Below are 57671 nucleotides of genomic sequence, written 5' to 3'. Positions count from 1 at the left end.
GTTATCCTTTTTTCCGAAGGCCTGAACATCTCCTGTTTCCCCATTCAGCCAGTGTGACCAGGCACCGTGAAAACGAGGAGCATTATCTAGAAAATCGGCGATCTTGTTAAATCTTACTACGGCTGAATCTCTATCGATAAATCCGCGTTCCACCCCGGCAATAATTCCCATCATTCCAAATCCACTACCACCGGTAGTTACTACATGAGCATCATTTTTAGGATAGTCGCCATCAGGATGAAAACGCTCTCTACCCATACCACTATTTGGTTCAGCATAATCCCAGAAATATTTTAAGGTCTGCTTCTGAACAGTATCCAGTAAGGCTTCTTCTGAAATTTCAGTAGAATCTTTTGCTGTTTTGTTTTCTTCCGAAGTGTTCTTTTTTGCCTTTGAATCATTGCAGGCACCAAACAAAATCAGTGCTGCACAAAGCGGTAAAAATTTCAATTTTGTCATTCGATGATTATTCTTCTGTATTTATATTTTTGATTTCGGTCATAGCCTGCTGTACTTCTTCATTTTTCATGAAAAGATCCCAAAGCAATCCGCTTCTATAATTTTCGATCATGACGGTCATGGGCGCCTGATTTAAGCCCATATAAATTTTTGCAACCCAATCTTCTCCGAGATTAAATGCATCGCGAAATCCATATTCTCCCCACAAAAATTTTCCATTATCGCGATAAAAATGCTTTAAGGCTGCCATTGATTTTTCAGGTGTGTATGGAAAAGAAGCGATAGCCCCGGTTGGCGCTATGGTTCCATCATCCTGAGACGGCTTAGCTTCCCTGGCTTTGTAACCATTAGGCCCGTCGCTTGCGGTCAGGCCCCAGCTATTTTCGGCATAACCCTCGTAGCCTCCTGGATTAGCAACAGAATAGCGGTAATTGATCTCTACGATATCCCGATTATTCTCAAAATAATTGACATAGCGATCACTCATTTTATTTGGATCCAAACCTAAGAAGGAATAATGAACGAAGAACAAAGGTCCTCCAACTCCAACTCCAACCTTCAGCGGGATGCCATAATAAGTGGTTTCGTTCGTATAAGTAGAACCGGCGCTGGTTTCACCCCAGTTCGAGCGATAGTCTTTAGCTTTTTGCTGCTGGCTTGCCCAACCCGTATAGTACATATTGGCATCCACACCATGAGTTGGTGAGGCTATAGCCAGAAAATAAGTGATCATGGTTTCGTTCCAGCCAATTAACTGATGATCGATCACCCACTGCTGATCTGGCGACCAGTGCCAGGTTAAATAATTGCTGCTGTCCTCCTGCCTGAACCAATCCCATTCAACGCCTTCCCAAATTTTGGTAATACGGTCTCTTAAACCTTTTTCTGTTGAATTTTCTTCTGACAAATATTGCTTAACAGTAAGCAAGCCTTGCATCAAAAAGGAAGTTTCCACCAGGTCTGCACCGTTGTCTTTCTTACCGAAAAACGGTTCTACTTTTCCTGAAGGACCATCTATAAAATGGGAATATGCACCATGGAAACGTTCCGCTTTTTCAAGAAACTGAACAATTTTGCCTATTCTGATCACAAATTCATCTCGTGAAATAAAGTTTCTTTCGGCTCCAACTACAAGAGCCATCAATCCAAATCCCGATGCACCAGAAGCGACCATTTCCTTTCTTCCCGGAATATTTTCCAGAGCCAGGCCGCTATTCTTCTCTGCACCGTCCCAATAATAATTAAACGAGGCTTCCTGAACCATCGATAACAATTCTTCATCGCTCATTGTTTTCGTGGAAACCTTTTCAGCTGCTGAAAGCTCAGATTCTGAATAATCATAACTCAGCGCACTAATCTTGTAGTAATAGGTTTGATCTGGCTGCCCGGTGAAATCGGTAAATTTTGAAAAATACTGCGTATTCTGAATACCAATAGGTTGGTAATCTTCGCCGTTTTCAGACCGATATACCTGGATGTATTTGATCACATCTGGATCAATTTCGTTCCATCTAATATCTACATGTCGCTCATAGCCTTTTAAATTTTGAATCTGAACCTGAGAAACGGAACTATCAGAATTTACAGCATCAAGAAGCTCAATCTGATCAAGAAATACCTCATGATCACCTTCAGATTTTCCCTGTTGAAATTGCACAGCATTTATCATAGCTGATTTAAATCCCGATCCAAAATCTTTTAAAGGAATCTTTACCTGAAACCATTCATCAGAAACAAGCCCATTAGTATACTCATCCAAGGAGAGAGAAGAAGATTTTCCCGATTTTATCAAAAGACTTATTTCAGGTAATGTTGATGAAGATTCTTCATCATTAAGCATCCAGAAACTCAAAATATCAGCCTTTTTAAAATGGTCTTTACCTCTCCATTCAGGATAATTTATAGTTACTGACCAGTTCCCTTCCGGATTGGAACTGTACTTCAGTTGCAAAGAATTTCCGGGAGTGAAAAACTTGTGATCAGCTACCGGAATTCTTTTCTGAACATTCAAAACAAAGGAGTTTCCGGAATATTCCACATTACTGGAATTCCAGCTTTTTTCCATCAGATTATTCTCAAAAAAAACTTTTGTATAATCAGATTCCTGGCTGAAAAGAGCCATTGTAAAAAAGAAGCTGAAAAGGACAGTCAGTTTACTCATATTTAATAGGTAAATCCAAGTTTGCTAAGTCCGCCCTGAACTTCTTCATCCTGCATAAAGAGGTTCCATAAAAGCTGACTTCTATAATTTTCGATCATCGCAACGATTGGTCCCTGATCAATTGCCAGGTAACCATCAGCCACCCAGTTGTGCTCTTCAGAAAAAGCATCATAAAAACCATAAGGTCCCCACAGATCACTTTTCTTATCTTCATAGAAGTGACGAAGCGCTGCCATCGATTCTTCCGGCGTATAGGGAAATGAGGAAAGAGCCGCTGTTGGCGTGATCACGCCTAAATCGTTCGTAGGGCTGTGAGCTGCATAACCCTGATGGCTGTCAGAAGCAGTCAATCCCCAGGATTCTGCGATGTAACCTTCATAGCCTTTCGGGTTGCGCACGCAGTATTCATAATTAATTTCGGCATGTGCCGTATTTTGCTGCCAGTAGTTGGCATACTGATCCTGAAGATTTCGTGGATCCAGACCTATGAAGGAATAGTGGCTAAAAAATAACGGTCCGCCGTAAGATGGCCCTAAGGGCATATTGATTCCGTAGTGACTACGGTTGGTGATAATACCTCCATTGGAAGCCCAACCTTCCTCATACACTTCTTTGGAAATTGGATGAGTTGGAGAAGCTGCTGCCAATACATAAACAATTAAGGATTCGTTCCAGCCTTTGATTTTCAGCCCTAACTGAAAGTTGTAATTGGGAGACCAGTGCCAGTACAGCACATTTTCGCCCTGAGTATACCAATCCCATTCCACATTTTCCCAAATACTGGTAATTCTATTCCGTATTTCGGTTTCCTGGTCATTGGCACCATCAAAAAACTGTCTATTGATTAAAAGACCTTCGATCAAAAAGGCCGTTTCCACCAGGTCACCGCCATCATCAATACTTCCGAAAGGTCTTGTTTGGGCTGTATTTCCCATGTACCAGTGTGAAAAAGCACCGTGGTAAGTAGGAACGCTCTCCAGAAAATTTAAAATTCTATCCAGCCTGGTCAAAGCCTCATCCCGGCTAATCCATCCGCGTTGCACCGCGGCTGGGAATGATGCAATACCGAAACCACTACCTCCCATAGTGACGATATTTCGGGATTCATTGTTGTAAGCTTCTTCCTGGGAGCGTTCCCTGGCCATACCACTTTCTGGTTCTGCAAAGTCCCAGAAATAGTTAAAAGTTTCTTCCTGTACTAAATCGAGTAGTTCATCATCGGTGAGTGGTTCTTCCTCCACAGGCCCGTCATCTGAAGTGGGCTCAGGAATGTAGGGCTCCTGATACCCGGGACCTGAATCATTAGAACAGGAAGAGATACATATTGTAAAAAACAGGAGGGTTAATATTTTCAGTTCTTTAAGCATAGCAATTGGTGCCCAAGGCGGGCTATTTAATAAGATGAAGGTCTGGAAGAATCCAGAAAAGAGAAAAAAGCTCCGGCCAGTTCGGCCGGAGCTTAAAAGGTCTTATTGAGCCATATCAGCCTGAATTTCTTCAGCTGTCAGGACTTTATTATAGAATGTAAGATCATCCATGATACTGGTGTCTGAAAGGTGACCCCAGCCGGTAAATCTTGGCGCTCCAGACATGATAGACAGGATATCTACTCCAGTCCAGTCTATAGGCGCAGCTAATGTTCCGGTGTTCATTGCTTCCCCGTTCAGGTAAATTACTGACTGAGTATCTGAAATGGTGAATGCCACATGCACCCATTCGCCGGCAGTTACATCTATCACTCCACCGTCATTCCAGCTTTCACCGGTTCCCGTACCGACATTCAGTTTGATACGCTGTTCCGTTGCGCTTCCTTCTCTGAACAAGCGGAAACCACTGGTTCTTAAATTCTGAGAATCCGGATTTTCAGTATCCTCAGGTCCCATTACCAAAATACCGGCCCGATCTGGCGAACCACTGACTTTGTACCAGAATGTCGCACTAAAATTGGCACTGGTAAGTCCTGCGGCTGGCGCAGTAAGGTAGGCATCTGCCGCTCCAGCGTAGGCATCGCTGCCTTCTTTGGCTTCACCGGCAAAACCTGGTGAACCTACTGTAGTAAGCTCACGGTTAGCCACATCATCTGCGTACTGGCCGTTAAAACCAATATGAAGGGTTTCAGAAGAAGCATTGATCAGGCTTTGGATTTGTTCCTGGCTCAGAGCCTCACTGAAGAAACGTAATTCATCAATACCACTGTTGTCATAAGTATGCCCCCAGTAAGAGAAAGTTTCCCCACCTGAACCGATGGTCAATTCAGAAACGCCTGACCAGTCAATAGGAGCGGCCATCGATCCCGTATTCACTGCCTGGCCATTCAGGTAAATCGTGGTTCCGGTAGCGGTAACGGTAAAGGCTACATGAACCCATTCATCGGCATTGACATCCAGTACTCCACCATCGTTCCAGCTTTCTCCAGTTCCCGTACCAACATTCAGTTTGATTCGTTGTTCATCAGCGCTTCCTTCTCTAAAAAGACGGAATCCCTGAGTCCTGTTCTCATCTGCTCCGGCCACTAAGATTCCTGCACGGTCTGGATTTCCACTGACCTTATACCAGAATGCTGCTGTGAATTCCTCACCAATGGAACCATCAAAAGGAAAGTTCAGGTAAGAATCTGCAGTTCCGGAATAGGCACTGGAACCAAAGAATGCGTCATTTGTAAAACCTGGAGAACCAACAACTTCCGAAGATTTTAAGCTGATAAGATCCACAAAATCCCCATCGAATGGCATGTATACGAATTCATTTTCGAATTTTGGAGTATACGGAGGTTCCTTGCTGAAATTCACTGTTTTGGAAGTGGTATTTCCCTCCAGATCGGTTGCGGTTACGGTCACTGTATGATCCCCGTTGGTCACATTATCAAAAATCACCTCATCATTTACGATTCGGTAATCCAGAAAATCGTTCATGGAAGCCACTTCATTGCCGTCTACCATTACCTGAACGCTTGCCACCTCAATATCATCCTCCACTTTGAACTTGATAGTTACACTGGAAACTTCCTCCAGTACTTTGATCGTGTTCCCTTCCGCAGGAGAAATAATGGTTACAACCGGGGCGCCTGCATCGGCACCCGGGTCTACTTCGGTGATCGGATCAATCCCATCGTATTCACAGGAAGCAAATAGAAGAATTGACAAAATGAACCCGAAGAATTTTATAATAGAAAATTTCATCATTCTGTTTAGTTTAAATTGTTAAGAGCGTCATTGATCGCGGTATCTGTATTTACAGAAGTTGCATTCAGCGGAAGAGCATCTACCTGTGCCTGTGGATAAGGAAGGTATTCATCTCCTGCTGAAAAAGATCTACCGTCATAGCTCAATTCGTCATATTTATCCAAACGGATCATATCGTAATACCGAATGCCCCATTCCATTGCCAATTCTGCAAATTTCTCGTCTAATACCTGCTCGGTGGTCACTCCTGTAAGTGCTGATAGACCGGCTCTGGAACGAACCTGATTTACTGCTTCATCAGCAGAAATGGCGTTTCCGCTGGCTCCCTGCGTAAGGGCTTCCGCGTACATCAGTAATACCTCCGCATAACGAATAACGATATAATTCTTACCTGCTCCGTAATTGTTTCTCATATCTGTAAGCTGGTTGGATGGTAGATAATGTTTTCCACTTGAAAAATAAGCTCGGGCGAAATCATTAATGACATCTCCATCCCTGGTCGTATTACTTACGAACGAAGGCAAATTGGTATAACCATCGGCTTCCAGTTCTGCAATACCCCTGTCTGTGAACAAAACGCTGGTTTCCAAACGAACGGTTTCATCACGATCCAACATGAATTCGATCCATTTAAAGCTTGGCTCAAAGAATCCCCATCCGCTGGAAGCGTTTTCTCTCGCCGGAGTCCACCCCTGAGGTCCAAAAGGATCATATAAGTGATAGAATGCATCTCCTGTTTCCTGTCCATAATCTGAAAACTGGAGTTCCAGCAAGCTTTCATCACTAAGTTCTCCCGGCTTTTTGAATAATTCATAAAAGTCTGGATATAAAGAAAACAATCCGGAGTTAATGATCGCTCCGGCAGCATCTGCCACGCCCTGGTAATTCTGCAATTCCTGCTGGGCCTGGGCTTTTATAGCATACGCGGTGTACATCGTTACTCCACCAGGAATATCTGTTCTCTGGTTTGGTCGCATATCCGGAAGGTCTGGAATCGCTTCATCCATCTGATCGGAGATCCAGTTCATGATCTCTTCTTTTGAAGAAACCCCGTTCTCGATCTCTTCTTCAGGCTGGTTGCTGGTAATGATGAAAACATCTTCCCAGGTACGAGCTAAATTCAGGTGAAACCAGGCTCTTAAAACCTTCATTTCGGCAATATATTGATCGGCTTCTGCCTGCCCTTCCTCATCTGCAAACTCCCTGAACTGCAGGATCTGGTTAATAGCCGTATTTACGGTGATAATATCACTGTACTGCTGGTTCCAAAGTGAATTATACATCCAGTAATCTTTGGAATAGGTAAACATATCAGTATCAGCAAAAGGCTGCTGATCACCAAGGCCTCCAGCATTCACATCATCCCCTCTTACTGAAAGTAACAAAGGATCTTCCCAACCTCTTGTATAGAACTCATAATAAGCTCCAATTACAGGCTGGATCATTTCTTCAGTATCGGTGTAATCAAGATCCCCGGTGTTTAGCTGTCCTTCCTGAGTGTCCAGTTTATCGGAACAGGAAACTACAAAGGTAAATCCGGCAATCGCGACGATACTCTTCCATATTGTTTGTTGAATTCTTTTCATTTCGCGAATTTTTTAAATTTTAATGTTCAATCCTACGGTGTACACAGAAGGTATTGGATAGGTTTGTCTGTCCACACCATTCGGAACTTCCGGGCTAAACCCGTTGTAATCGAAAGAAGTAAAAGGTCTTTCGGCAGTCATATAGACTCTTGCATATGGAAGCGCATCAGATTCGATAGTATATCCAACCTGGATATTCTGAATTCTGAAGAAATCCCCATCTTCTACCCAGAAATCACTCAATTTCTGGTTCCATGCTTTTCTTAAACCAGCGGATGATGGGTATTCGTTTGTAGTACCTTCTCCATGCCATCTATTGATCGCCAGATCTGCATCCATATTGGTATCCTGGGTAAAAATGATTTCCCCTCTTTTTCTGTTCAGGATCTTATTACCGCCCTGACCATAGAAGTTCATAGAGAAATCAAAAGCCTTGTAATTCACACCAATGTTACCACCATAAGTATAATCTGGAAGGAAAGAACCTAGAATCGTTCTATCAGCATCATCGATCACACCATCTCCATTTCGGTCATTGAAGATCAGGTCTCCAGGTACCAGGTTATTGGCTACAGCGATCGGATCATTGTCTATTTGCTGCTGATTCTGGTATACTCCAAGTCTCTCATAACCATAGAATCCGAAAAGCGGACCTCCAACCTGAGTTCTTTGACGGAATTCTGCACTACCAGAATCGATATATCCCGCTTCATTTTCGATATATGTTGCTTCGTTCTTTAACGTGGTAAAGTTTGCACCGATAGAAAATCTGAAATCATCAGAAACCTGCTGGCTCCACCCTGCATTAAATTCCAGACCCTGGTTACGAATCGTTCCGGAATTCCTGTCTACATAAGTGTTTACAATTGGAATATACACCGGTAAAATAGCATTTTTCGTGTCTCTGATATAATAATCAGCATTGATCGATAATCGACTGTCAAAAGTCTCTAAATCTAAACCAAAGTTCTTCTCCTCGATCACTTCCCAGGTATTATTTGAAAATACGCTGGTAGCAGTTGTTCCAGTATACTGGGTATCTCCAAAAGGAACGGTAATTACCTCAATCGTGTTAGATCCGGCACTGGCAGCTACATTATCATTACCAAGTTTACCCCAGCTTGCTCTTAATTTCAAGAAATCGATAGCTTCCGTATTATTTAGGAAATTTTCCTCAGAAAGCACCCAACCAAGACCTACAGACGGGAAATAACCCCAAGGGTCTTTAGTGAATTTCGAAGAACCATCAGCACGAATTGTTCCGTACAATAGGTATTTATCTTTAAAATTGTAAGCCAGTCTTCCAAAATAGGAAATCCCGTAATAACGTCTTCCAATTTCATTCACGCTGTTATTAAAAGATTCAGGATCAGCAAAGTTCAGGTACCAGCTGCTTTCCAGGCTGATACCGGCAATATCTCTACCCGTTGCATTGAACTCATTAGTCGCCTCATCTCTATAAGACGCACCGGCCATCACTGTAATATCGTGATCACCAAACTCGTCATCGTAGGTAAGGATATTATCCCAATACTGGTTAGAATAAGTATTATTCACCCTTCTAATGCTGGAAATCACTTCAAAGTTATTCCCTAACGTGTAAGGCAGGTCTACATAACGCTCTTCAAAAGCTGTCAAGTTGTGACTATAAGTCGTTTTAAAATCGAGCTTATCAGGGATAATCTCATACTGCAAATAAATACTTGCAAGGATCTTACGGATCTTCTGGCGATTATCATTGTATTCCATATCAGGAAAAGGGTTCTGAGTCGCTCTATACCCAAGATTTTGAGCATTGGAATACATGATTGGAGCCGCATCTGTATTTAACGGATCCATCACCGGCATAATTGGCACTGCGAAATAAGCCTTAAACCATGCTGAATTTTCAGGTGTATATTTTGTAGCATTACTGAAAACGGAATTCACCCCAGCCTTAAACCTATCAGAAAGGTCTACATCGATCTTGGAGCGAATGTTAAAACGCTCATATTCGTTTTTCATATCCAGAATACCTTCCTGTTCGAAGTAATTGGTTCCAACCGAGTAAGAAATTTTTTCGGCACCTCCGCTTACTCCTATACTATGACTCTGCATGAATCCGTCACGCATCACTTCCTTATACCAATCAGTATTTACCGCAGGTACATTTGGGTTGATACGGCTTCTGCCATAACGCTGCATCGCGTTCATAATAAACTGGACATCCGGAGCAGAACCTGATTCGTAAGCCATAGTAGTGAATTGCTCGGCATTGGCCATTTTCACAACGTTTTGTGCTCGCTGAATACCTGTATAACCGTCATACTCAAATTGCGGTTTCTGATTCTTTTTTCCAGACTTGGTTTCAATGATCACCACCCCATTGGCGGCTCTAACCCCATAAATCGCAGAAGAAGAGGCATCTTTCAATACGTTTATAGATTTAATGTCTTTCGTATTCAGGAAATCGATATTATCGTAAAGCACCCCATCCACTACATATAATACATTGGTAGCATCCTGAAAGGTTCCAAGACCACGAACACGTACAGTTGGAGAATCACCAGGTGATCCGGCACTTACGATCTGCACACCCGAAACCTTACCTTGTAATGATTGCATCACGTTGGCAGTTGGTGTTTTTTCAATTTCTTCAGAATCTACGGTAGCGATCGAACCGGTTAGGTCACGCTTTTTCTGCGTACCGTAACCAACTACCACCACTTCATCTAATTGTCCAGCATCCTCCTGAAGCTGAATGGAGTAATTGTCATTTTCAGAGACGGTAACCTGCTGCGAAGCAAAACCGAGGTAGGTAACCTCGAATACATCTCCTACTGATACATTCTCTAGACTAAAGTTTCCATCAAAGTCGGTTACGCTAAAGATATCCTTATCGATAACTTTAACCTGCGCACCGGCGAGAGGAACTTCATTGGCATCGGTGATAACACCAGAGACTGTTTTAGTTTGTTGTGCATAAATGACGCTTGAAAGCGTTAGCATTAAAGCACAAAGTAAGAATAGTTTGTGTTTCATACTCGTTGGGTGTTTTTCTAAAATTTAACAGAAAGATACTCCCAAAGGCTAATTTCACGCAAACGTTGTAGTACACATCTACTACATCATCTACAATTCTATTATAACATGCTTATTATCAGTAAATTAAAATAATTTTGAAGTAAAATTTTAGAGTGCTAAATTTATACTGATGTAGTAATGTAGTATTGTATTTTTGTTAAAATTTAATCCTTTCATTTCATCATTAGAAATTTTTAATGAGAAATTTTGTCAAATTCGTTTTACTATCCAGGTCCATTTTTTTTCGTAGACGGTATCTGTGAACCTCTACTCCTCGAACTGAAATTCCCATTAGTGGCGCAATTTCTTTAGAGCTTAAATTCATTTTTAAATAAGAACAAAGTTTTAAATCTTTATTGGTGAGGTTCGGAAAACGTTCCAGAACTTCTTTAAAGAAATCTTCATGAACTTCGTTGAAATTTGTTTCGAAGACTTTCCATTCATCTTTGTTCTTTACTGCCCGGTTAATCTTGGTCATGATATGTTTTAAACGATACTCATTGCTGAATTTCACCTTGTCTTTATTCAGTTCACTCTGAATCTCCATTAAAACCTCGTTCTTTTTAGCCGCCATCATCGTGGTGTTAGCCAGTTCCTTTCTTTTAACATCGATCTCTTTCATCAGCTGTTGTTTCTCCAGTTTTTCGAGTCTCTCCTTATGTTCGGCCTCAAATTTCTCCTCTAGTCGCAGCTGGTGTTTGCGTAACTTCTGCTTATTGAACCAAACGATCAGGCCCAGCCCGAATAGAAAGATCAGAAGATAGATCAGTTTCATAGAATTAGAAAGGTACCAGGGTGGCAGAATTACAAAATCGAAACCAACAGGATCCTGAAAATTTGCTCCGGCTTTGTCCAATAATAGTGTGTAGGGACCTTCATTAAGATTTCGCAAATTGATCATTCCATTTTCCACCTTTCCACGGATACTATCGGAACCCATTACACGATATTCCAGCAATTCGTCGCTGGAATTTGGCATTCCAACTTTGAAGACCAGGTTTCGGGAATTCTGAAAGTCCAATTCCATTCCATCCCCTAAGTGTAATAAACTATCGTTATTCCTGACCTGCCTGATCACCGGAAAGGCCTCGTCCCTTTTCTTATTTAGTTGAGAAATTTCAACCTTTGCATAACCGTCATTGAGCGTCACGTAGAGAACCGAGTCATTTTCTTTGATCACATTTTCATTGGCCTTGACCAAACGTGTATTCATTTCTGAATTAGGCAAAGGTATCACCTCGTCTTCCAGATTGCTCAGGAAGATCTGATCGCTATTTTCATCCAAAAAATAATACTGATTTCCTTCCGCTTTGATCAAGCGCTCCTTCTGATATTTGCTGAATTCTGTAAAATCTTCAAATGCATTTTTAAAAAAATTGTATTTAAACCATCTTCCATTTACAAATGCTACCACCTGGTTATTGATATGGTACAGTCGAGGTTTGTAATTCTCATTCTTTCCATCTAAAGCCGGTAGTTTTTCAACTTTCAAAACCGATTGGTCTTCCCCTAATATCGCGTGAAACAGGCCCTCATAGGGATGGGCCATCCATAACTCATTCTGCTGAATCACCATTTCCTTTACGGGAAATTTAACTGAATCAACTTCGGTAACCTTATTCTGATCCAGATCATATCGACTAAGACCCGTATAATGGCAAATGAAAATTTCATTTTGATTCAATGGGTTTTTCACAAGCTGAAAACTACCGGTCCGTGTATCTATAGGTATGAGTTGATCTCCATCAATTAAAAACGTACCCGTATTGTGATTGGCGAACAACCGATTATTGATCACCTCCAGATTCCAGGTATGACCTTCAGCATCTCGTAGCTGCTGAATTTTGTCATTTTTGAAATTATAGATTCCCGTATTGCTGGCGATGTAGGTATTGCCAGCAAAATTTACCAGGTCGTATACTGCCCCCAATTCCCCGGTATTATCGGTATAGAATTTTACCGGCGAATCAAGATCGATCAAATCCACTCCACGATCTAAGGCCAGCCAGATCTTGCCATTATCGGCAGCCATTCCCAGAACGGTATTATTTTGCAAACCGGAAGCTCGATTAAAACTCACAATAGATTTTGCCCTGCGATCGTACACCACGATACCATTTTTTACGGTACCGAAAACCAATAATTTTTCTGTGGCACTTACCAGATGGTTTAATTCATAAGAAGCTAAAAGATTGTTTAGGGCAATATTCGGAAAAGCACTGAAATTACCTTCAGAATACGTATACAGTTTATCGCGCGTACCAATGAAAAGGGTATCTCCAGCAGCGATCATATCTACTACATTGTTGAGCTTCAGATCGGCATCACTGATAAATTCTGAAACCTTCCCATTCTTATCTAGAACTGAGATATCATTTCGGCGCTGCGCTATCAATAATTGCCCATTGAAATTATTAAAAGCCGTGGTGACCAGGTTCGATATCCTATTTATTGTCTTTCCATCGTACTTATATACCGCTCCGAATGAGCGAAAATAAATATCCCCGTCTATACCCGTAATATCCCAAAATTCCTCGCTCTCCAACTTGATATCCTTCATCAGGTTTTTTAACGAGGTATAGGTAAGATTTCCAGTGTCATCAAATTCCCAATAACCAAATTCCTGATAGGAACCCGTGAAAATTCGTTCTCCCGCAACATATACCGAACGTATAATAGATGGCCCGGGCAGCGTATGCAGTTCCCAGTTTATTCCGTCAAAAAGGAGCAGTCCCTGGTTATTGGCAACATATACAAAGCCGTTTTCAGCTACTGCAACATCCCAATTTTGACTGGCTGCATTGTAGAAGTTGGGTGAATAATTTTGTATAGGTGGTACAAACTCCTGAGAAAAGCAATATTGTACCGAAATGATAGTAACTGCCAGGTATTTGAGAAATCTCAAAATCATTAGAAAGATTTAAATGAGTAATTATTGTGCAGGCGAAAAGTTACGTTTTTTTGTACATAGTTTGTACATTCCACTTTTATAATTCTTTCAGATGTCCCACTACTACAAACTTTTTATTCTTTCCGCATTACTCATTGTCACTTCTTGCAAAGACTATTCAGAAGAACGAATCGCTGAAACCCATACTACCTACAAGCAGCCAAATATCATCTTTATCATGGCTGATGATCATGCAGAACAGGCCATTAGTGCCTATGGACATCCTGTAAGTCAGCTCGCTCCTACTCCTAATATTGATCGAATTGCTCAGAATGGCGCTAAGTTCCTGAATAATTTCTGTACCAATTCCATTTGTGGACCTAGTAGGGCGGTAATTCTCACGGGAAAATTCAGCCATATGAATGGCTTCCGAATGAATGGTGAAAAATTCGACGGGTCGCAGGCAACACTGCCTAAATATCTTCATCAAGCAGGTTATCAAACCGCGATCACCGGGAAATGGCATTTGGATGGGGAACCACAGGGTTTTGATTACTGGAATATTTTAAAAGATCAGGGGAATTATTACAATCCTGACTTCATTAAAGGCAAGGACACCACAAGAATTGAAGGCTACGCGACAGATATTATTACAGATATGGCCCTGAACTGGCTTCAAAATGATCGCAAAAAAGATCAGCCGTTCTTTCTTATGGTCCATCATAAGGCTCCTCACCGCAACTGGATGCCGCCACTTCGCTACATCAATAAATACGATTCTATTCAGTTCCCGGTACCAGACACCTATTTCTCGAAACATAAGAATCAGGTTGCCGCACAGGAACAACTGCAAACAATTTATGAAGACATGTACGAAGGTCATGACCTTAAAATGGTGGTAGAAAAGGGCAGCGATTCTCTGAGACACAATCCCTGGACGACCGATTTCGACCGAATGAGCAGCGAGCAGCGCGCAGCCTGGAACAAAGCTTATCGCCCAAAGAATGATGCTTTTTTCGATGCGGATCTTTCTGGGAGAGAGTTGGCAGAATGGAAGTTTCAGCGTTACATGCGCGATTACATGGGATGTGTGGCAGCTGTAGATGATGGCGTTGGAGCCCTGTTGGACTATCTGGAAAAAAGCGGGCTGGCTGAAAATACCATCGTAGTATATACTACCGATCAAGGATTTTACCTGGGAGAAAAAGGTTTTTTTGACAAACGTTTCATGTATGAGCAATCGCTGGACATGCCATTATTAATGCAATATCCGGCAAGGATCAAAAAGGGCATTACAGTTGATGCACTCACTCAAAATCTCGATTTTGCGCCCACTTTCCTGGATTTTGCCAATGCTAAAATACCTGAAGAGATGCAAGGAAAATCCTTAAAACCACTCCTAATGCAGGATTCGGTTGGCAATTTCAGGGACGCAGTTTATTACCATTATTATGATTTCCCCGCTTTCCATATGGTGAAACGCCAATATGGTGTGCGGACAGATCGATACAAATTGATCCATTTTTATGACGATATTGATGAATGGGAACTATATGATCTTCAGAAGGATCCGCAGGAAGAAGAAAATTTATATGACCATGCTGAATATGCTGAAATTCAGAAGCAATTACATCAGAAATTAAAAGACCTTCAGCAGCAATATCAGGTTACTGAGGAAGAATTTCAAACAACTCCACCGGAAGAAGTAGCGCAGGCTTATAAAAACTTTGCACGCCTGGCAGGGGAAGATCCTAAAACCTACCCGGAAGAGAAAAAAACGAAACTCAAAAAATAACATTTGTTGAGCTAAAATTTTTTACAATAACAACAATCTTTATTTGGAACAATTCCTAATTTTGGAAAAACTCCAATTATGGATTTTGACCGAATAAAGGAAAAATTATCAATTCTGGCTGATGCTGCCAAGTATGATGTTTCTTGCTCCTCCAGTGGAAGCAAACGGAAAAACACCAATAAAGGCCTGGGAGATTCATCCGGAATGGGTATCTGTCATTCGTATACCGAAGATGGGCGTTGCGTTTCCTTGCTGAAGATACTACTTACCAATCATTGTATTTTCGATTGTGCATACTGCGTAACCCGAAAAAGCAACGACATCAAACGCGCCGCCTTTAAAGTTCAGGAAGTAGTGGATCTCACGATCTCTTTCTATCGAAGGAATTATATTGAAGGTTTATTTTTAAGTTCCGGTATCTTTAAAGATGCCGATACTACCATGGAGCGTTTGATCCAGGTCGCCAAAAAACTTCGAGAAGAAGAGAATTTCAATGGATATATACATTTGAAATCCATTCCAGGGGCCAGCGATGAACTGATGCGCGAAGCGGGCTTATATGCAGATCGTCTAAGCGTAAATATCGAAATCCCTACCAAATCGGGTCTTAAACTATTAGCTCCTGATAAGAATCATGAAGATTTCATGAAACCTATGAAAAAGGTCAAAAATGAGATCATTCAGTATAAGCAGGAAAGCCGCATTATTAAAAGCACTCCGAAATACGCTCCTGCCGGACAAAGCACCCAGATGATCGTTGGCGCTACCGGCGAATCTGATCGCGATATCATGTATACCTCCAACTTTTTCTATAAAAATTATCAGATGCGACGGGTGTATTATTCCGGTTACGTGCCGGTCGCTAACGACCCTCGTCTTCCGGCCCTTGGGACCCAGGTTCCCGTTCTTCGGGAAAACCGACTCTATCAAACCGACTGGCTGATGCGTTTTTATGGATTTGATGTTCGGGAAATTCTGAATAATGATTATCCACATCTGGATATGGAGATCGATCCAAAACTGAGCTGGGCTTTGCGCAACAGGGAGCATTTTCCTGTCAATATCAACAGGGCTGATAAATCGATGTTACTCCGCATTCCCGGAGTGGGTTTGAAATCGGTTAACAAGATCCTTCAGGCACGAAAATTCCGAAAACTGAACTGGGAACACCTCAAAAAGATTGGGATTGCTTTGAATCGCGCCCAGTACTTTATAACCTGTGATTCGCGGATCTGGGAAAAGAATGATTATTCCAGTGATCGATTAAAACAAATTATCATCCAGAATTCCGCCAGCAAATTCCGCAAAGATACTGGCCAGTTATCCTTATTCTCATGAATGGTTTCATTTTAAAATATGATGGAAGCTTTGAAGGACTGCTGTGCTGTGTTTTTGAAGCTTATCATCAAAAATTGCAAATTTTGGATATCCAGCCGTTAGACCGGGCTGCCGATCAGCTGTTTGCAGAGTCTCTGGAAGTAAATACCGATGTTCAAAAAGCCAGTCGTGTTCTTAAAGCACTTCAGAAGAAAACATCTTCACAAGGATTGCTTCGGATAAAATGGACATTTTTAAGCGAGCTTCCTGGAATGGAAATTCAGCTATTTCGCGCCATCCGGTATATTTTCGCCTCAGAAAAACCAGTAGATGCTGATTATTCGGAAGATTCCATTCTGTACCTGGCTCAAACCATCAAAAAAGTAGGCCGTGAAAAACATCGAATGGAGGCTTTTGTAAGGTTTCGCTTAACCCATGACGGAATTTACTTTGCGCTGATCGAACCAGATTTTAATGTACTACCTATAATTTCCCGCCATTTTACAAGCCGATATGCCGATCAGGAATGGATTATTTATGATCTGAAGCGTGGTTTTGGATTGCATTATGACAAGAATTCCACCCAATTTATCCAATTAGACCTACCCGAAAATGTAGGAATTTCTGGCGCTCCTTCAGAATATTTTGCGAATGAAGAAATAGCATTTCAGGAATTATGGCAGGCCTATTTTAATAATGTAAACATCAAAAGCCGCGTAAACACTAGGCTTCACCTGCAACACGTACCGCGCAGGTACTGGAAATATTTAACGGAAAAGAGTTCTTTTGCATAATCAAAAAATGTTTAACTTTGTTTCTTCAACTAATTAAACAATTTAACAATGAAAAAATTATTCTTACTTTTTGCTGTTGCAATGATGTCACTTTCAATCTACTCTTGTAGAGAAACTACTGAAGAAAAAACTGAAGACGCAGTTGAGTCTATGGGTGAAGACGTAGAAAACGCTGCTGAAGAAGCTGGTAACGAGGTAGAGAACGCTGCTGAAAATGCAGGGAACGAGATGGAAGAAGAAGTAGACGGTACTGACGACATGAACGGTGATGATGATATGTAATCATCTGAACTTTTAATATATTGAAAGCCATTCTTTTAGAATGGCTTTTTTTAATTAACCTTAAACATACATCATGAAAAAGATCCTTATTCCCCTATTTGCTGCGGTACTAAGCATTTCTATCTACTCATGCCGCGAAACAACTCAGGAAAAAACAGAAGAAGCTGCTAAGGCAATTGGCGAAGATATCGAAGCCGGTGCTGAAAAAGCCGGAGAGAGAATCGAAGAAGGCGCTAAAAAGGTTGGCGAGGAAATCGATGAAGAAATTCACGATACAGACGACGTTAACGGTGAGGAAGCAAGCGACGACGCGATGTAATTACCTCGTTCGATGAACACTTAAAAAAAAGCGAAGTAAAATACTTCGCTTTTTTATTTATCTCTATCGATTACATAGTTTACCATCAGTTCCAAACTTTCCCGGTAAACCGATTCGGGATAATCCTGGAGAATGGACAGCGCTTCAGCTTGAAATTCTTTCATCCGCTGTACCGCATAATCAAGACCTCCATTCTTTTTTACAAATTCTATCACTTCCTTTACGCGCTTCCGGTCTTTATTATGCCTTTTAACCGAATTGATGAGCCAGCTTTTTTCCTTTTCACTCACATTATTCAGAACATAAATCAGCGGAAGGGTCATTTTCTGCTCTTTAATGTCAATTCCCGTAGGTTTTCCAATTTTCTCGGTACCATAGTCAAAAAGATCATCCTTGATCTGGAACGCCATCCCGATTAGCTCCCCGAACCTTCTCATTTTCGGGACATCCTTGCTTTCCGGTTTTACGGCCGCGGCACCCAGACTGCAACAGGCCGCAATAAGTGTGGCCGTTTTCTGCCTGATGATATCGTAATAAACCGCCTCCGTAATGTCCAGTCTTCGGGCTTTTTCAATCTGAAGCAATTCTCCTTCACTCATTTCGCGCACTGCTACGGAAATGATCTTCAGAAGATCAAAATCATTGTTATCAATAGAAAGCAGAAGGCCTTTGGAAAGCAGGTAATCACCCACCAAAACCGCAATTTTGTTCTTCCAGAGGGCATTAATACTGAAAAAACCACGCCTTCTGTTGGAATCGTCCACCACGTCATCATGCACCAGTGTAGCGGTATGAATGAGCTCGATCACCGAAGCTCCGCGATAGGTTCTTTCGTTCACAGATCCACCGGAAACCATCTTAGCGACCAGGAATACGAACATTGGGCGCATTTGCTTCCCTTTTCGATTAACGATGTAATGTGTGATTCGATTCAGTAAGGCTACCCTGGACGACATGGATTCTCGGAACTTTTTCTCAAAAAGCTCCATTTCCTTTTCAATAGGAAGTTTTATTTGGGAAATCACCTTCATACGGGCAGTAAAGATATCAATTTATACGAAAGAAATTTTCGTTAAAAATTATCCATAATCAGGCAGATTTATTGGCCAGTTGTCCGCAGGCCGCGTCAATATCCTTTCCGCGGGAACGGCGCACGGTAACCGTGATGTCATTCCTTTCCAACATGTTCTGATACATATCGGTAGCTTTGGAAGCAGCCTGCTGAAATTCGCCGTCGTCTATAGGGTTGTATTCTATTAAATTGACCTTACAAGGCACATATTGACAGAAACGGACCAGCGCACGAGCATCTTCCGGAGTATCATTGATTCCTTTCCAAACAATATATTCATAAGTGATCCTGCTTTTGGTTTTACCGTACCAGTATTCCAACGCCTCGCGCAGTTCTTCCAGGGGAAAAGTTTCATTGAAAGGCATGATCTGTGTTCTCACCTCATCCCGAGCCGAATGCAGAGAGACTGCCAGCTTGATCTTGGCCTCGTCATCTGCCAGTTTTTTGATCATTTTCGGAACACCTGAAGTGGAAACCGTAATCCGCTTGGGAGACATTCCAAGACCTTCCGGTGAAGTTATTTTTTCAATAGCCTTCATGACGTTGTTATAATTCATCAAAGGCTCCCCCATTCCCATAAACACAATATTGGAAAGTGGCCGATCAAAATAAAGTCGGCTTTCGTTATCAATGGCCACCACCTGGTCGTAGATCTCATCAGGGTTCAGGTTCCGCATTCTTTTCAGCTTTGCGGTCGCGCAGAATTTACAATCCAGGCTGCAACCCACCTGGGAAGACACACAGGCCGTAGTCCTGGAGGCCGTGGGAATCAAAACTGATTCTACGGTAAGCGAATCATGTAATTTCACCGCGTTTTTGATGGTACCATCACTGCTGCGCTGCATACGATCCACGCGAATATGATTGATGACGAAATTCTCCTTTAACATTTCCCGGGTCTCTTTGGAAATATTGGTCATTTCATCAAAAGAATGTGCCGCCTTGTTCCAGAGCCACTCATAAACCTGACTTCCACGGAAGGATTTATCGCCATTTTCAACGAAAAAGCGCTGTAATTGCTCCTTGGTCAGGGCGCGAATATCTTTTTTTTGCTGTTTCACTTACTAAAAGTACAAATTTAACCTGCTGTTTGTAAACGAACTGGCCACAAACTGTCTAAGACGGTTCGTGGCCAGTGTAAAGAGCTATTTTACTGATTATAAGATCAGCATCGCGTCTCCATAGGTATAGAAACGGTATTTTTCCTTTACAGCCTCCTCGTAGGCCTTTTTCATGAAATCATGACCTGCAAAAGCAGAAATCATCATCAGCAATGTTGATTTTGGCGTATGGAAGTTCGTGATCATACAGTTCGCAATATTGAAATCGTAAGGAGGGAAAATAAATTTATTCGTCCACCCGGAGAATTCGTTCAGTGTCTGGTTCGAAGAAACAGAACTTTCCAACACGCGCATAACGGTAGTTCCAACCGCGCACACTTTTCTTTTCTCAGCTTTGGCTTTATTGATCACATCTGTTGCGTCTTTGGTAATAAAAGCCTCTTCGCTATCCATTTTGTGCTTGGAAAGGTCTTCCACCTCAACCGGGCTAAAAGTCCCCAATCCCACGTGAAGCGTGACCTCTGCAAAATCCACGCCTTTGATCTCCAATCTTTTCAACAAATGTTTTGAAAAATGCAGCCCTGCTGTTGGAGCAGCCACGGCACCTTCGTTCTTCGCGTAGATGGTCTGGTAGCGCTCTTCATCTTCCGGTTCCACGTCTCTTTTGATATACTTCGGAAGTGGGGTCTGTCCCAGTTCCTTCAGTTTCTTGCGGAAATCGCTGTAACTTCCGTCGTAAAGAAAACGAAGCGTACGCCCTCTAGAAGTGGTGTTATCGATCACTTCAGCAACCAGGCTCTCGTCTTCTCCGAAATATAATTTATTTCCAATTCTGATTTTTCTTGCAGGATCTACCAAAACGTCCCACAATTTGGTCTCCGGATTCAACTCTCTTAAAAGGAAAACCTCGATCCTTGCACCGGTCTTTTCTTTGTTCCCGTACAATCTCGCCGGAAAAACCTTGGTATTGTTCAATACCATAACATCTTCCGGATCAAAATAATCGATGATATCCTTAAATTTTTTATGTTCAATCGTTTGATCCTTCCTGTTCAGCACCATCAACCTGGCTTCATCCCGGTGTTCGCTAGGATATTCAGCCAAAAGTTCTTTTGGAAGTTCAAAATTGAAGTGTGAAAGTTTCATTCCCATAGTTCCTGTTTTAAAAGCTGCAAATATACAATCTCAAGACAGGGGTTGTCAAGTAATTGGCTATTTATTTGAAAATTATTGAAATCAGGAAACCTGGAAGCCTAATTTTTGAAGATCTTCCCAAAAATCTGGATAGGATTTAGATACGACGCCGGCATCCTCGATCTGGAAAGGCACCTTCATGGCCAGCGGTGCGAAAGCCATGGCCATACGGTGATCGTTATAGGTTGCTACGGAAACATTCTCCTGAAATTCGGTTTGTGGTACGAACTGCAGGCAATCACTGCCAATTTTCACCTTGCCGCCAAATTTCTCAATTTCGTTCTTCAAAGCTTGAAGTCGGTCAGTTTCCTTGATTTTAAGGGTATGAAGGCCATGAAGCTCGCAGGGCACTCCCAAAGCCAGACAGGTGACCGCGATGGTCTGAGCAATATCGGGCGAATTCCGAAGATCTTCTTTTAATCCGCGCAAATGTCTTTTGCCCGATTTCTTCAGGATAATGGAATTTTCTTCAAAAGTAGTGGTCACCCCAAAATGCCTGTAAATCTCCGCAAGACAACTGTCTCCCTGCCTGCTGGTTTTCCGGTAGTTCGAGAGTGTAATTTCAGCCTCATCAGCAATTGCTGCGATACTGTAAAAATAGGAAGCCGAACTCCAGTCAGACTCCACCTCTATCTTTGAAGATTCCAGTTTTGGAGCCGGATAGATAAAAATGCGATTATCGGCAAATTCTCCTTTAATGCCTGCATGCTTCATAATTTCCAGCGTCATGTGGATATAAGGAGTAGAAGTTACCTGTCCTTCCAGCAGGATCTCTAATCCTTCCGGGAACGAAGCCCCTACCAGCATCAATGCAGAAATATACTGGCTGCTTACATTTGCCTGCAATTTGACCGTTTGTGCAGCAATCTTTTTCCCTTTTATTTTCAGCGGCGGATAGCCAATTTCATTCACGTACTCGATATCGCCTCCCATTCGCTGCAACGCATCAACCAGCAGGCGAATAGGTCTTTCCTTCATGCGCTTACTTCCTGTGAGCGTGATATCACAATTTTCCTGAGTGGCAAAATAAGCGGTCAGGAAGCGCATAGCCGTTCCGGCATGGTGAATATCTACTTGCCCGCTCTGCTGGCGCAACGCCTTTTGCAGCACCTGCGTGTCATCACTGTTAGACAGGTTTCCAATCTCAATTTCGGGATATTGTGCCTGGAGGATCAACAGCCTGTTCGATTCGCTTTTGGAACCGGTAATTTTCAATGCTCCTTTTACCGGAGCCGGGTCGCGGGTAATTTTGATAGTCATTTGAAAAAAATTGAACCGCTAAGTTACCGTTTCTTTTGATTAAGATGAAACTGGCCGAAGGCTAAAATGAAGCCATAACAAAATCCGCCAATGAGCTGTGCCAGCAAAAAGCGAACGATACCGGCTTCTTCGATCTTACTTTCAATAAATTCTGAAGGATGTATACCACCGGTCTCAAAGAACATGACACCGAAATTATAAACCAGCAAAAAGAAAAAACCAAGCCAGAAAACCGATTTCCAAAAGGCTTTCTGGCGTATGATAGTCTTGAATTTCATGAAACCTTATTGCAGTTTTTGGTTATTCTGATGACGGTCATGATCTCTCTTTGTTTTAAGGTCCAGCTTCTTGTTAAAAGCTTCTTCCAGATCAACTCCCGTTTGGTTTGCCAGGCAAAGCACCACAAAGACCACATCTGCAAGTTCTTCTCCCAGGTCTTTATTTTTGTCGCTTTCTTTCTCACTCTGCTCGCCGTAGCGACGCGCGATGATCCTGGCGACTTCGCCAACTTCTTCGGTAAGCTGGGCCATATTGGTGAGCTCATTGAAGTAGCGCACCCCGTGTTCCTTAATCCAGTTATCTACCGCTATCTGTGCGTTCTTTAGATCCATCTTCAGATATTTTACCCAAAACTATGGTTTCATTTTGTTTTTTGATCATGTTATCATAAAACTTTTTCAGGTACTCATAATCTGCCGGGTTGAAAACAGTCTGCGCCATGGATAATTCTGATTCTACCCTGATGAAATTACCAGATTTGTTCACGATATAGCGAAATTCCCCGGCGTTATCCTTCAGTTTTACGATCTGGCTTTCCGGAACGGAAACTACTTCAAAACCTTCCGGAACCATGATATTGATGGTTTTCTTATTCCGCGACGGAAAATCGAAGAAAATAGGGTAGATACGCTCTTCTGATTTAAACGGATTTTCATTCATGGTTTCAAACATCAGCGGCTTGAAATAGATCTTATCGCCAATTTGTTCTTTACCGGCATAGGTCGTAAAACTGTAATTTTCGGTGACTTCCGCTCCTACCGCATCCAGGTTTTTCACGTCAAATTCTGAAATTTCACAGTCATTCCTAGCCTCGGCCGTCGCATTCAGCAGGTCATCAGCTTTTTCCCCTGCGTGGGAACTACGGTAATTCTTAGCATGCAGCCCATCCATCGTAAGAAAATGTTTTCCAACGATCTGTCCATCTTCAAATTTCAGGTTGAAACGAGTGATTTTAGAAGACATGTAATTGGGATTCAGGTTCACCCAATCTGACGAGCCATCTTCGCGAATGAGCCTCCCCTGCCAGTTACGTGCTCTTTTTGGAAGTTCGCCGATACTCGCAGAAGGATCGGTGGCATCCAGCAAAAATAACTTACCGTTGATCTCTACGGAAGAGACCACGTAATTGAACCCATTTCGGGTTGGAAACAAAGGAATGCCATTTGCCGGAGTGCTTACCAGCACGGGATGCGACTGAAGTCCGGCATATTTTAACATAGCGGTAAGCATTAAATTCACATCTGCCGTGTTCCCCTGGCCTTCTTTATAAGCTTTCTTGGTCCCAAGATCAGAATTGTAGCCTATGTAACTATTCCAGCCCATCTTTTGCTTGACAAAATTGAAAACGGCCTGTGCTTTTTTCTGAGGATCTGAAATCTTGGAGATGATCGGGTCGAGTTCTTCTTCAAAAAAACCGGTTCGGTTCACTTCCCGGCTTATTCCATGATCGTTATAAATGGTTTTTACCACGCCTTCCCAGGTGGTGGAAAGATTTTCCAAAGGCTGGTTCGGGAATTTCAGCATTTGCAGTTCCCATTTCAGGATCGCCGCATAATTCCGAAGATAATCCACGTGTGACTCTTCCTTCAGCGCCGGAATATTTTCCTCTTCGATCAAATAGGTATTCTGAAGGTAGTCCATATTCCCAAATTTGAAATATTCCTTGCCTTCTTTTACCGGGATATACAATGGGGCTTTATTGTTCAAATATTTTCCGAAGATGAAAAACTCCGGGATACTTACCGTTACATATAATTTATTGATCGGCACCGGGTATTGCAGGTATGTATCGTCCATATTCCCGATGAATGGAGAAAAAACGGTGTATTTGTACTCCAGGACACTGCCTTCTTTTACGGCCGGCATGGTAAATTTGGTCGTGTTGCGAAACCTGTTTGATTCCTCATCAATTACCGCATCTTTATCCAATTTGACCTCCACCATTTTCCCGTTTTCCAGGTTGTAAGTAGACCCCTTGATCCTGGAAACATCTTCCTTTTTAGTTCCATCCTTGAAAGTTTTGATCTCTTTGGTGGCCCAGTCAAAACCATCCTTATTGTAGATCTTGATGCGCTCTTCCACCTCCTTTACCAGCTGAAAACCGGTATTTGGCACGTAATCATAATAAACCCTCTCGTACTTATAAAGCACCGCAGCATCAGCATTCTTGTCTTTTGGATGTTCTTTCTCAGCAACTTCTTCTTCGGAAACTTTTCCAAATTTATAGTTCTGGGCATGCGTCATTCCCCCTACCAGAAGAAAAACGATTAAAAATTGCAACTTGTTCATGGTTTAGGTTTTAGTTTTTTCGACGATCACCGCTTTTAAATTATTGAGGTGATTAACTTTATTGATAAACTTGCGGAATTCCTGATATTTCGATGCTGGCCAGTCACCCTGGTTGATCTGCAGGTGGCGCTCCACTTCGATGACGGAATGGTCATGAGCGGTGATACTGATCGAAAATTTGCCAAATTCCGCTTCGAATTCTGTGCTTTCCGGTAGGGCTTCCACCACAAAATTCTCTGGCAATGTAAATTCAAAATGATCCTGAAAACTTTTCCCGCGGCTGATCTGCATCGGCAGTTTTCTGGTTTTTCCGGAACCGGAAGCGATCGAACTCTGCTGAATAAAATTGAGTGGCACCAGCAGTCGGGAACCGGCACTGGTGGCGAGTCTTTCCCCGCTGAAGTTGATCTTTTCCGTAAAAACGATCTGCTCACGATCGTTCTCAAATTCATAATTCTCAAATTGGATGTTCTGGATCTTTTTCCAGTCATCGCGGTAGAATTCCTTGACCTCTTTATCGGTATAATCCACCATCCGGAAGACTTCTCCATACGGAACTCCGCGGCTCGTCCTGGTAAAATTGGCCTGGAACCCACCATTGGCTGCCAGCTGGATCTTGCAATCAATAGCCTGGAGATTATCTTCGGGCTGATAGACTTTCGTTTTAATGATCTCGCCGCCTTCAGGTTTGATCAATAGTGCAAAACGATCATCGGTAAAGTCGCCCATATAATCAAAAGGCACTTTCTGGCTTGTACACTCCAGCCAAAAATCAGCAGAATCTTTCCGAGGCACATTCAGGATCACATGATTTCCCTGCATGCGCGCAAAATCGGGTTCAATATCGCGCTTATTTCCGCCGTAGATCACCGTGTAATAAGATTCTATTCCCTGGGTTTTCAGCAAAGCCTTCGTGTAATTGGTAAGGGCCTTACAATCACCGTAACCCAGATCATCCACTTCCCGAGCGGTAAAGGGTTTCCAGCCGCCAATTCCGTACATCACGGCGATATAACGCGTATTGTCCTGCACAAACTGGTAGATACGGCGGATTTTCTCTTCTTCTGACTGGGCATCGGCCACCAGACTGGTCATCTTCTGAACGGTAGACTGCGGCAATTCATCCAGCCCTTCTACCAGGTTATCATACATCCATTTTCCGAACTGCTTCCAATCCTGCGCTTCCCCTTCCACGCCTTCCAGGTAGAACTGGTTCATGGAAACAGAAATTCTAGGTGCAAAGGTGCTGAATGAGGGTGTATATGTTTCACGTTGTAAACTGGCAATATTTTTTGCCTGAAATTTCAGTTCCTTCCCAACAGAATCTACCTGAATATCATAATTTTCCAGATTCCTGGATTTCCAGCGGAGTGAAATTCCTTCAGGGTAGTGAATGCTAGCCGTACTTTTTTCGGTGCTGACCCGGTATCCCTCCAAAGGTTCCCATTCCCGGATGAAAATGGTATTCGGCGTAACGGTTTCACTAATATATTCCACAGTATACGGATAACGCCGTGGCATATAATCAAAATAACTTACCCGGTTATCTGAATATAAAATAAAAGAGGCATACGCGCTTTCATCCCGGAAATCCTTTTGTTTGATGTGCTCGATTTCCTGGCCATTGCTATCATACACGAACAATTCCTGCTCTTCAATATCGTCAGACTTATCATAAACCTCATAAGCCTGTACATAGCGCTCTCCCGCCTGGTTCAACACTGTCACCACCCGCCTGGTAATGACCTTTTTTTCATCAATATTCTCAATGAATACATCGCGTTGATAATTTCGAATAACGGCATCAGCGTTTTCTAGAAGTTCTGGTGAAATATGATCAACAGGATAATTTTGGGAAAAAGCAGCACTGCTAACCAGCAGCAGGCACAAAAAAATATTACGCATTCGAGAGTGTAGATTGTTATCTGAATCGCAATATATAAAAAATTAACAGAATTTAACTTTTTTCTTTAGAATCTATTAGAATCGTTACGGGGCCATCATTTAAAAGATTTACCTTCATATCAGCACCAAAAAGTCCGGTTCCGCACGGTTTCCCTAATTCGTTTTCAAAACTACTGATGAATGCTTCGTAGAGCGGTTGTGCCACCTCGGGCCTGGCGGCTTTGATAAAGCTTGGACGATTTCCTTTTTTCGTGCTGGCATGTAGCGTAAACTGACTCACAATTATCGCTTCCCCATCAATATCTTTCAGGGAAAGGTTCATCGCATTTTGTTCATCTCCAAAAATGCGCATATTGGCAATTTTCCTGCACAACCAGGCGATATCCTCCGTATCGTCAACCTCTTCTATACCTAATAAGATCAATAGACCATCAGCAATTTGGGAATGAATTTTTCCCTCAATCGTTACGGAAGCTTCTGAAACTCTTTGTACTACGGCACGCATTATTTCTGATATTGGTCAATTCGGTAGTTATCTTCATCACCTTCCATGATCTGGAGGTAACTTTTATATCGAGACCAGGCAATCTCGTCATTTTCGAGCGCTTCTTTAACGGCACATTTCGGTTCTTCCAGGTGAAGACAGTTGTGGAATTTACAATCCTGTTTCAATTCAAAAAATTCCGGGAAATAGTTCCCGATCTCTTCCCGTTCCATGTCTACCACTCCGAAACCTTTGATTCCCGGCGTATCGATGATCCGGGCGTCGAAACTCAGGTCGAACATTTCCGCAAAAGTCGTGGTATGTTGTCCCTGCTGATGTTGCTCTGAAATTTCTGAAGTTTTTAAATTCAGTCCCGGCTCAATTGCGTTGATCAGCGTTGATTTTCCCGTACCGCTATGCCCGGAGATCATACTGGTCTTACCAGTCATCTTTTCTCGGACTTTATCCACGTTCTTCCCATTTTTGGCCGAAATCCCGATACATTCATATCCTACATTCCGGTACAATTCTGCCAGGTATTTTACCTCGGCAAGCTCTTCAATGCTATAGCTATCAACTTTATTAAATAGCAAAACAGCTTCAATATGATAAGCTTCCGCAGTAACCAAAAAACGGTCGATAAAAGTGGTAAGCGTTGGCGGATTATTTAGCGTAACAAGTAGAAAAACCTGGTCAATATTTGAAGCGATGATATGGGTTTGCTTGGACAGGTTTACAGAACGACGAACGATATAATTCTCCCGGTTTTGGATCTTTTTGATCACACCGGTTCCTGCCTCTACATCTTTTTCCAGCTCAAAGAGCACCTGGTCGCCCACCGCCACGGGATTGGTGCTTTTGATTCCCTGAATACGAAACTTTCCTTTGATCCTACATTCATAGAATTGGCCATTTTCGCCTTTCACCGTATACCAGCTACCCGTAGATTTATAAACAGTTCCCTGCATTCAAATTATTCAGAAATTAATATCTGCCGGCTAATTTAGCCAATATTTTGTTTGCAGGGAACCGCTGTCATTATTGTGCAATCCCATCAAGGATCTTTTGCTGGTGGTTGATGGATTCCTGGTGAATCGCCTTGAACAATCGCAAAACGAATTCTTCACTCAGTCCCTTTTCTTCACCTTCCAGGACCATTTTCCCTAGAATTTCATTCCATCTTTTATTCTGAAGGATGGCCACGTTCTGCTCTTTCTTAACTCGACCAATTTCTTCAGCTACCTGCATACGCTTGCTCAACACGTCCAGGATCTGGCTATCAGCAATGTCAATTTTCGATCTTAGATGAGACAGTTTATTCTGAAATTCCTCGCTCGCTGAGATCTCTTTTCTAACTTTTAGATCCTGCATGATTTGCTTTAAAGTGTCAGGTGTGATTTGCTGTTTCGCATCACTCCAGGCTTCATCTGGAGTATGGTGAGTTTCAACCATAATTCCATCGTAGTTAAGATCCAGAGCAGTCTGGCAAAGATCAAAAATGATGTCTCTACGCCCGGCAATATGCGACGGATCCAGGATTAGCGGAAGATCAGGGAATTTATTCTGAAGTTCGATGGCGATCTGCCATTCCGGGTTGTTACGGTATTTGGTCTTTTCATAAGCTGAAAATCCTCTGTGGATCACACCCAGATTGTTAATATCTGCAGTGTATAATCTTTCAACAGCACCCAGCCATAAAGAAAGATCAGGATTCACCGGATTCTTAACCAGCACCACCTTATCAGTTCCTTTTAAAGCATCAGCAATTTCCTGCACGATAAATGGAGAAACCGTAGTTCTTGCCCCGATCCATAGAATATCTACATCGTGTTTCAAAGCAAGATCCACGTGGTGCGGGTTCGCAACTTCGGTAGTTGTAAGCATTCCGGTTTCTTCTTTCGCCTTCTGAAGCCATTTTAAGCCAAGAGCACCAACTCCCTCGAAGTTTCCAGGTCTGGTTCTCGGTTTCCAGATTCCCGCGCGCAACACGGTGGCATCTGAATCTTTTAACTGGTGCGCAATGTTCAGTAGCTGTTCTTCTGTTTCAGCACTACATGGCCCTGCAATCACAAGTGGATGCGATAAGTTGAAATCATCCAGCCAGGTTCTGAGTTGTTTACTATTTTCCATTTTCCAAAGTTTTTAAATTTTCGTTTTCAGTGATTCCGTTTAATACAGTTTTTATATGATTGGTCCTGTTCATTTCCTCGTAGACTTCCGTAAAATCATTGGAAGCCATCAGTTCGCGGAAATGTTTCAGGTTTGAGATATACTCGTCGAGTGTTTCCAGCACGTTTTCTTTATTCTGGGAAAAAATTGGCGTCCACATTTCAGGAGAACTTTTTGCCAATCGCACAGTAGAAGCAAATCCACTCCCAGCCAGGTCAAAAATATCTCGTTCATTTTTCTCCTTTTCAAGGACAGTTTTCCCTAACATAAATGAGCTGATATGTGACAGGTGCGAGACGTAAGCGATATGCCGGTCATGTGAAGCGGGATCCATATACCGAATTCGCATCCCGATGGCGTTAAAAATTGTCATGGCTTTTTCCTGAAGTTTAAAAGCGGTTTTCTCCACTTCGCAAATGATATTGGTCTTATTCAGAAACAATTTTCTAATAGCTGCTGAAGGCCCCGAGAATTCGGTTCCCGCTATAGGATGTGCTGCAAGGAAATTTCTTCTTTTCGGATGCCCCTCCACGATTCGGCAGATCTTTTCTTTGGTAGACCCTGCGTCTACCACCACACAATTATCTGAAATTCGATCCAGTACCTCCGGCAACAATTTCATGGCTGCATCTACCGGAATTGCCAGATACACGACTTCAGCTTCACCAAGATCATCCATCGTAGCCTTATGCTGAATAACACCAAGTTCCAGTGCTTCATCTAAATGAGCTTCATTTTGGTCAATCCCGTAGATCTGAACATTTTCTGAAGCATCTTTCAGGTCCAGAGCGAACGAGCCGCCAATGAGTCCGGTGCCGATAATAAATACTTTCATGACTGAACTCTTTTTAATGCCTGTTGAATGGTTTCTTCGGAAGCACATAAAGAAAACCTCACAAAGCCTTCACCGTTACTACCAAAAATGAATCCCGGCGTGATAAAAATATCTTTATCGTAGAGCAACTCATCGACTAATTCAGCACTCGACTGGTCATCCGGAACTTTCGCCCAGATAAACAATCCGGCCTGATCATCAGCCACTTCCAGTTTCAGCTCTTTCGCCAGTTCCAGGATCAACTCCTTTCTTTTTCCGTATACCGAATTCTGTTCCTCGAACCAGGAAGAAGGCAAATTCAAGGCTTCTACCGCACCTTTCTGAAGCGGTAAGAACATCCCGCTATCCATGTTCGATTTTACTCGTAAAACCGAATCAATATTTTTCTGACTACCCAACAACATCCCAACTCGCCAGCCGGCCATATTGAAACTTTTACTAAGCGAATTCAGTTCCATGACATAATCACTTCTTTCAGCTCCCGCCAATATGCTCATCGGTTCTTTATTCTGAATAAAACTATACGGATTGTCATTCACTACCAGAATCTCATGCTCTTCCGCAAAAGCCGTCAGTTCCTTAAAAAACTCCTTGGTCGCTTTGGTTCCGGTTGGCATATGAGGATAATTCACCCACATGATCTTGGTTTTGGAAAGATCAGTTTCTGCCAGCTCCTGAAGATCAGGCAACCAGTTCAATTCTTCCTTTAGATCGTAATATCTTGTTTTAGCCTGAACCAGGTTCGTCACCGAGCTGTAAGTTGGATAACCCGGATTAGGCAATAAGACTTCGTCCCCCTCATTCAGAAATGCCATGGAAATATGCATGATCCCTTCTTTACTTCCCATTAGCGGCAAAATTTCCGATTCCGGGTTCGCATCAACACCGTAATATTCCGCATAGAATTTGGCTACAGCTTTTCGCAATTCCGGAATACCTTTATAAGGCTGGTATTGATGGGCATTTGGGTCATTCAGCCCAGCATTCAATGCTTCCAGCACTTTTGGTGACGGAGCCAGATCCGGACTACCAATTCCCAAATTGATAATCGGTTTTCCTTTCGATTTCAGATCGGCTACCTCTCGAAGCTTTTTCGAGAAATAATATTCCTGCACGTTATCTAATCTTTTTGCCGTGATCATGACAAATTGCTTTTATAGATTCCTAAAATTTTTAAATCCTCGGTCATAATTTTCAACACCTCCATACCCTTTTCAAAATCTTCCGGTCTTTCAAAGACCAGATCAACGAAAAAAGAATATTTCCAGGGAGCATCAATTATCGGTAGAGATTGGATCTTGGTCATATCCAGGTAACAATCTCTAATGATATTCAAAACCGAAACCAGGCTTCCACGTTCGCTTTTCAGATCAAATTTCACGGAGGCTTTATCCAGTTTTTCACCGTTTGGCTTTTTCTCCTCCCTCCCCAGAACAAGGAAACGCGTGGCATTGCTTTTTATAGTATGGATCTCGCTCGCGAGGATCTCAAGATCGTACATTTCGGCGGCTGCAGGGCTTGCCACAGCAGCAGCTTTTCGGGTATCATTTTCAGAAATTCTTTTGGCGGCTTCCGCTGTATCGGCATCTTCGATCAGTTTGATATGCGGATGTTTTTTAAAAAACTCCTTGCATTGCAACAAGGCCATGGGATGCGAAAATACCTTTTTGATATCTTCTATCTTCTGTCCGGGAATTGCCATAAGGTTCATGTTTACCGGGGTGTAATGTTCCCCGATGACTTTTAGATCATATTCGTCAATCAGCGCATAATTGGGTAAAATGGAACCTGCAATACTGTTCTCTATCGCCATCACAGCTTCGTCTGCTTCGCCTGAAGCCAGTTTCTGGGCCAATTCATGAAAAGAGAGATATTCCAGCACTTCTACATCACGATGGTAATAATCCATTGCCACGAGATGGTGAAAAGAACCTTTAATACCCTGAATGCCTATTTTTTTATTCATAAAAGCATGTAAAAAAAAAGTCCCGATCTTTTCGGATCGAGACTTTATATAATTTTATGTTCAGTTAATCATATAGCATTCCCGATCCTACTTCTAGAATAGAAATAAAAATAATAGAATGCGTTCCAGATTAATGACTTCATTTTCAGTATTTCTGAGTGACTAAAGTAGCGCATATATTTTATTTACAAAACAAAATCATTTGATTTTTGCAAGTTTTCCGAAATTCATAAAAATCTTTTCAATTTTCTGAAAATAACAATTTCCAAACGGCATATTTCGTTAGATGATTGACAATTTTTCTACACGCAAACAGCATTATTATTAGTAGTTTTGAAAATTGAAGCTATGTCTATACTTGTAAATAACATATCAAAGCACTTCGGAAGTCAGAAAGCCCTGGATCAGGTAAGTTTTGACATCAAACAGGGAGAAGTTGTTGGCTTCTTAGGTCCAAATGGTGCCGGGAAGTCTACCCTTATGAAGATCCTTACCGGATATTTGCAGGCAGATGAAGGCGAGGCTTCGGTTGCCAATTGTGATATCGAAAAGCAAACTTCGATTTTACAGTCAAAACTTGGGTACCTCCCAGAGCACAATCCGCTATACTCCGAAATGTATGTTCGGGAATATTTACAGTTCAATGCTTCGGTTTACAAAACAGATAAGCATCGTGTAGAAGAAGTGATCAGGATCACTGGTCTTAGCCCGGAAGCCAATAAAAAGATCGATCAGCTCTCTAAAGGTTATCGCCAGCGTGTTGGTTTGGCCGCGGCTTTACTTCATGATCCTGAAGTGTTGATCCTGGACGAGCCAACAACGGGCCTGGATCCAAATCAGTTGGTGGAAATTAGGGCGCTCATCAAAGGTATTGGTGGTGAAACCGAGGAAAACGGAAAGGGGAAAACTGTTTTCTTGAGCACGCATATTATGCAGGAAGTGGAAGCGATCTGCGATCGTGTTATTATTATTGACAAAGGAAAGATCGTTGCCGACAGAAAACTCACCGAGTTACAGCAAAAAGGCGAGCAGGTGATCTTTGTGGAATTCGACTATAAAATCGAAAATGTGGCGCTACAAAGGCTTCCACATATTAAGGACATTAAAAGTATGGGCGGTTTCGCTTATGAACTCACTTTTGATACGCAGGAAGACATGCGACCCGCAATCTTCGATTTTGCTCATGATATGGGATTGAAAACACTGCAATTAAACAGGAAAGCGAAAAACCTGGAAGGTCTTTTTGCGGAACTTACCCGAAAATAACTTCAGAAAGATTTAATAACTGGTTTGCGTTAGGGATTGCAGCGGCATCCTTTTGCCTGTATGCCAAGCGAAGCGAGGGATCATGGCAAAAGATATAGCGGAAAGCCCGGCCCGAAGGGAAACGCCCTAAACAAAATCGGCTTAATTGGTTTCGAAAATAAGCTTGCCTTTGAAATGCTCCTTTACATTCACCTCAGGGGGACGATTTACAGAAATAATGTCTCCGTAACTATAAATATCACCTTTCAGGCTCTGCTGCGGATTAATGATAAGCTTATTCGTACCGCGGTGAAAAATATCATAATCCTGAACAATGAAATCACGTCCTTCCAGCCTGCCATCGCCGGCCGCAAAGAATGCATTGACCGTATTTGCAGATCCGGTAAGGAAATAATTGGAATAATTATCGTTGGTAATTCGTAAGCGATCCACCTCCAGGTTCAGTACAAAATCACCAACGGTATGAATTTCGGGATCCATTTCCTGATTTTCGGAAACCAGCCAAAGCTCATCCAGAGTGATCTTCCCTACACTCTCCAACGGAATATTTCCGGCGTGTTGCAGGTAATCCAGATCGGTGAACGTCACATAAATTTTAGTGGTGCCATAATCCCGAAAAAGATTGCACACATTTTCGTTCTTTAAGATTAGTCGGCCATCTACTACTTCAGCAGTAATTTCGTTCATCAAATTCTCGCCGCTTTCGATGACCACTTTTTCTTCGGAACCCTGCTCGATAAACAGTTTGATTTTATCATAAACCTGGATCTCATGAAAACCGGAAACTTCTACTTCCTTTGCCACGATCTCGCCCGCCTTCTGAAAACAATCTCCCGAATCTTCCGAATCACAGGAAATGATCGCCAGCAAACTCCATAATAGTATCAACTTCTTCATAACCTGTATCCTATTGAAAATTCAACTGCTTCGGCATTGGCACCATGTGATCTTACGGTAACCGATCCGAAAAAATTATCGGTGATTTCTCGCTGCAAACCAATCCTGTTATAAACCTGCTCCACATATTCGGTATATGGATAATACACATAATAGCCCAGCTGGGTGATCAAAGCGGTTTTGTTAAATGCCAGTTTGTGACCTACAAATACTCCTACCCTTTTAGCATCTTCCTCTCCCGTAGTATCTAATTGCGGAAAAGCAGCAGCCTTATAATTGATGAATTCTTCCAGCGATCTTGAAAAGAACAGTTCGGCTCCAGCCTGCAAAGTACTCTTGTGATTCAGTACTTTATCAGCATAAGTTGAAATGGTCAAAAAAGGCAATTTTGGCGAACCAACAACTCCCGAGGTATTAAAACCACCACGAAGTGCAAAATTATAATGAATAGGTTCGGTATATTTTTCTTTTACTCGTGGAACGTATTCCGGTAAATTTTCATGATCCAGGATATAGTTCATACCCACGTTGAAAGTAAATGTATTGGTACTGTGGTTAGGGGAACCCGTATCGGCATTGGAATAATGAATGATTGTGATTCCTGCCTGGACACCCAGACCTTCAAGGATATTCTCCTTCCGAATGTTCCCCATCAGGTAAGTGGAACTTAAAAATCGCGTTCCGTAGGCGTTGTTGATATAATTCTTATCAGGATCAAAAGGATCTGTAGCATACGCAATCCCCTGCCCTATACGGAAACTCAGCAAACGCTTTAGAAAATAGAAATTCGCGTGCCCATAAACAGAATAATTCTCACCCAAATAAGGGTTTTTCATATCCTGGTAAATGAAAGAATACCCAAAATCGGGATAATTGTAACGTGCACTCCACTCTTCAATTCCGAAGAATTTCCGGTTCCAGCTCAATAAAATTCCATTGGGATGATCGGTAATTAAATGTGCAATGTCTGGATTGTGTTCCAGTATCGTTCCGTAGAAATAACTGGCATCGAAGGCATAATATTTTTTAGGTTTTTCGGTTTCCTGTGCCGCTGCAGTGATAGACAGCAGTAACAACAGAATGGGCAGAATTTTCTTCATTTCAGGGCAAATCTAACATATTTACGAAAAAAATCACTTTTCGGACTCATTAGAAAATCGCCGAGGCTATTTTTTCAATATTACTGCTTTTCCCCATGGAGTAATAATGCAAAACCGGCACGCCAAAATCCATTAATTCTTTAGATTGTTTGATACACCATTCAATACCAACCTCGCGGACTTCCTTATTCGATTTACACTTTTCAACCTCGTTGATCAGTTCTTCCGGAAGGTCGATCTTGAAAACCTGCGGTAATAATTGCAAATGCTTTTTCACGGCAACCGGTTTGATCCCCGGAATGATCGGCACATTGATACCCATCGCCCGGGCTTCCTTCACGAATTCAAAAAATTTCGAATTATCGAAGAACATCTGGGTGACGATATAATCACTTCCAGCATCTACTTTTTCCTTCAGGCGTTTTAGATCAGATTTTAAGGAAGGGGCTTCCATGTGCTTTTCCGGATAACCAGCCACTCCCACGCAAAAATCAGATAAATGATCGGTTTCCACCACATCATGCAGGTAACGACCTTTATTGATATTCTTAATTTGCTTTACAAGATCGGTGGCAAAATTGTGCCCGCCATCGGCCGGTTCAAAATAACGCTGGTGGCTCATCGCATCTCCGCGAAGCGCCATCACATTTTCAATCCCCAGATACTGGCAATCTACCAGCAAATACTCGGTTTCCTGTTTGGTAAAACCCCCACAAAGCACGTGCGGAACCGTATCCACATTGTATTTATGTTTGATTGCCGCGCAAATCCCAACAGTTCCGGGTCGCATCCTTGTGATTTGCCGATCATACAATCCGTCGCGTTCCACATACACAAACTCCTCGCGAGAAGTGGTCACATCAATAAAAGGCGGCTGAAACTCCATTAAAGGATCGATATTATCATAAAGTTCCTGGATATTTTTCCCTTTTTTTGGCGGAATGATTTCAAAGGAAAATAAAGTTTTCCCGTTTGCTTTTTCGATGTGATCGGTAACTTTCATTCGTATTTTTAATTCAATTTTTATGGGCGTTGCCGTTCCGGCCGGGCTTTCCGCTCTATCTTTTTCAGAAAAAGAAAAAGGATACCGCGTCAATCCCTAACGCATTCTTTTTACTGTTTTCGTCATTCTAAACTTGATTCAGAATCTCTTAGAAACTGAAATAAATTCAGCTTGACAATGTATCAATCTGCAATATTCGGATTCAGCCATTTTTTGGCTTTCTTCAATTCAATTCCTTTACGCCCGGCATAATCCTTAACCTGGTCCTCTTTGATTTTCCCTAAACCAAAATACCTGGCTTCGGGATTCGCAAAATAATAGCCGCTAACACTTGCCGCAGGCCACATCGCCAGGCTCTCAGTCAGTTTTACACCAATCTTTTCCTCAACTTTGAGCAAATCCCAGATCGTTAGTTTTTCCAGGTGGTCAGGACAGGCTGGATAACCCGGTGCCGGACGAATACCCTTGTACGCTTCCTTGATCAGCTCTTCATTGCTCAATTTCTCTTCTAATGCGTAACCCCAGTAATTGGTTCGCACCTCTTTATGCAAATATTCGGCAAAAGCTTCAGCCAAACGATCGGCCAGTGCTTTGATCATGATGGAGTTGTAATCATCGTGATTTTTCTCAAATTCCGCAGCGATCTCGGCCGTGCCGAAACCGGTAGTGACACAAAAGCTCCCCACGTAATCCTGAATCCCGCTTTCCTTCGGCGCTACAAAATCTGCCAACGCAAAATTTGCCTGATCGCCGTGTTTTTTGAGTTGTTGTCTTAAAGTTCGAAAAATGAATTTCCCATTTTCAGAAGTGACTTCTATATCATCTGTATTGATCGTATTCGCTTCGAAAAGTCCGAAAACCGCTTTTGCTTTCAGTAATTTCTCATCCAGTATTCTTTTCAGCAATTGTTGCGCATCCGCATAGAGCGATTTTGCCTGCTCACCCACTTTTTCGTCTTCCAGGATATTCGGATAACGACCATGCAGATCCCAGCTTCTAAAAAACGGACTCCAATCTATATATTCAACTAATTTATTCAACTCAAAATCTTCGATCACCTGGATGCCTAATTGCTTAGGTTTGGTGATTTCAGAAGATTTCCAATCGATCTTAAATTTATTATCTCGCGCTTCTTGGATCGATAAAAAGGATTTAACCTTCTTACGCTTCGTAAAATTCTCACGGAACTTTTCGTAATCGCTTTTCAGGTTCGAAATATATGCATCTTTAGACGCCGACTTTAGCAGATCCCCAACCACCGTCACAGCACGAGAAGCATCGTTGACATGTACCACGGCATTATGATACTGCGGATCAATTTTTACCGCAGTATGGGCTTTAGAAGTTGTAGCACCACCGATCAATAATGGAACTTTGAAATCCTGTCGCTGCATTTCCTTTGCCAGGAAAACCATCTCGTCCAGAGACGGGGTGATCAATCCGCTTAAACCAATCGCATCAACATTTTCTTTTTTGGCGGTTTCTATGATCTTTTCTGGCGGAACCATCACCCCAAGGTCGATAATCTCGTAATTGTTACAACCTAAAACCACGCTCACGATATTTTTACCAATATCATGCACATCACCTTTCACCGTTGCCATCAAAACTTTTCCAGCCGATTGTCTCTTGCTTGATTTATCAGCTTCAATATATGGTAATAAGTAGGCAACTGCTTTCTTCATCACTCGAGCCGATTTCACTACCTGCGGAAGGAACATTTTTCCACTTCCGAAGAGATCACCAACCACATTCATCCCGATCATCAAAGGACCTTCGATCACTTCCAGAGGTCGCTCCGCTTCCAATCTTGCCTGCTCCACATCTTCGACTATAAAAGCATCGATCCCTTTTACCAGCGCGTGCGTGATACGATCCTGTAATGGCTTTTCCCGCCATTCCAGCACTGCTTTCCCTTCTTTCTTGGTCTCCACGACGTTTTCAGCAAAATCGAGTAACCTTTCCGTAGCATCATCTCGACGATCCAAAATCACATCTTCGACATGCTCTAAAAGATCTTTAGGAATTTCATCGTAAACCTCCAGCATTCCAGGGTTCACGATACCCATATTCATCCCGGCTTTGATCGCATGATAAAGAAAAACCGAATGCATGGCTTCCCGAACAGGATTATTTCCGCGGAAGGAAAAAGAAACATTACTCACCCCACCGCTTACGCTGCAATGAGGCAGGTTCTCTTTCACCCAACGGGTTCCCTCTATAAAATCGATCGCATTTTTTCGATGCTCATCCATCCCCGTTCCAACCGGAAAAATATTCAGGTCGAAAATGATATCTTCAGGAGGAAAACTGACCTTTTCAGTCAGTATTTTATAAGACCGTTCCGCAATCTCGATACGCCTTTGGTAATTATCAGCCTGTCCAACTTCATCAAAAGCCATCACGATCACAGCCGCTCCATAGCGCCTGATCTTTTTAGCATGTTCTATGAATTCTTCCTCGCCTTCCTTTAGACTAATTGAATTCACCACGCATTTTCCCTGAACTACCTGAAGGCCAGCTTCGATAATTTCCCATTTGGAGCTATCGATCATGATCGGAACTCTGGCAATATCAGGTTCGGCAACTACGAGATTCAGGAATTTCACCATCGCTTCCTTCCCATCTATCAGGCCATCATCCATGTTGATATCGATGATCTGCGCGCCGCCTTCAACCTGCTCACGAGCAACATCCAGCGCCTCATCGAATTTTTCTTCTTTGATCAATCGCAAAAACTTACGGGAACCGGCCACATTCGTACGCTCACCAACATTAATAAAATTACTGTCGGGCGTGATGATAAGCGGTTCGAGTCCGGAAAGTTTCAACGGTCGTACTTCTGCCATAAATTAAGCGGTTTGCAGTTTTTTGATTGGTCTTGGTTTGTAGTCTTTGGCGATATTGGCGATCGCAGTGATATGTGCGGGAGTCGTTCCGCAGCAACCACCAATGATATTTACGAGTCCTTTTTCAAGATATTCCCTGATCTGACCTGCCATTTCCGGAGCATCCTGATCATACTCCCCAAAAGCATTCGGCAGCCCGGCATTCGGATAAGCTGATACGCCATAATTGGTATTTCTGGCTACCGCTTCCAGATGCGGTGTGAGTTGCTTTGCTCCCAAAGCGCAATTGAAACCGATGCTCAACAGCGGAATATGTGAAACCGAAATCAGGAAAGCTTCCGCCGTCTGGCCGGAAAGCGTTCTTCCGGAGGCATCGGTAATCGTACCGCTCACCATCACCGGAATATCCTTATTGATCTCTGCTTTTAATTCATCAATGGCAAATAGCGCTGCCTTGGCATTTAGCGTATCAAAAACGGTTTCCACCAGCAACACATCCACCCCACCATCGATCAAAGCTTTTGCCTGTTGTTTGTAAGCATCGTATAACTCCTGAAAACTGATCGCGCGGTAGCCAGGATCATTTACATCTGGACTCATACTGGCCGTCTTATTGGTCGGCCCCATCGCTCCGGCCACAAAACGCGGTTTTTCAGGGTTTTCAGCGGTCACTTCTTCAGCAACTTGTTTGGCGATTCTAGCCGACTCATAATTGAGCTCATAAACCAGTTCTTCCATCTGGTAATCGGCCATAGCAATGGTCGTTCCGGAGAAGGTATTCGTTTCTACGATATCAGCCCCAGCTTCAAAATATTTCCGGTGTACATCTGCAATGGCTTTAGGCTGAGTAAGGGATAACAGGTCGTTATTACCCTTAACCGAAACCGGCCAGTCGGCGAAACGTTTTCCACGGAAATCTTCTTCAGAGAACTGATAATCCTGAAGCATCGTACCCATGGCACCGTCTAGTATTAATATTTTTTGAGAGAGTATCTCTTCTATTTTTGACATTTTCAGTAAATAATTTGTATCAAAAAAGAAGAAGGAAAGTATTCTTGTTATCTATCTGCGATGCAGTAGAATTTAGCACCTTCTCCCATTACAGGAGGGTTGCCAAGGTTTCACAGGGTCTAATCCCTCAACCTTTCTTGATAACCAATAGTAAAAAATGAACTTTGGCAAATATAGGGCTAAGCCCTGAAAATACAAGTGATTAAAGCAGAATAATCTGAAGGTTTAAAATGAATAGTTGCTCTTTTGCTCGATTTGATAATTCAACTGATCTTTCATCGTTCCCAATAAACTCTTCAATTCTTCCTTCTTCTGCCTGTTCTGAAGTGTGATTTCATAATCAAATTTTTCGCCGGTATCGGTTTCAAAGTACAACCGATTTTTACCTCCGTGTAAGGAATGACTCCACCAACTGCCATAGCCGTTATAATCCAATGCAATTTCCCGAATCCGGTCTAAAGGAAAAACCCTTACCGAATCAGTTTCAATTTTCAATTCTTCGGAAGACAAACTCAATTCTCCCAATTTCTTCGGCTTAATAAAAGAAAAACTTAATCCGAAAACCATCCCAACAAAATATAAAACCCCACCAAGAATTTTCAAGCTCTTGTTTTCAATATCGAGAATATAAAGCATTAAGGCTCCTGAAATAATAAAAACTACTCCAATAGCTCTGATCCACCATGACGGATTCCAGGTCTTGACAATATTTGTTTCGAATCGATTCAAATTACTCCACAATCTCCCCGTTCAGGCTAACAGAATAGTTGATTTCTGCTGCTTTCTCCAGCATCTTTGAAACCGAACAGTATTTTTCCATGGAAAGATCAACCGCTCTTTTCACTTTTGCTGAAGGAACATCGCCTTTCAGAATAAAATCCAGCTGAATTTTCTTGAACACATTTGGCACTGCACCATCTTCCCTGAAACCTTCCACTTCCACGCGAAGGTCTTCCAGTTCATGCTGCATTTTGCGTAAAATCATTACCACGTCGATACTGCTGCAACCTGCGATTCCGCGTAACAAAAGGTCCATTGGGCTGGCACCTTTGGGCTCGCCTTCAGATTTATTGTCCAGCAGTACAATATTTCCACGCTCGTTGGTGGTTTCAAATAAATAATTATCGTTGATTCTTTTCAGACTGATCTTCATGCCAATAATTTTTGGGCAAAGGTAACATTCCTGAAGCCAATTTCAGCATTTCGCAAATGGATCTGGGTTTAATTCGGTTCCAGGTAATCATCCAGCTGCAGCAATCCGGCAGCAAAGCCTTCCTGAAACCCCATATTCAGCATTTGTTCCATGATCTCTTCAGAATCGTAAACCGTTTCAATTTTAACTAGGGTATGAGCTCCTTCCGGCTCAAACTCAACTATCCATTTCGATTTCCCAAAATCCTCATTGATTTTGCCATTTTCATCACAGAAATAATCATCACTCACGAAGCGCTGTTCCGGTATGACCTCCTGGAATTCAGCTTTAGAAAAATGCTCTTCACCTTCCGGCCCCTGCATGGCGTATAACCAGCTTCCGCCCTTGCGAAATTGCATCTCTTTGGTCTTTGCATTCCAGGGTTTTGGGCCCCACCATTTATCCAGAGTTTCTGCTCGCGTCCACGCAGACCAGACAATATCCAGCGGAGCAGCAAATTCTTTTTCCACTAAGATCTTATGATTCTCTTTATCAATCCTGAACTCTAATTTCAACTCTTTCATCTTCCAATTCATTTAATTAAACATGTCTGATTTTCGCATTAACAAGTCTAATTTAGTTTATAAAAGCTTTGAGATGAGAAACAGGTAGTTAAAAAAAACCCGCGAAAAAGTTCCGCAGGTTTTATAAAAACAAGTCTTGCGACTAATCAAACTCCAATACTCTGCACCACTTCTTTTTTGGCTTCCTTTTTACTTCCATCAAATCCTTCCACACCGCCAACAGTGGTATATTTAAGAATGTACTTTTTATCAGGGTGAATTCTCTGGTAGGCACTCTGGCACATGATCGCCGCCTCGTGGAATCCGGAAAGGATCAGTTTCAGTTTTCCTTTATAAGTATTCACATCGCCGATTGCATACACTCCCGGAATGTTTGTTTGATAATCATAGGAATTATCGACCTTGATCGCATTCTTTTCAATCTCCAATCCCCAGTCACCAATTGGTCCGAGCTTCGGAGACAATCCGAATAACGGAATAAAATGATCGACATCTTTAAATTCTTCTCCTCGAGCTTCATCTTTATGACGAATAACCACCTGCTGAAGGTTCTCTTCTCCACGAAGACCAACCACTTCTGCATTGGTGATCATTTCGATCTTACCAAGTTTTGCCAGTTCTGCCACTCTTTCTACGGAATCTAACGCTCCACGGAATTCGCTTCTTCGGTGAACCAAAGCCACCTCATCGGCAACATCTGCCAGGTAGATCGCCCAGTCTAAAGCCGAATCTCCCCCTCCGGCGATCACGACCCTTTTTCCTCGATACTGTTCCGGATCTTTAATAAAATATTCTACGCCGTGATCTTCAAAGTCTGCAATATTCTTAATTGGCGGTTTACGAGGCTCAAAGGAACCAAGTCCACCGGCGATCGCCACCACAGGTGCATGATGTTGGGTGCCTTTATTTGTGGTCACGATAAAAGTCCCGTCATCTAACTTTTCCAGCGTTTCTGCTCTCTCCCCCAGGGTAAAGCCAGGTTCAAAAGGCTTGATCTGCTCCATCAGGTTCGTTACCAGGTCTCCGGCTAACACCTCCGGAAAACCGGGAATATCATAGATCGGTTTTTTAGGATATATTTCTGAACACTGCCCTCCAGGCTGTGGAAGCGCATCGATCAAATGCGTTTTCAGTTTTAAAAGTCCGGCCTCAAATACGGTAAAAAGTCCGGTTGGTCCTGCTCCAATAATCAGGATATCTGTCTTAATCATTTTATTCTTTTTTTGAGATTAAAGATTCTGTAATCGTATTCATCTGGATCACCTTGGCTTCGAAATCGCCTTTCAGGGTTTTCCGGTATTCATTTAAATTCTGAACCATTTCATTCACATTTTCCGGGATCACCTCCTCAAAAAACTGCCGCAAACGCTTGGCTGTAGTTGGTGATTTCCCATTCGTGGAAATGGCTATTTTCACATGACCCTTATTCACAATTCCGCCCATATAGAAATCGCATAGTTCCGGTGTATCGGCGATATTGGCCAACAGGTACCGCTTTTTAGCATGACGATAAACCCGCTTATTCAGCCTGGCGTCATTAGTAGCCGCTACAACGAAATGCTTCTTCTTCAGGAATTTCCTGCGATAACTGCTTTTTGTCAGTTTTAAATTATGTTTTTTCGCTAATTCGATCACTTCCGGTGCAAACCATTTTGCGACAACCTCCACATTCGCATTCGGACTCGATTTCAGCAGAAAGTGAAGTTTTTCATGCCCCACATTTCCGCCGCCTACGATCAACACGTTCAGTTTGCTAACCTTTAGAAAAACCGGGTATAGTTCGTTTCTTTCTTCCATTTTTCAATTCTTTTATCCGTCAGGTTCAGCTTGTTTAATTTCGTTGAATCTTCGATTTCAGCTTCTCACAGATTTTGAAACCAGTTTAGGATAACGTTCCTGGCTTAAGCCGCTCCGGCATTTATTAATTTTGATTGCTGCGGAATATTTTGCACATTCTGAAAAACTTCCTGCAAAGCGTTCGCTTCTTTCACCACTTCGCCGATCACGATAATTGCGGGGGAAGTGAGTTTTTTATCTGAAACGACATCCACAATCGTATCTATGGTTCCGAAACCCGATCGCTCATTGACCGTTGTTCCATTCTGAATAATCCCAACAGGAATATCCTTTTTTCCGAAGCTTTTAAAAACCTCTACGATTTCCTCCAGTTTTCCCATTCCCATTAAGATGGCAACGGTAGCGGTTGATTGTGCTGCCAGCTTTACATCTTCGGAAAGTTTCTTGCTGGATGTTGTTCCCGTGATTACCCAAAAACTTTCAGAAGTTCCTCTTTGCGTTAGCGGAATCCCGACATTTGCCGGCACCGCTATGGAAGAAGTAATTCCTGAAACTACCTCAGTTTCCAGTCGATGTTTTCTTGCATAATTGATCTCTTCAGAACCTCTTCCGAAGATAAACGGGTCGCCACCTTTCAAACGCACCACATGGCCGCGCTCCAAAGCATATTTCACGATCAGTTCATTGATCTCATCCTGAGAATAGCGATGCCGGTCCTTTCTTTTTCCAACGAAAATATGTTCGGCCTGAGGTGCATATTCCAGTAATTCACGGTTGATCAGCGCGTCGTACAATACGACATTAGCCGACTCCAGTGCGCGAACCGCTTTAATGGTGATCAACTCCGGGTCTCCCGGTCCTGCACCGACAACGCTTAATTTTGGCTGATTATACATTTTGCACCTCCCTTGTTCTATAAGCATCGGCTCTTTTTAGAAAAAGGGATGCATCCTCGATATACTTTTCAGCAAAAGCTTTTGTCGGCTCATTTTCTTTCATCTGATATACAAAATCCTTGAACGAAGTAGAAAGTTCGATTTTCCCGGTTTCGACATAAGATTCATCAAACTGGGAAATAATTCCCGCATGGGTATTTGTTTTGATATCTTCCGCGGTCAGCAATGCCTTAGCTGAATTGACGATTGATGAATATGCATGATAGATACTATCGGAATAAGCTCCACGCTCCAATGCGCTTTTTGCGTTATCGATCTTTTCTTCACTTTCAAACAGCAAAGTAGCGACCAGGTCGATCACCACACCGGCACATTCTCCCACTCCAACGGCTTTTATATAAGGTTTTTCGTGACCCCAATCGATAAAGTCATTTTCCGTTAGATTGGAGGTATCGGCCAGATCTTTTAAGAGATCGTAAAAATATGTTTTACCCTGGCGATCGTAATAATTCACATACTTCTCGTCGTTTTCAGCATTCGCTTCAAAATCTTTCAGCAGAATTCGCAGCGCTTCCGGTCCACGTTTGCTAGGAACTTTCACGACTTTATCGGCAAATCTTCCTTCACCGTTTCCAAGTACCCCGCCGCCAAGCAACACCTGAAGTGCTGGAGCAACAGCTTTTCCAGATTTGATAGACATTCCCTGGAAGCCAATTTCAGCCATATTATGCTGTCCGCAGGCATTCATACACCCGCTGATCTTGATGGTGATATCGCGACCATTCACAAAATTTGGAAATTCTTCCTTCAGTACATCTTCCAGTACATCTGCAATTCCGGTACTGCTGGCGATTCCAAGATTACAAGTATCGGTTCCCGGGCAGGCGGTAATATCAACGGTTTTATTATAACCGGCTTCCGCATAACCCAGTTCCTTTAATTCCGAATAAAAAAAAGGCAGAAATTCTTCGCGTACATGACGGATCAAAATATCCTGTCTCAAGGTCAATCGCAGTTCATTACCCGCATATTTTTTAATCAGATCAGCCAGTTTTCGAGCTCCACCGGTATAAAAATCGCCTAGCGGAACGCGAATCCCGATGGAGAATAAACCTTCCTGTTTTTGCGGAGCGACGTTCGTATTTTTCCAGGTTTCAAATGCTTTCTGATCTTCAATATTTACCGAAGGAGCTTCCACATTTTGCAAAGGCGGAGCAGCTTCAAATTTTTCGATTTCGAATTCAGGTTGTTTCCCGGAGAGAGATGTTTTTTGTTCCTCGACCAATTCCAGGAAAGCTTCTCTGCCGATATCCTTTATAAGGAATTTCATTCTTGCTTTCAATCTTTTGGCTCTTTCGCCATAGCGATCAAAAACTCTCAGCACTCCTTCTGTAAGCGGAATAATTTCTTCTGTCGGAATAAAATCGGAAAGTACATCAGCATGACGAGGCTGGGAACCAAGTCCGCCGCCTAACATCACTTTGAAGCCGCGTTTTCCATCCTGAATCTTCGGAATAAAACCAAGGTCATGGATATAACTCAGGGCCGTATCATCATCAGAAGACGAGAATGCGATCTTGAATTTCCGTCCCATTTCCTGGCAGATCGGATTCCGCAGAAAGAATTTAAAAGTTGCTTCCGCATAAGGGGATACATCAAAAGGTTCTTTCGGATCGATCCCGGCATCTGGGGAAGCAGTGATATTTCTAACCGTATTCCCGCAGGCTTCACGAAGCGTTACATCATCTTTTTCCAATTGCGCCCACAACTCCGGAGTGCGGTCCAGGCTCACAAAATGGATCTGGATATCTTGGCGCGTGGTAATATGCAGCCTCCCGGTGGAATATTCATCGGAAACATCTGCAATGCGATGCAGTTGTTCTGAGGTGACCTTTCCAAAAGGCAGTTTTATACGAACCATCTGTACACCCGATTGCCGCTGCCCATAAACGCCACGCGCCAGACGCAGGCTTCGAAATTTCTCCTCATCAGCCTTTCCTTCACGGAATTGCCTGATCTTCTTCTCCAAATCCAGAATATCCTGTTCTACAACGGGATTTTCGATTTCGGTTCTAAAACTTTGCATAATTAATTCAGTTTAAAATGAAAAAAGTCCTTTTGGTGTACTTACCTAAAGGACTTTTTATAATTCAGTTTATAAAATAGACTTCTAGGTGTGAGGCATAAAGCGCATACACATACACATCGTCGAAAAATTGAAATGTTTAGAAGTCATTTTCATCTTATTAAGCATGTAATCCGCACTCACGGTTCGATAAAACCTTTGTAGGATCAAAATATTTAAATTCGTTCGGCAGGTGATTGTCTCGCAGATAACCATCCAGTTTTTCATCGCTCCAGTGATAAAACGGACTCACTTTTAAGATCCCATCTTTACTATAGCTCAGGATATCGATACTATCACGGAAGGCGGTCTGCCCTTTTCTCAGATTTGTAAACCAGACATCTGGTTTTTGCTCGGCCATCGCTCTCTGAAAAGGTTCCAATTTTACCTGGCGGGTAAACTCATCATGAAACGGACTGTCTATTCCCGGTATTCCTCCATTAACTGCATCGCGATATGCCGCGGTATGGATTGGCGTATATAATTTCACGTTCAGATCCAGTAACTGGATCACCTCATCTGCATGGCGATAAGTCTGCGGCGTATTATATCCCGTATCACACCAAACTACTGTGGTTTCAGGTCTTTCTTCAGTAACCAAATGCAGGATCGCCGCTTCATAAGGTCTAAAATTAGTGGTGATAACCGGATTCTCACTGCTTGCCAGAACCCAGCGCAACACTTCTGATGGATCGATCCCACGCAACTGGTGGTTCAATGTCTTTAATTCTTCTTCTGAATACTTCTTCATAATCTTCCGTTTTAAGAAGCTAAATTTTAAAAACCTATAATCCTATCGACTTACTAGGTTTTAAGCAAAACTAAACTTCAAATACTTAACTACCAATTAATTTCTAACTAAATTTTATTTTTTAACACCAGCTTCCTGAAAATGAGAAATATCAGCCAGTGTATTTTCCCCAAGCACCTTTAAAGAGGCATCCCGAACCTGGATCATCAGCTTATGCACCGAACAGAACTTCTCATCCGGGCAATCGTCACAGGTTTCATAATAATTAAGGCTTACGCAGGGAACCATCGCAATGGGTCCCTCCAAAACCCTGATCACCGCAGTCATTTTAATGTCTTTTGCCTCCTTGATCAGGTAATAGCCTCCGCCTTTTCCTTTTTTAGACCCCAGAAAACCAGATTTCCGAAGCTCTAAAAGGATACTCTCCAGAAATTTCTGAGAAATATTCTCACTTTCCGATATTTCTGAAGCCTGCACCGGGCTCTTGCCTTCTTTTCTCGCGATATAGCTAAGAGCCTTAATTCCGTACTTGGTCTTTTTTGAAAGCATAAGGCGAATATAAAAATTATCCGCCTGCCTTCTTTAATTGTTCAACGCGTTTTTTAGATCTGCAATAATATCGTCCACATGCTCCAGTCCTACAGAGACCCGAATAAGCCCTTCTGAAATCCCGGCTTCCAGCGCTTCCTCCCGGCTCAGTTTGCTATGCGTTGTCGAAGCAGGGTGAGTCACGATGGAGCGCGTGTCTCCAAGATTTGCCGATCTTGAACAGAATTTCAGGTGATCGATAAACTTTCTTCCGGCCTCCACACCACCTTTAATTTCAAAAGCCACGATATTTCCGCCCAGTCGCATTTGCTTCTTCGCAATCTCATACTGCGGATGCGATTTCAGAAAAGGATATTTCACCCATTCCACATTCGCTTCCGCTTCCAGGAATTCTGCCACTTTTAGTGCATTTTCACAGTGCTTTTCCGCCCTTACCGGGAGAGTTTCCAGACTTTTCGAAAGCACCCAGGCATTAAAAGGCGAAAGCGCGGGACCGGTATTCCTGCTGAAAAGATAGATCTCCCTGATCAATTCCGCGTTACCTACCGTGATACCGCCAAGCACTCTTCCCTGCCCGTCTATCATTTTGGTAGCCGAATGGATCACAAGATCTGCTCCAAATTTGATAGGATTCTGTAGGTATGGCGTTGCAAAACAGTTATCGATGATCAGCAATAAATTGTGTTTTTTGGCAATTTCACCAAGGTATTCCAAATCCAGAATATCCACTCCGGGATTCGTGGGAGTTTCAGCAAACAGAATCCTGGTTTCCGGCTTGATCAGGCTTTCAATTGTTTCCGGTTCCTGTACGTTGAAATAACTGTGGCTGATGTTCCACTTCGGAAAATACTTTGTAAACAAGCCATGCGTTGAGCCAAAAACTGATCTTGCAGAAACGATATGATCACCGCTGCTCAGCAGGGCCGCTAAAGTTGAAAAGACCGCCGCCATTCCGGTGGCAAACGCATAACCGGCTTCCGCACCTTCCATTTTGGCAATTTTCTCAACAAATTCAGAAGTATTGGGATTAGTAAACCGGCTATAGATATTGCGCTCTTTTTCTTCCGCAAAACTGGCGCGCATATCTTCAGCATCTTCAAAAACATAACTTGAAGTAAGATAAAGTGGCGTAGAATGCTCTAGAAATTGGGTTCTTTCCGTTTGTGTTCGTACGGCAATTGTTTCAAAGTTTTCCATTAAGCTATTTTTTCTGATAATTTTAAAATGTCTCCAAATACACCTCTAGCGGTAACCGCTGCTCCTGCACCGGCACCCTGGATGACAATTGGTCGATCGCCGTAAGACTCGGTATAAATCTCGAAAATCGAATCGGCTCCTTTTACCTGTCCCAGACTGCTGTCATCGGGTACAGAAACCAAACTGACCTCCAGTTCTCCCTTATCCTGTTGCAAGTCTCCGGAAAGATCGCCAATAAAACGCAAAACATGATTCGGTTTTTGTTCTTCTTTTATTTTCTGATAGGTTTCATCTAATTTATCCAGGTTGGAAATGAACGTCTGCGCATCCCCGCCTCTGAATTCTTCCGGCACTAGGTTTTTGATTTTTACATCTTCAAATTCATTCTGAAGATCCAGTTCACGAGCCAGGATGAGCAATTTCCTTCCCACATCATTTCCATTCAGATCCTCCCGCGGATCTGGTTCTGTAAAGCCTTTTCCGATCGCATCTTTTACAACGCTGCTAAACGAGCGGTCTTCCGAAGAAAAAGTATTAAAAAGGTAACTCAAAGTCCCTGAAAAGACACCGCGAATCCTGGTAATATTTTCTCCGGAAAGGTGCAGGATTCTAATGGTATCGATTAGCGGAAGTCCTGCGCCTACATTGGTTTCGTACAAATACCGCTTCTGATTCTTTTCCAGGTTTTCTCTTAATTCATTATAAAACTGAATGTCCAGCGTATTCGCGATCTTGTTGGAAGAGATCAGGTCAAACCCATTTTTCACCAATTTAGGGTATTGCTGAACAAAATCCCTGCTCGCCGTATTATCCACCGCGATCAGGTTTTCCAGGTGATGCAATTTCGCAAAATCAAGAATTTCTGAAACCGAAGAGGTTCTTTCCGAATTTTGCAATTCCTCCTTCCAATCGGCTGAAATTCCACGATCGTTCAGTAACAGTTTCCTGGAATTTGCCACCGCGAAAACATTCAGTTTGATTTTCTTTCGTTCTTCGATGGATGCAGCCGATTGCAGGATCTGATCGATCAAAGTTCCGCCAACATTTCCATGGCCAAAAATGGCAATATTGATCTTTTTATAAACTTCGAAAATCTCCCCATGAATCACATTCAAAGCTTTATGCAATTGCGTTTTTTTCACCACCAGACTCACGTTTTTCCCGGTGAGGGTATTATTAAAAAGCAGCGGCACGATCTGGTTCCTGATCAATGCATTATAAGGCTTGTGAAAAGTACTTAGATCCTGGCCCACGATCGAAATTACCGAGACGTCATCTACCACAGAGATCTTGTTCACATCTTTGGAATAGAAATCACTTTCAAATTCCCGTTGCAGAGCGCTTACCGCACGATTGGCATTTTCTGCGTCGACCACCAGTCCAATCCCTCTTTCCGAAGAACCCTGGGAAATAATGCTCACACTAATCCCGCTGTCTCCAAGTGCACGGAAAATTCGAGCATCAACACCCGATTTCCCCAAAAGTCCGCGTCCTTCCAAATTTAAAAGAGAAGTATGCTCCAAAACCGAAAGCGATTTAATGCCCTCTTTCGTAGGTTTCGCGGTGATCAAAGTCCCCTGGTTGTCGTTATTGAACGTATTCAGAATACGTAACGGGATATTTTTTTCAATTAGTGGAATGATGGTTTTCGCATGCAAAATGGTCGCACCAAAATTCGCCAGCTCATTCGCTTCGTTATATGAAAGTTCTTCAATTCGCTGTGCACTGCGAACCAGATCTGGATTCGCAGTAAAAATCCCGTCAACATGTGTATAATTCTGAAGCTCTTCCGCATCCAGATAGTTCGCAATAAGTGCTGCGGAATAATTACTTCCGTTTCGACCAAGCGTGGTGGTTTCGCCATTTTCTGTAGAACCGATGTAACCGGTCACAATATTGACCGTTTGCCCGTTGTGTTGCTCGAAATGTTTCAGGAAAAATTCTTTTGAAATCGCCTCCAGCGGCTGCGCATTTCCAAATTTGTCATCGGTTTTTAAAAGCTGACGGGAATCGGTAAAATGAGCTTTATGGCCGCGCTCCTGTAAAATTGCCGTTATCAGTTTCGCAGAAAGGATCTCTCCTTGAGCCAACAACTGGTCTTTCACCTTCACGCTGTAATCACCAAGCAACCGCACGCCTTCCAGCACATTTTCTATATTTCTGAATTCTTCGGAAAAATCAACCTCAGCAAAATCACTGTGCTGATATTTCCTGAATTTCTCAAATTCAGAAGAATAATCCTGATTGGCAGCTGCCAGCTCCAGAAGTTCTTCCAGCTGATCGGTTGTTTTTCCTCTTGCTGAAACGACCACCCCAATTCGTTCCTGATCTTTGATCTTTTTCTCGATGATCTCCAGAACAGTATGAATCCCGGTTCCATTGGAAAGAGATTTTCCGCCAAATTTGACGATTTTTAGCTTATTTCCCCGCTGGAAAATTCCGGAGATGATCTGTTCTACCTGCTTGGCTTCGATCAAAAAAGCGTCATGACCGTGAACCGAATGAATTTCGCTGTAAGTCACCTTATTGCTACTTTGGGCAAGCTGTCTATGGGTTTCTCTATTTTCTTCCGCAGTAAAAAACAGATCGGAATCGACCCCAATAATGCAGATATTAGCCTGAATTTGCTCCAGTATCTTATCTAATTCAGGTCTTCCACGAGAAACATCGATCGTTCTTAATAATTGGTTCATCAACTTATAGGCTGGAAGTTGAAAACGTTCCTGCAATTTGTTACCATGGTGCAACAACCAGCTTTCCACATTGAAAACCTGCAATTCCTCGTTGGTACTTCTTTTGAAACGTGATTTAAAAGATTCCGGTGTACGATAACAAAGCATCGCGTGCATTCTTGCATCATGAACTGGATTCTTGGAGTTATTCAGAAATAATTCCTGCACCTGGCAATTCGCAATCAGCCAGTCGGTCGATTTCCAGTCGGTTGCGATTGGTATCAGGTTTTGCGTTATAAGCGGATTGATCGCGGCCATTTCCCAGGCGATCCCGCCACCCAAAGAACCTCCGATCAGTGCAAAAAGCTGGTCAATCTTCAACTGCTGAAGACCCAACAGAAAAATTTCTGCAATATCGCGAGCGACAAAATCTTTATAATTTTCGATGATAAAACCATCATATCCATTACCCGGAATATTAAAAGCGAGGATCGTATATTTATTGGTGTCGATACATTTTTCTTCCCCGACGATCTCTTTCCACCAACCATCTTCGCCCGCAACATTGGAATTGCCGGTAAGTGCGTGGTTGATCATGACCACAGGCGCCGAATTTAGCGGCTGACCAAAGACTTCATATGACAGTTTTAGATCCTGAATCGTTCCGCCGGAATTTTTAAAATCCTGAATATGTAATTCGTGTAGCATTTTCTTTTTTTAAGAATCCGGGAAAGCCTGAACTCTCCCGGATCATCTAATCAAAACTCAAATAATTAAACTAAATCTCTCTTTTTCAACTTTGTAAATACACCTTTCAGATCTGATTTCAGGTCTTCGATATCTTCCAGACCGACAGATAATCTGATCAAATCCTGGGTTACACCGGTTGTAGCCTGTTCTTCTTCGGTTAATTGCTGATGGGTGGTACTTGCCGGGTGAATGATCAAAGATTTGGTATCTCCAATATTTGCCAGCAAGGAGAAAATTTGGGTTTCATCGGCAATTTTCTTGGCATCTTCATAACCACCTTCCACACCAAAGGTTACCAGCCCACTTTGACCTTCCGGTAAATACTGTTTCGCCAGATCGTAATATTTATTGTCTTCCAGACCCGGATAGTTCACCCATTTCACTTCCGGCTGCTCTTTCAGCCATTTTGCCAGTTCGAGTGCATTTTTGCTATGTTCTTTAATTCGAACTTTTAAAGTTTCCAAGCCCTGAATGATCTGGAAAGCGTTATAAGGACTCAAAGCTGCACCATGATCACGCAAACCTTCGATTCTTACTTTAGCAATAAAAGCTGATTCCTGCAGCACATCGTGGTAAACGAGTCCGTGGTAGCCTGGAGAAGGCTCGGTAAATTCAGGAAATTTCCCGCTGGACCAGTCGAATTTACCAGCATCGATGATCACACCTCCAAGAGTGGTTCCATTTCCATTAATATATTTTGTAAGTGAATGAATCACGATATCAGCCCCATGCTCAATCGGATTTAATAGATATGGAGTGGCTACCGTATTATCAACAATAAAAGGTACTTTGTAAGCCTTTGCTTCTTTTGAAATCGCTTTCAGATCCAGCACATCCAGTTTCGGGTTTCCTAAAGATTCCGCAAAGAAAACACGCGTGTTTTCCTTTGCCGCTTTAGTGAAATTCTGAGGATTTTGAGGATCTACAAATGTTGTAGTGATCCCGAATCTCGGTAAGGTGTTTTTCAAAAGATTGTAGGTCCCGCCATAAAGACTGCTGGAAGCCACGATATGATCACCGGCTCTTAGCAAAGTCAGCAAAGCAGTATTGATGGCTGCGGTTCCCGAAGCGGTTACCACCGCTCCAATTCCTCCTTCGATGGCAGCAAGGCGCTGTTCCAGGATATCATTGGTAGGATTATTTAGGCGTGTATAAATAAAGCCTGGTTTTGCCAGCGAAAAAAGATCGGCAGCATGATCGCTGTCATTAAACACGTATGAACTTGTTTGATAAATCGGCACGGCGCGGGTTCCGCCATTTAATTTAGTATTGTGTCCCGCGTGTAATGCCTGTGTTGAAAATTTTTGAGTACTCATGATGTTGTTTTTTAAAGTTTAATTCAGTGATAAAAAAAAGTCTCCCTTGTTTTGCTATTACCAGGGAGACTTGTGAATTGAACTTTACAACTAAATTATCTCAAGTTTTGGTAATAGCGACTCATGCTGCGCATACGCATCATCATGCTACACATTATCATTTCTACCATTACCAAATTTTTCATTTTCTATTATTTTAAAATTTTCATTATGCTCACCTTATATATCTTTTTTCAGGCTCAGCATGCTTTTTATCCTTTACGTCATCCTGAACCCGCTTCAGGATCTTTTAAGAAGCTGAAACAAGTTCGGCTTGACGAAGCTTAATAAGAACAAAAAAAGCCGCTGCGGTTGGCAGCGGCTTTTTGCAAAATATATCTTTTCAGAATTATGCAATAAGATGCGCTGCGGAAGTATTCCACATCATTCGCATCATCATATTACAAATTGTTCTGATCATTGTCTTCATTGATTCGGTACAAAGATAACGACGGACTTTTTTAATTTCCAAGCAATTGCAAAAGATTTATTGAAATTTCATTTTATCTGCCTGATTTTTGAGAATACAGAATTAAGAATTGAATTTTTCTATTGTATTTGAGAAAGACCCTGATCAAGTTCAGGGTGACGGATTTTATAACAGACAAGAAAAAAATTTGCGTTAGGGATTGAGCGGGTTGTCTGAGCTCTTTGGAGTGCAGCGGAAAAAGCGAGCCGCGAAAGCCCGGCGCGAGGCTTGAAAAGCCGAAGCGCAACGCCCAAAATCTCAAAATTTGAATAATTATTGTTGAACGGATAACAGCGAATTTTACAAGAAGAATAAAATGACGTTAAACTAATTTGCTATCGCGCTTATTTTTTTACATTTGTAACCAATTATTGAAAGGGACAGATTTGACTGATTGCAACCCTAAATACACCGAGGTGTATTCAAAATGCTAAAGCAGTAGTATTGAACTTCTCATTAGCCGCACCTGTCAAATTTTTCCATTCGTAAAATCTTAAAAAAGGTAGTTGAATGGCTTACTTATTTACTTCGGAAAGTGTTTCTGAAGGACATCCGGATAAAATTGCTGACCAGATCAGCGACACACTTTTAGATAATTTCCTGGCATTTGATGAAGAATCGAAAGTTGCCTGTGAAACTCTTGTAACGACAGGACAGGTGGTTCTTGCCGGTGAGGTTCGCAGTAACACCTATCTCGATGTTCAGAATATCGCTCGGGACGTGATCAACGACATTGGTTATACCAAAGGTGCCTACAAATTCAGTGGTGATTCCTGTGGTGTGATCTCTTTGATCCATGAACAATCCCAGGATATCTACCAGGGTGTGGACCGCGGAAATAAAGAGGAACAGGGAGCTGGTGACCAGGGAATGATGTTTGGTTACGCGACCAATGAGACGGAAAATTACATGCCTTTGGCGCTGGATATTTCTCATAAGATCCTGATCGAACTGGCAAAGCTTCGTCGCGAAGGAAAGGAAATCGAATATTTACGACCTGATTCAAAAAGTCAGGTAACCATTGAATACAGTGATGATAATGTTCCTCAACGAATCGTGGCTGTGGTGGTTTCTACTCAGCATGATGATTTTGACAGCGATGACGACGCGATGCTGAAAAAGATCAAAGAAGACATCGTGGAAATTCTGATTCCGCGCGTGAAGGAGCAGTTGCCAGAATATGTTCAGAAACTATTCAATGATGATATCGTCTATCACATTAACCCAACCGGGAAATTCGTGATTGGCGGACCTCACGGAGATGCCGGGCTTACCGGAAGAAAAATCATTGTGGATACGTATGGCGGAAAAGGTGCGCACGGTGGTGGAGCCTTCTCAGGTAAAGATCCTTCTAAAGTAGATCGCTCGGCAGCTTACGCTTCCAGACATATCGCGAAGAATCTGGTAGCAGCCGGTGTGGCTCCTGAAGTTCTAGTTCAGGTATCTTATGCTATTGGAGTTGTGGAACCGACTTCTATTTCAGTTTATACCTACGGAAAGAAAAACACCGATCTTAGTGATGGCGAAATTGCTAAAAAAGTACGTGAGATCTTTGATATGCGTCCAGCAGCGATTGAAGATCGCCTGAAACTTCGAAATCCTATCTATCGCGAGACCGCGGCTTATGGCCACATGGGTAAAGAACCGAGGACAGTTACAAAGATTTTTGAGAGTCCGTACAGCGGAAAGATCACGAAAGAAGTAGAATTGTTTACCTGGGAAAAGCTGGATTTCGTTGAAAAAGTGAAAGAAAAAATTCCTATGAACGAATAAGGAATATTTGAAAAAGCCGCTTCGAAGCGGCTTTTTTGTTTTAGTTCGGTTCTTAAAAAATTTCTTTTATTAAATTATTTTTCAGTTATTTAGATTTCTTTAAGATTTCTTTATGACTTCCAAAAAATTAATGCAGGTACTAATCACCTGTCTCCTGTCTGGTTTTGTCTTTTCGCAAAGCAGCAAAATTTCAATCACTGAACTACCAGACTGGATCCAGCCTGTTCAGTTTGAAAACGCTGATGAGGCACTTGAAAAAAAAGCGGGTAGTTTTCTATATCTGCTGGTCGACAACCAAGATCATATTCCGCAGCAAAAATCTTTTCGCCACCGCGCCTACCAGATATTCTCCAGCCAGGGAATTCAGGATGCCGGCGACATTACAATAGATTTCGATCCTGAATACCAAGACATCGAATTTCACAGTTTGAAGATCATTCGTGATGGAAAAACCATCAATAAATTATATCTGAAAGACATCCAGACCGTCCAGCGAGAGAGCAATATGGAACGTCACATTTTTGATGGAAGCCTGACGGCAATTGTAAATATTTCAGACGTAAGGGTGAACGATATTATCGAATATTCGTACACACTCCACGGCTACAACCCCGTACATAAAGGAAAATATCAGAATACGTATTACCTCGATTTTTCAGTTCCTCTTGGCAGACTACACACCGAAATTCTTACAGATCGCCCTATTCACTATAAAGTGTTTAATTCAGAACTCGAACCAAAGATTTCCAATCGAAATGGTCTTAAAAGTTATGCTTTTGACATCCTTCAGCCAAAAACTGTAGATTATGAAGACAATGTCCCTTCCTGGTACGACGCCAATTCCTATGTGCAGTTTTCAGAATATACAAGCTGGAAACAGGTAGTTGGCAATTATGAGCCTTATTTCCGTGTAGACCACGCTACCAGGAAATTCCTTCAGCAGCAGCTGGCAAACGATTTTTTTGAACCCAATGAAGACAGCCTGACCCAAATCCTGCGTTTTGTACAGGATGACATTCGCTATCTTGGTTTCGAAGGCGGACTGAACTCCCATAAACCAAGTGACCCAAAAGAAGTTTTTGAAAGACGTTTTGGAGATTGTAAGGATAAAAGCCTCTTGCTGGCAGAACTTT

At 42.4% G+C, this 57671-nt stretch carries 46 protein-coding genes and 1 riboswitch (2 of these 47 only partly in view); of the genes, 8 read left to right on the top strand and 38 right to left on the bottom strand.

Translation table 11 applies throughout. The features are described 5' to 3' along the window. The 7 genes from GRFL_RS10570 to GRFL_RS10540 form a co-directional block, all read right to left on the bottom strand. A protein-coding gene (locus GRFL_RS10570; protein WP_083644593.1) for a glucoamylase family protein crosses the window boundary here: on the bottom strand, window positions 1-459 show its start. 930 nt of this gene lie to the left of the window's left edge; only the first 459 of its 1389 coding nucleotides appear in the window; the start codon lies at window positions 457-459; its stop codon lies off the left edge, out of view. Between the two features lie 7 nt (window positions 460-466). Then, the gene (locus GRFL_RS10565; RefSeq protein ID WP_083644592.1) at window positions 467-2620 is read right to left on the bottom strand and encodes a glucoamylase family protein; all 2154 of its coding nucleotides are present in this window, start codon (window positions 2618-2620) and stop codon (window positions 467-469) included. A 2-nt stretch (window positions 2621-2622) separates the two neighbouring features. After that, window positions 2623-3987, bottom strand: a complete 1365-nt coding sequence (locus GRFL_RS10560; protein WP_083644591.1) for a glucoamylase family protein — start codon at window positions 3985-3987, stop codon at window positions 2623-2625. A gap of 102 nt (window positions 3988-4089) precedes the next feature. Further along, window positions 4090-5802: a LamG-like jellyroll fold domain-containing protein gene (locus tag GRFL_RS10555; RefSeq protein WP_236995788.1), complete on the bottom strand. Its 1713-nt coding sequence runs from the start codon at window positions 5800-5802 to the stop codon at window positions 4090-4092. Between the two features lie 5 nt (window positions 5803-5807). Next, complete coding sequence (locus tag GRFL_RS10550) at window positions 5808-7388, bottom strand: RagB/SusD family nutrient uptake outer membrane protein (RefSeq protein ID WP_083644589.1); 1581 nt, start codon at window positions 7386-7388, stop codon at window positions 5808-5810. A gap of 12 nt (window positions 7389-7400) precedes the next feature. Continuing rightward, window positions 7401-10409: a SusC/RagA family TonB-linked outer membrane protein gene (locus GRFL_RS10545; RefSeq protein ID WP_083644588.1), complete on the bottom strand. Its 3009-nt coding sequence runs from the start codon at window positions 10407-10409 to the stop codon at window positions 7401-7403. 226 nt (window positions 10410-10635) lie between these two features. Then, on the bottom strand, window positions 10636-13362 hold the full coding sequence (locus GRFL_RS10540) for a LuxR C-terminal-related transcriptional regulator (RefSeq protein WP_083644587.1): 2727 nt from the start codon (window positions 13360-13362) through the stop codon (window positions 10636-10638). 91 nt (window positions 13363-13453) lie between these two features. Between GRFL_RS10540 and GRFL_RS10535 the strand changes: the two genes are divergently transcribed. The 5 genes from GRFL_RS10535 to GRFL_RS10515 all read left to right on the top strand — a co-directional run bounded on the left by GRFL_RS10535 (window position 13454) and on the right by GRFL_RS10515 (window position 17848). After that, a complete protein-coding gene (locus GRFL_RS10535) occupies window positions 13454-15136 on the top strand; it encodes a sulfatase family protein (protein ID WP_083644586.1) in 1683 nt (560 codons plus the stop codon). 78 nt (window positions 15137-15214) lie between these two features. Next, the gene (locus GRFL_RS10530; RefSeq protein ID WP_083644585.1) at window positions 15215-16474 is read left to right on the top strand and encodes a putative DNA modification/repair radical SAM protein; all 1260 of its coding nucleotides are present in this window, start codon (window positions 15215-15217) and stop codon (window positions 16472-16474) included. Next, window positions 16471-17247, top strand: coding sequence for a TIGR03915 family putative DNA repair protein (locus GRFL_RS10525; RefSeq protein WP_083644584.1), 777 nt, complete (start codon window positions 16471-16473; stop codon window positions 17245-17247). Before GRFL_RS10530 ends, GRFL_RS10525 begins: the two co-directional genes overlap by 4 nt. A gap of 81 nt (window positions 17248-17328) precedes the next feature. Next, the gene (locus GRFL_RS10520; protein ID WP_341475743.1) at window positions 17329-17529 is read left to right on the top strand and encodes a hypothetical protein; all 201 of its coding nucleotides are present in this window, start codon (window positions 17329-17331) and stop codon (window positions 17527-17529) included. 73 nt (window positions 17530-17602) lie between these two features. Beyond that, a complete protein-coding gene (locus tag GRFL_RS10515; RefSeq protein WP_083644582.1) occupies window positions 17603-17848 on the top strand; it encodes a hypothetical protein in 246 nt (81 codons plus the stop codon). 53 nt (window positions 17849-17901) lie between these two features. Here GRFL_RS10515 and GRFL_RS10510 read toward each other — a convergent pair whose 3' ends face one another. The 14 genes from GRFL_RS10510 to GRFL_RS10445 form a co-directional block, all read right to left on the bottom strand. After that, entirely contained in the window at window positions 17902-18879 is a 978-nt protein-coding gene (locus GRFL_RS10510; protein WP_083644581.1) for a polyprenyl synthetase family protein, read from the bottom strand. A gap of 58 nt (window positions 18880-18937) precedes the next feature. Further along, entirely contained in the window at window positions 18938-19981 is a 1044-nt protein-coding gene (gene rlmN, locus GRFL_RS10505) for a dual-specificity RNA methyltransferase RlmN (RefSeq protein WP_083644580.1), read from the bottom strand. Window positions 19982-20077: 96 nt separating this feature from the next. Continuing rightward, a complete protein-coding gene (gene queA / locus GRFL_RS10500; RefSeq protein ID WP_173850095.1) occupies window positions 20078-21133 on the bottom strand; it encodes a tRNA preQ1(34) S-adenosylmethionine ribosyltransferase-isomerase QueA in 1056 nt (351 codons plus the stop codon). Window positions 21134-21217: 84 nt separating this feature from the next. After that, window positions 21218-22435 (bottom strand): 3-phosphoshikimate 1-carboxyvinyltransferase, encoded by a 1218-nt coding sequence (aroA, locus tag GRFL_RS10495; RefSeq protein ID WP_083644579.1) that lies wholly within the window; start codon window positions 22433-22435, stop codon window positions 21218-21220. 23 nt (window positions 22436-22458) lie between these two features. Further along, window positions 22459-22713: a hypothetical protein gene (locus GRFL_RS10490; protein WP_083644578.1), complete on the bottom strand. Its 255-nt coding sequence runs from the start codon at window positions 22711-22713 to the stop codon at window positions 22459-22461. Between the two features lie 6 nt (window positions 22714-22719). Continuing rightward, window positions 22720-23046, bottom strand: a complete 327-nt coding sequence (locus tag GRFL_RS10485; RefSeq protein ID WP_083644577.1) for a nucleotide pyrophosphohydrolase — start codon at window positions 23044-23046, stop codon at window positions 22720-22722. Continuing rightward, window positions 23012-25003 carry a DUF3857 domain-containing protein gene (locus GRFL_RS10480; protein WP_083644576.1) on the bottom strand — a complete coding sequence of 664 codons (1992 nt, stop codon included), beginning with the start codon at window positions 25001-25003 and terminating at the stop codon, window positions 23012-23014. The genes GRFL_RS10485 and GRFL_RS10480 overlap by 35 nt, the downstream gene beginning before the upstream one ends. 3 nt (window positions 25004-25006) lie before the next feature. Beyond that, complete coding sequence (locus GRFL_RS10475) at window positions 25007-26908, bottom strand: DUF3857 domain-containing protein (protein ID WP_083644575.1); 1902 nt, start codon at window positions 26906-26908, stop codon at window positions 25007-25009. Between the two features lie 52 nt (window positions 26909-26960). Further along, on the bottom strand, window positions 26961-27413 hold the full coding sequence (gene dtd / locus GRFL_RS10470) for a D-aminoacyl-tRNA deacylase (protein WP_083644574.1): 453 nt from the start codon (window positions 27411-27413) through the stop codon (window positions 26961-26963). Next, window positions 27413-28360, bottom strand: coding sequence for a ribosome small subunit-dependent GTPase A (rsgA, locus tag GRFL_RS10465; protein ID WP_083644573.1), 948 nt, complete (start codon window positions 28358-28360; stop codon window positions 27413-27415). The genes dtd and rsgA overlap by 1 nt, the downstream gene beginning before the upstream one ends. 70 nt (window positions 28361-28430) lie before the next feature. Continuing rightward, window positions 28431-29522: a bifunctional 3-deoxy-7-phosphoheptulonate synthase/chorismate mutase type II gene (locus GRFL_RS10460; RefSeq protein WP_083644572.1), complete on the bottom strand. Its 1092-nt coding sequence runs from the start codon at window positions 29520-29522 to the stop codon at window positions 28431-28433. Further along, entirely contained in the window at window positions 29512-30396 is an 885-nt protein-coding gene (locus tag GRFL_RS10455; RefSeq protein WP_083644571.1) for a prephenate dehydrogenase, read from the bottom strand. Before GRFL_RS10455 ends, GRFL_RS10460 begins: the two co-directional genes overlap by 11 nt. Continuing rightward, window positions 30393-31538, bottom strand: a complete 1146-nt coding sequence (locus GRFL_RS10450) for a pyridoxal phosphate-dependent aminotransferase (protein WP_083644570.1) — start codon at window positions 31536-31538, stop codon at window positions 30393-30395. The genes GRFL_RS10455 and GRFL_RS10450 overlap by 4 nt, the downstream gene beginning before the upstream one ends. Beyond that, a complete protein-coding gene (locus GRFL_RS10445; RefSeq protein ID WP_083644569.1) occupies window positions 31535-32362 on the bottom strand; it encodes a prephenate dehydratase in 828 nt (275 codons plus the stop codon). Before GRFL_RS10445 ends, GRFL_RS10450 begins: the two co-directional genes overlap by 4 nt. Window positions 32363-32710: 348 nt before the next feature. On the opposite strand from GRFL_RS10445, the gene gldA reads away from it, so the two are divergent. Next, window positions 32711-33628: a gliding motility-associated ABC transporter ATP-binding subunit GldA gene (gene gldA, locus GRFL_RS10440; RefSeq protein ID WP_083646075.1), complete on the top strand. Its 918-nt coding sequence runs from the start codon at window positions 32711-32713 to the stop codon at window positions 33626-33628. Window positions 33629-33769: 141 nt separating this feature from the next. On the opposite strand, the gene GRFL_RS10435 is transcribed toward gldA, so the two are convergent. The 17 genes from GRFL_RS10435 to GRFL_RS10355 form a co-directional block, all read right to left on the bottom strand. Then, complete coding sequence (locus tag GRFL_RS10435; protein WP_083644568.1) at window positions 33770-34525, bottom strand: head GIN domain-containing protein; 756 nt, start codon at window positions 34523-34525, stop codon at window positions 33770-33772. Then, window positions 34522-35625 carry an acyloxyacyl hydrolase gene (locus GRFL_RS10430; protein ID WP_083644567.1) on the bottom strand — a complete coding sequence of 368 codons (1104 nt, stop codon included), beginning with the start codon at window positions 35623-35625 and terminating at the stop codon, window positions 34522-34524. The genes GRFL_RS10435 and GRFL_RS10430 overlap by 4 nt, the downstream gene beginning before the upstream one ends. 49 nt (window positions 35626-35674) lie before the next feature. Continuing rightward, window positions 35675-36628 (bottom strand): methylenetetrahydrofolate reductase [NAD(P)H], encoded by a 954-nt coding sequence (gene metF / locus GRFL_RS10425; RefSeq protein WP_083646073.1) that lies wholly within the window; start codon window positions 36626-36628, stop codon window positions 35675-35677. Window positions 36629-36810: 182 nt separating this feature from the next. Beyond that, on the bottom strand, window positions 36811-39477 hold the full coding sequence (metH, locus tag GRFL_RS10420; protein WP_083644566.1) for a methionine synthase: 2667 nt from the start codon (window positions 39475-39477) through the stop codon (window positions 36811-36813). Between the two features lie 3 nt (window positions 39478-39480). Next, window positions 39481-40488: a homocysteine S-methyltransferase family protein gene (locus GRFL_RS10415; protein ID WP_083644565.1), complete on the bottom strand. Its 1008-nt coding sequence runs from the start codon at window positions 40486-40488 to the stop codon at window positions 39481-39483. Between the two features lie 44 nt (window positions 40489-40532). Next, window positions 40533-40635: riboswitch (SAM riboswitch) on the bottom strand. Window positions 40636-40713: 78 nt separating this feature from the next. Beyond that, window positions 40714-41217 carry a sulfite exporter TauE/SafE family protein gene (locus GRFL_RS10410; RefSeq protein ID WP_086047678.1) on the bottom strand — a complete coding sequence of 168 codons (504 nt, stop codon included), beginning with the start codon at window positions 41215-41217 and terminating at the stop codon, window positions 40714-40716. A 1-nt stretch (window position 41218) separates the two neighbouring features. After that, window positions 41219-41641, bottom strand: a complete 423-nt coding sequence (locus GRFL_RS10405) for an OsmC family protein (RefSeq protein WP_083644563.1) — start codon at window positions 41639-41641, stop codon at window positions 41219-41221. Between the two features lie 68 nt (window positions 41642-41709). Then, entirely contained in the window at window positions 41710-42204 is a 495-nt protein-coding gene (locus GRFL_RS10400; RefSeq protein ID WP_083644562.1) for an SRPBCC family protein, read from the bottom strand. A 146-nt stretch (window positions 42205-42350) separates the two neighbouring features. Then, window positions 42351-43415 (bottom strand): NAD(P)/FAD-dependent oxidoreductase, encoded by a 1065-nt coding sequence (locus GRFL_RS10395; protein WP_083644561.1) that lies wholly within the window; start codon window positions 43413-43415, stop codon window positions 42351-42353. Between the two features lies 1 nt (window position 43416). After that, on the bottom strand, window positions 43417-44001 hold the full coding sequence (locus GRFL_RS10390) for a precorrin-2 dehydrogenase/sirohydrochlorin ferrochelatase family protein (RefSeq protein WP_083644560.1): 585 nt from the start codon (window positions 43999-44001) through the stop codon (window positions 43417-43419). A gap of 104 nt (window positions 44002-44105) precedes the next feature. Continuing rightward, the gene (gene cobA / locus GRFL_RS10385) at window positions 44106-44897 is read right to left on the bottom strand and encodes a uroporphyrinogen-III C-methyltransferase (RefSeq protein WP_083644559.1); all 792 of its coding nucleotides are present in this window, start codon (window positions 44895-44897) and stop codon (window positions 44106-44108) included. Then, a complete protein-coding gene (locus tag GRFL_RS10380) occupies window positions 44890-46983 on the bottom strand; it encodes a HEPN domain-containing protein (protein ID WP_083644558.1) in 2094 nt (697 codons plus the stop codon). Before GRFL_RS10380 ends, cobA begins: the two co-directional genes overlap by 8 nt. Before the next feature lie 160 nt (window positions 46984-47143). Beyond that, window positions 47144-47773, bottom strand: coding sequence for a phosphoadenosine phosphosulfate reductase domain-containing protein (locus GRFL_RS10375; protein WP_083644557.1), 630 nt, complete (start codon window positions 47771-47773; stop codon window positions 47144-47146). 114 nt (window positions 47774-47887) lie between these two features. Further along, the gene (locus tag GRFL_RS10370) at window positions 47888-48322 is read right to left on the bottom strand and encodes an RrF2 family transcriptional regulator (RefSeq protein ID WP_083644556.1); all 435 of its coding nucleotides are present in this window, start codon (window positions 48320-48322) and stop codon (window positions 47888-47890) included. A gap of 33 nt (window positions 48323-48355) precedes the next feature. Beyond that, the gene (locus GRFL_RS10365) at window positions 48356-49519 is read right to left on the bottom strand and encodes a trans-sulfuration enzyme family protein (RefSeq protein WP_083644555.1); all 1164 of its coding nucleotides are present in this window, start codon (window positions 49517-49519) and stop codon (window positions 48356-48358) included. Then, window positions 49519-52899, bottom strand: coding sequence for a bifunctional aspartate kinase/homoserine dehydrogenase I (gene thrA / locus GRFL_RS10360; protein WP_083644554.1), 3381 nt, complete (start codon window positions 52897-52899; stop codon window positions 49519-49521). Before thrA ends, GRFL_RS10365 begins: the two co-directional genes overlap by 1 nt. A gap of 65 nt (window positions 52900-52964) precedes the next feature. Further along, on the bottom strand, window positions 52965-54257 hold the full coding sequence (locus tag GRFL_RS10355; protein WP_083644553.1) for an O-acetylhomoserine aminocarboxypropyltransferase/cysteine synthase family protein: 1293 nt from the start codon (window positions 54255-54257) through the stop codon (window positions 52965-52967). Between the two features lie 1018 nt (window positions 54258-55275). Here GRFL_RS10355 and metK point away from each other — a divergent pair. Further along, window positions 55276-56538: a methionine adenosyltransferase gene (metK, locus tag GRFL_RS10345; RefSeq protein WP_083644551.1), complete on the top strand. Its 1263-nt coding sequence runs from the start codon at window positions 55276-55278 to the stop codon at window positions 56536-56538. A gap of 130 nt (window positions 56539-56668) precedes the next feature. After that, on the top strand, window positions 56669-57671 hold the beginning of the coding sequence (locus GRFL_RS10340; protein ID WP_158091618.1) for a DUF3857 domain-containing protein. 1550 nt of this gene lie beyond the right edge of the window; 1003 of the gene's 2553 nt are visible here — the first part of the coding sequence; its start codon is at window positions 56669-56671; its stop codon lies beyond the right edge, outside the window.

The organism is Christiangramia flava JLT2011 (assembly GCF_001951155.1).
Taxonomy (GTDB): domain Bacteria; phylum Bacteroidota; class Bacteroidia; order Flavobacteriales; family Flavobacteriaceae; genus Christiangramia; species Christiangramia flava.
Note: the sequence above shows the minus strand (reverse complement) of the source record. Positions and strands in the feature narration are given on the sequence as shown.

Coding starts and splice junctions, on each gene's coding strand:
- GRFL_RS10460 (WP_083644572.1), bottom strand. CDS start 29,522: ATGGAAAATAGTAAACAACTCAGAACCTGGCTGGATGATTTCAACTTA.
- GRFL_RS10445 (WP_083644569.1), bottom strand. CDS start 32,362: ATGAATAAAAAAATAGGCATTCAGGGTATTAAAGGTTCTTTTCACCAT.
- metK (WP_083644551.1), top strand. CDS start 55,276: ATGGCTTACTTATTTACTTCGGAAAGTGTTTCTGAAGGACATCCGGAT.
- GRFL_RS10365 (WP_083644555.1), bottom strand. CDS start 49,519: ATGGAAAACTTTGAAACAATTGCCGTACGAACACAAACGGAAAGAACC.
- GRFL_RS10380 (WP_083644558.1), bottom strand. CDS start 46,983: ATGCAAAGTTTTAGAACCGAAATCGAAAATCCCGTTGTAGAACAGGAT.
- GRFL_RS10430 (WP_083644567.1), bottom strand. CDS start 35,625: ATGAAGAAAATTCTGCCCATTCTGTTGTTACTGCTGTCTATCACTGCA.
- GRFL_RS10490 (WP_083644578.1), bottom strand. CDS start 22,713: ATGAAATTCAAGACTATCATACGCCAGAAAGCCTTTTGGAAATCGGTT.
- rsgA (WP_083644573.1), bottom strand. CDS start 28,360: ATGCAGGGAACTGTTTATAAATCTACGGGTAGCTGGTATACGGTGAAA.
- GRFL_RS10565 (WP_083644592.1), bottom strand. CDS start 2,620: ATGAGTAAACTGACTGTCCTTTTCAGCTTCTTTTTTACAATGGCTCTT.
- GRFL_RS10400 (WP_083644562.1), bottom strand. CDS start 42,204: ATGAAAGAGTTGAAATTAGAGTTCAGGATTGATAAAGAGAATCATAAG.
- GRFL_RS10515 (WP_083644582.1), top strand. CDS start 17,603: ATGAAAAAGATCCTTATTCCCCTATTTGCTGCGGTACTAAGCATTTCT.
- GRFL_RS10545 (WP_083644588.1), bottom strand. CDS start 10,409: ATGAAACACAAACTATTCTTACTTTGTGCTTTAATGCTAACGCTTTCA.
- queA (WP_173850095.1), bottom strand. CDS start 21,133: ATGGGAATGAAACTTTCACACTTCAATTTTGAACTTCCAAAAGAACTT.
- GRFL_RS10455 (WP_083644571.1), bottom strand. CDS start 30,396: ATGAAAGTATTTATTATCGGCACCGGACTCATTGGCGGCTCGTTCGCT.
- GRFL_RS10550 (WP_083644589.1), bottom strand. CDS start 7,388: ATGAAAAGAATTCAACAAACAATATGGAAGAGTATCGTCGCGATTGCC.
- GRFL_RS10535 (WP_083644586.1), top strand. CDS start 13,454: ATGTCCCACTACTACAAACTTTTTATTCTTTCCGCATTACTCATTGTC.
- GRFL_RS10405 (WP_083644563.1), bottom strand. CDS start 41,641: ATGAAGATCAGTCTGAAAAGAATCAACGATAATTATTTATTTGAAACC.
- GRFL_RS10390 (WP_083644560.1), bottom strand. CDS start 44,001: ATGGAAGAAAGAAACGAACTATACCCGGTTTTTCTAAAGGTTAGCAAA.
- GRFL_RS10540 (WP_083644587.1), bottom strand. CDS start 13,362: ATGATTTTGAGATTTCTCAAATACCTGGCAGTTACTATCATTTCGGTA.
- GRFL_RS10370 (WP_083644556.1), bottom strand. CDS start 48,322: ATGCTTTCAAAAAAGACCAAGTACGGAATTAAGGCTCTTAGCTATATC.
- GRFL_RS10510 (WP_083644581.1), bottom strand. CDS start 18,879: ATGAAGGTGATTTCCCAAATAAAACTTCCTATTGAAAAGGAAATGGAG.
- cobA (WP_083644559.1), bottom strand. CDS start 44,897: ATGTATAATCAGCCAAAATTAAGCGTTGTCGGTGCAGGACCGGGAGAC.
- aroA (WP_083644579.1), bottom strand. CDS start 22,435: ATGACTATCAAAATTACCCGCGACCCGGCTCCGGTAAAAGGAGCATTG.
- GRFL_RS10450 (WP_083644570.1), bottom strand. CDS start 31,538: ATGATCACGGCAAAAAGATTAGATAACGTGCAGGAATATTATTTCTCG.
- GRFL_RS10475 (WP_083644575.1), bottom strand. CDS start 26,908: ATGCGTAATATTTTTTTGTGCCTGCTGCTGGTTAGCAGTGCTGCTTTT.
- dtd (WP_083644574.1), bottom strand. CDS start 27,413: ATGCGTGCCGTAGTACAAAGAGTTTCAGAAGCTTCCGTAACGATTGAG.
- GRFL_RS10415 (WP_083644565.1), bottom strand. CDS start 40,488: ATGTCAAAAATAGAAGAGATACTCTCTCAAAAAATATTAATACTAGAC.
- GRFL_RS10395 (WP_083644561.1), bottom strand. CDS start 43,415: ATGATTAAGACAGATATCCTGATTATTGGAGCAGGACCAACCGGACTT.
- gldA (WP_083646075.1), top strand. CDS start 32,711: ATGTCTATACTTGTAAATAACATATCAAAGCACTTCGGAAGTCAGAAA.
- GRFL_RS10375 (WP_083644557.1), bottom strand. CDS start 47,773: ATGAAGAAGTATTCAGAAGAAGAATTAAAGACATTGAACCACCAGTTG.
- GRFL_RS10485 (WP_083644577.1), bottom strand. CDS start 23,046: ATGGATCTAAAGAACGCACAGATAGCGGTAGATAACTGGATTAAGGAA.
- GRFL_RS10355 (WP_083644553.1), bottom strand. CDS start 54,257: ATGAGTACTCAAAAATTTTCAACACAGGCATTACACGCGGGACACAAT.
- GRFL_RS10520 (WP_341475743.1), top strand. CDS start 17,329: ATGATGTCACTTTCAATCTACTCTTGTAGAGAAACTACTGAAGAAAAA.
- thrA (WP_083644554.1), bottom strand. CDS start 52,899: ATGCTACACGAATTACATATTCAGGATTTTAAAAATTCCGGCGGAACG.
- GRFL_RS10560 (WP_083644591.1), bottom strand. CDS start 3,987: ATGCTTAAAGAACTGAAAATATTAACCCTCCTGTTTTTTACAATATGT.
- GRFL_RS10530 (WP_083644585.1), top strand. CDS start 15,215: ATGGATTTTGACCGAATAAAGGAAAAATTATCAATTCTGGCTGATGCT.
- metH (WP_083644566.1), bottom strand. CDS start 39,477: ATGGCAGAAGTACGACCGTTGAAACTTTCCGGACTCGAACCGCTTATC.
- GRFL_RS10435 (WP_083644568.1), bottom strand. CDS start 34,525: ATGAAGAAGTTGATACTATTATGGAGTTTGCTGGCGATCATTTCCTGT.
- metF (WP_083646073.1), bottom strand. CDS start 36,628: ATGAAAGTTACCGATCACATCGAAAAAGCAAACGGGAAAACTTTATTT.
- GRFL_RS10555 (WP_236995788.1), bottom strand. CDS start 5,802: ATGATGAAATTTTCTATTATAAAATTCTTCGGGTTCATTTTGTCAATT.
- GRFL_RS10525 (WP_083644584.1), top strand. CDS start 16,471: ATGAATGGTTTCATTTTAAAATATGATGGAAGCTTTGAAGGACTGCTG.
- GRFL_RS10480 (WP_083644576.1), bottom strand. CDS start 25,003: ATGAACAAGTTGCAATTTTTAATCGTTTTTCTTCTGGTAGGGGGAATG.